Raw genomic sequence first — 57,671 nt, 5'->3', positions numbered from 1 at the left:
TTTTTGATACCGAAAGATCAGCGAGCCGCACCAGTGTTCCGCGAGATTTCGCAATATTAGCAGCGCCTTGCCATAGCCAGTATTTAGAGAGGCGATACCGTCGAGTACCTTTCGTGGGATCAATTTCTATCTCGTAGTAGGCGTAGAAGTTCTGATTGAAGTATCGGCTGACATTGTCCTTATGTTTCTGCGAGGTCTTCGACAGAAGATCATTGATGATTCTGGCGATCTCTGAGGTTGTGAAGGAGGGCCGCTTCTCATCATCTGTCTCACTTCGTGAGAAGAGCCACAAGAATCGCGTCCTCGAGCTTCAGCCTTTTCTGCTGAGAAACGATCGACAACCATTTATGCAAATCAGGCTCGCCCAGGGGAACTCCCCCGACATCTCGTTCCACACTCGCCAAATATTCCGATAGACGGTGTTCGTTCTCCCAAACGATCGTTTTCAAGTCCTCAGCGATACGATCCAGCCCCATCCTTGGTGTTGTGCAGCGCTAGGTCGACGACCGTTATCGTTTCTGATTTGCTTTGTCGTTTTCCGCGGAACAGCTTGATCACTTCCGCCGTCACCTCCAAGGTAACTGGTCTGCCCGGCCTCATTTTATGCAGCGTGGCTTCAAACGAGCGGACAATCTCCATGTTGTGGCACGCCAGGGTTCCTTTTGGGCCACGAAAACCATTTCTGGGCCACTCCAGAGTTCCTTCTACAGACAAACACTCTTGACGCCTTCTCCTCTTTGAGAAATGCTAAGATGTCAGACCAATTCCAAACTCTGACTGCCTGATAAGAAAATGGGGAACCATGAAGGCAAATCGTAGCGACAGGCCGTTGATCCGGCCGCTTCCTGTCATGGACCGCGCGCGTCAGGTCACCGATGCGCTGGCGGATTATGTCGAGGAGGCGCGATTGAAGGCGGGCGACCGTTTGCCGGCCGAGCGCGAGCTGATGGCAGCCCTTGCCGTCGGCCGCTCGACCATTCGCGAGGCGATCCGCCACTTCCAGGCGCTCGGCGTCATCGAGACGCGCAAGGGCAGCGGCACCTATCTGCTGAAACCGGTTTCCAGGGCGACGATCCACATGCCGCTGTCGTTCGACACGGTTCATCTGCGCGACGTGCTGTTGCAGACGCTGGAGGTTCGCCGCGGAATTGAATGCGAGGCGGGCATGGTCGCGGCGCGGCGGCGCACCGAAAAGGACCTCGTCGTCATCGAGGAAAAGCTGGACGCGATGGAACGTGTGCACTTGGAGAAAGGCACCTCCGGGCCGGAGGATCTGGCCTTCCACCTCGCCGTCTACGACGCTACCCACAATCCGCTGTTTCGCCAGCTTCTCGAACAGATGCGCGAGACATTCGAGCGCTTCTGGGAGCATCCGTTCGACCGGCAGGATTTCGCGCGCCGGTCCTTTCCCTTTCACCGCACCCTTTTCGACGCGATCGCTGCCGGGGATCCCGAGGCGGCGCGCTGCGAAACATTGAAAATTCTCGATATCGTCGAGGAAGACATCAAGGAAATGTCCAAATGAGCAACGGCGCAGAACCGTTCGATCTTGCTTCCCTCATCACGGCTCATGACGAAGGCAACTTCGCAGACGCCGTCGTGCCGCCGATTTTCCAGACCTCGCTTTTCACCTTTTCCGATTACGACGACATGATCGCTTCCTACCGAGGCGAGAAGGTGCGGCCGATCTATACGCGCGGCCTGAACCCGACGGTGCGCGCCTTCGAGGAAATGCTCGCTAGGCTCGAAGGGGCGGAGGATGCGCTGGGATTTACCAGCGGCATGGCGGCGATCTCGTCGGCAGTCTTAAGCTTCGTCGAACCGGGCGACCGCATCGTCGCCGTCAAGCATGTCTATCCCGATGCCTTCCGCCTGTTCGGCACCATCCTGAAGCGGATGAAGATCGAGGTGACCTATGTCGATGGCCGCGACGAGGAAGCGGTCGCCAAGGCGCTGCCCGGCGCCAAGCTCTTCTACATGGAAAGCCCGACGAGCTGGGTGATGGAGGCCCATGACGTCGGCGCGCTCGCCGCACTCGCCAGACAATGCGGCGTCGTCTCGATGATCGATAACAGCTGGGCGAGCCCGTTCTTCCAGCGGCCGCTGACGCTCGGCGTCGACCTCGTCATCCATTCGGCCTCGAAATATCTCGGCGGCCACAGCGATGTGGTGGCGGGCATCATCGCCGGCTCGAACGCGATGATCGCGCGCGTCAAGGCCGAGGCCTATCCCTATCTTGGCGGCAAGCTTTCGCCGTTCGACGCCTGGCTCCTGATCCGCGGGTTGCGCACTCTGCCGCTGCGCATGAGAGCCCACGAGACATCGGCGCTTGAAATCGCCAGGCGCCTGCAGAAGCTCGACGTGGTGGAGACGGTCTGCCATCCGGGGCTCGCCAACCGTCTGCCCACCGGCCTCAACGGCACCTCGGGCCTGTTTTCCTTCATATTCCGCGAAGGCGTCGATATCCGCGCCTTCGCCGATCACCTCAAGCTCTTCAAACTGGGTGTGAGCTGGGGTGGACATGAAAGCCTGATCGTACCGGGCGAGGTGGTGCTCCAGCAGAAGGCGCAGCCGAATTCCGCACATGCCTTCGGCATCCATGCGCGATCCGTACGTCTCCATGTCGGCCTCGAAGGAACCGAGGCTCTGTGGAGAGATATCGAGGAGGCGCTCGCCGCCGCCTCACAATCCTGAAACCCGAGAGAGACCTAACAAGGGGGAACTGAGCCATGAAAAAACTAATAATCTCGACGCTCTTTGCTTCGATGATGGCGGGCACGGCCTTTGCCGATACGACGCTGAAGCTTGTCGAAGTCATCACCAGCCCGGAGCGCACCGAAACGCTGAAATCGATCGTCGGCAAATTCGAAGCCGCCAATCCCGGCACCAAGGTCGACATCATCTCGCTGCCCTGGAACGAAGCGTTCCAGAAGTTCGCGACCATGGTGTCTGCCGGCGACGTGCCCGATGTGATGGAAATGCCCGATACCTGGCTGTCGCTCTATGCCAATAACGGCATGCTCGAGAGCCTGGAGCCCTACCTCGAAAAGTGGGAGCACACCAAGGAACTGACGCCGCGCGCGCTCGAACTCGGCCGCGACGTCAAGAACACCGCCTATATGCTGCCCTACGGCTTCTACCTCAGGGCGATGTTCTACAACAAGAAGCTGCTTGCCGAAGCCGGCGTCGCCGCGCCGCCGAAGACGATGGAAGAATTTACTGCCGCTTCGGAAAAGGTTTCCAAACTGCCCGGCAAATACGGCTACTGCATGCGCGGCGGACCGGGCGGCCTCAACGGCTGGATGATCTTCGCCGCCTCGATGGCCGGCTCGAACAAGTATTTCAACGACGACGGGACCTCGACGATGAACAGCCCGGGCTGGGCCAAGGGCATCGAATGGATGGTCGATCTCTACAAGAAAGGCTATGCGCCGAAGGACAGCGTCAACTGGGGCTTCAACGAAGTCGTCGCCGGCTTCTATTCCGGCACCTGCGCCTTCCTCGACCAGGACCCGGACGCGCTGATCGCCATCGCCGAGCGGATGAACAAGGACGATTTCGGCGTCATGCCGCTGCCGAAGGGGCCTGACGGCAAGTCCTTCCCCACGATCGGCTATGGCGGCTGGTCGATGTTCACGACCAGCGGCAACAAGGATCTCTCCTGGAAGCTGATCGCCACCCTCGAAGGGCCGGAAGGCAATATCGAGTGGAACAAGCGGATCGGTGCCCTGCCGGCCTATACGGCGGCCGAGAAGGATCCCTTCTATGCCGGTGACCAGTTCAAGGGCTGGTTCGAGGAACTGGCGGACCCGAACACGGTACCAACAGTCATGCCGACCTACCTCGAGGAATTCGCCTTCTTCAAGGATTCGCTGGCGATCAAGACCTCGCAGCAGGCATTGCTCGGCGATATCTCGGCGAAGGATCTGGCCGACCAATGGGCCGAATACCTCACCAAGGCGCAGCAGAAGTTCCTCGCCAAGAAATAAGCGACGGATCGACGGCCGCGGCCTCAACACAGGCCGCCGCCGCTTTTTTGATGACACAGACGGCGCATGAACGCCGCGAACGGGAACTTCTGGCTGATGACCATTTCCGCCGATACGCTCGACATGCGTCGCGACCGCAGGCCGTGGCTGCGTCGCGTTGCCGATGCTTCGGAGCCCTATCTCTACAGCGCGCCGTCGCTGATCCTGATCATTGCGGTGATGCTGGTGCCGTTGACCGTCGGCATCTCCTACGCCTTCCGCGATATCCAGCTGCTCAATCCGTTTTCCGGCGGCTTCATCGGGCTCGATCATTTCCGCGAGCTTGCCGGCGATGCCGCTTTCTACGGCGCGCTGAGGAACACGCTGTGGTGGACGGGCGCCTCCGTCGTCCTGCAATTCGTCTTCGGGCTGATCCTGGCGCTGCTGCTCGACAAGCCGTTTAAGGGCAGGGCAATCGCGCAGGCGCTGGTCTTCCTGCCCTGGGCCGTGCCGTCTTTCCTCGCTGGCCTCAACTGGGCCTGGCTGTTTAATCCCGTCATCGGGCCGATCCCGCACTGGCTCTTCGCCCTCGGGCTGATGCATGAGCCGGGCAATATCCTCTCCGATCCCAATTATGCGATGTGGGGGCCGATCATTGCCAATGTCTGGTGGGGCATTCCATTTTTCGCCATCACCCTGCTTGCGGCGCTGCAGGCGATCCCACGCGATCTCTATGAGGCGGCATCGATCGACGGCGCCGGTTGGTTCCAGCGTTTCCGCTCGATCACCCTGCCGTTTCTGGCGCCAACCATCGCCATCACGGTCCTGCTGCGCACCGTGTGGATTTCGAACTTCGCCGATCTCATCGTCGTCATGACCAGTGGCGGGCCGGCCGACCGGACACAGATCGTCGCCAGCTATATCTTCACGACGGCCTTCCGGCGGCTCGATTTCGGTTATGCTTCGGCGATCGCGCTGGTGCTGCTCGTGCTGCTGCTTGCCTATTCGATGCTGATCATCCTGCTCCGGCAGACGCTGCTGAACAAGGATTGAGATCATGAGACGATCCGTCATTCCGACCATTGCACACCGTCTGGCGATCCTCTGCTACATCGCCTTTTCGCTCTTTCCACTGTTCTGGCTGCTCAAGGTGTCGGTGACGCCGAACGACCTGCTCTATAGCGAGGGCGTGCGCATGTGGCCGTCGCGCACGACATGGGATCATTATGCCTTCGTGCTGCGGCACAGCGCCTTTCCGACCTTCTTCAAGAACAGTCTGATCGTCTCGGCCGCGACGGCCGTCACCGTGACGATCTGCGCCTCGCTGTCCGGCTACGCGCTGTCGCGCTTCAATTTTCGGGCAAAATACTGGATCGTCGCCCTGATGCTGCTGACCCAGATGTTCCCGCTGGTCATGCTGGTCGCGCCGATCTTCAAGATCCTGTCGCCGCTGCATCTGACCAACAGCCTGACCGGGCTCGTCATCGTCTACACCGCCTTCAACGTGCCTTTCGCCACCTTCCTGATGCAGTCCTTCTTCGACGGCATCCCGAGGGATCTCGAAGAGGCGGCGAAGATCGACGGGGCGACGCAGTTCACGGCGTTTCGCCAGATCATCCTGCCGCTGACGCTGCCGGGGATCGCCGCCACCCTCGGTTTCGTCTTCACTGCCGCCTGGAGCGAGCTGCTCTTCGCGCTGATGCTGATCAACGGCAATGACGCGGCGACCTTCCCGGTCGGACTTCTCACCTTCGTTTCGAAATTCTCGGTGGATTTCGGGCAGATGATGGCGGCGGGCGTCATGGCGCTCATTCCGGCCGGCCTCTTCTTCCTCCTCATCCAGCGCTATCTCGTCCAGGGCCTGACGGCCGGCGCGGTCAAGGGTTAAACAAATGGCATCGATCGATATCCGGAATATCCACAAAGCCTATGGCCATGTGCAGGTGCTGCATGGCGTCAACCTGGAAATCCAGGACGGCGAATTCGTCGTGCTCGTCGGTCCGTCCGGCTGCGGCAAGTCCACGCTGCTGCGGATGATCGCCGGGCTGGAGGAGGTCACATCAGGCGAGATCCGCATCGCCGGCGTCAGGGTGAACGAGCTGCATCCGAGGGATCGCGACATCGCCATGGTGTTCCAGTCCTATGCGCTCTATCCGCATATGAACGTCGCCGGCAATATGAGCTACAGCCTCAGGCTGCGGAAGGTGGCGAAGGAGAAAATCGCCAGTGCGGTGGCGGCCGCCGCCGCCAAGCTCGGTCTCGACCCGCTGCTCGAACGCAGGCCGAAGGCGCTTTCCGGCGGCCAGCGCCAGCGCGTCGCCATGGGCCGCGCCATCGTGCGCCAGCCGAAGGCCTTCCTGTTCGACGAACCGCTGTCCAACCTCGATGCGCGCCTGCGCGAACAGATGCGCGCCGAAATCAAGAAACTGCATGGCGAGCTGAAGGCGACCTCGATCTACGTGACCCACGACCAGATCGAGGCAATGACGCTGGCGGACCGGATCGTCGCCATGCATGGCGGGGTGGTCCAGCAGGTCGGCAGTCCACTGGAACTCTACGACCGCCCCGCCAATCTCTTCGTTGCCGGCTTCATCGGCTCGCCGGGGATGAATTTCCTCGAGGCCACTTATGATGCCGGCGGCGTGAAGCTGAAGGACGGCACGATCGTGTCGCTTGCAAAGCCTCTGCCGCTTTCAGATGGCGCAAAGGTGACGCTCGGCATCCGGCCGGAGCATGTGCTGATGAGCGACGGTGGGGCGGGGCTTGCCGCGGATGTGGAACTCGTCGAGCCCACGGGCTTCGGCATCATCTTGCATCTTGCCCTGCATGGTCTGCCGTTCAAGATCTTCACGCTGAACCGCGACGCGCTGAAGGCAGGGCCGAAGGTCAATGTGGCCTTCCCCGCCCAATATCTGCACGTGTTCGATGCAGAAGGAAAACGCGTCGATTGAATGGTCGAAGGCCGGTAGCCTCACGCTATCGGTTTCGGCATAGTGTCTCCGGCAGGGGCGGGGGAGGCAGAACATGCTTGTTGCGCAGATATCCGATATCCATGCGAGGCCGGACCTTTCGTCGCTGCGGACGCTGAAGCGAGCGATAGCGTGGCTGAAGACGTTCCGCCCGGATGCACTTGTTGTCACCGGAGATCTGGTGGACGACGGTTGGCGGCAAGGCTATCGCCTGGTCGCCGAAAACCTGCGGTCGCTGGACTGCCCTGTCCACCTGTTGCCGGGCAACGGTGACGACGTGCAATTGATGCGTTCCGAACTTGCCGCCGTCGGCTCGTGGATCAATGCGACGGGACCGATGCACTTCCAGACAGCCGTCGATGGCCTGACCCTCTTTGGTGTCGATGTGACCGTCGCCGGTCAGAGCTACGGCGATATCCTGCCGCATCTGCCATGGCTGATGAGCGTGCTTGCGGATGTGCCGACACCCTCGCTTCTCTTCATGCATCAGCCGCCATTCAGGATCGGCATCGAGGTGCTGGACCAGGTGGGATGCAGGAACGGCAGTGCGCTTCTCAGCACCCTGGAGACAATGCACAGGCTGCCGCTGGCGATTCTCTGCGGCCATGTCCACCGACCTGCAATTGGTCGGTTGGGATCGATCCTTGTCCAGACCTGCGGCTCCCTCTGCCCGCCCAATCCGCTTCTGCTGGAAGGCCGTGCCGATCTTTCGGTGATCGACGCTCCGTCCTTCCTCGTGCATGAGGTCAGCGACGGTAGGCTGGTTTCACATGTGGTCTCGATTCCGGTATCCGACAGGGGGGCATGAAATGGGATTGAACAGTCATTCCTCACGCGCTGCGAGCGGAAAAATCTTTTGCCGCATCGCCCAGGAGGGATATATCGTCCGTGTGATCTTGCTGGACTGGATGCCATGACCGACACTGTTCTCGACCGCTTTCTCCGTTATGTCGTTATCGACACGCAATCCGACCCTGCCTCGTCGACGCAGCCGACCACCGGCAAGCAGAAGGATCTCGGCCGGGTTCTGGTCGATGAACTGCAGAAGATCGGTCTTGCCGACGCGCATCTCGATGAACACGGCTATGTCTACGCGACCATTCCGGCCAATAGCGACAAGACGGTGCCGGTCATCTGTTTCTGCTCGCACATGGATACGGCACCCGATTTCAGCGGCACTGGTGTCAAGCCGCAGATCATCGGGAATTATTCCGGCGGGGATATCGAGCTTGCCGGCGACACGGGCCGGGTGATCCGCGTGAGCGACCATCCTGAGCTAAAGAACCAGATCGGCAATGATATCGTCACGACCGATGGAACGACATTGCTCGGCGCCGACGACAAGGCCGGACTGGCCGAAATCATGACAGCGGCTGCGATGCTCGTCGGCAATCCCGATATCAGGCACGGGACGATCAAGATCCTGTTCACGCCTGACGAGGAAGTCGGGCGTGGCGTCAACAAGGTCGACCTGAAGAAACTCGGTGCCGACTTCGCCTATACGATGGACGGCGAGACGGCCGGCCATATCGAGGATGAGACCTTCTCGGCCGACGGCGTCGAGATCAGCATATCAGGTGTGGCGATCCATCCCGGTTTCGCCAAGGACCGCATGGAAAACGCCATCAAGATCGCAGGCGCCATCATCGACCGGCTACCGAGGGATCTTGCCCCGGAGACCACGGAAGGCCAGCAGGGTTTCATCCATCCGACCGGCGTGACCGGCTCGATGGAGAAGGCGTCGCTGAGTCTCATCATCCGGGATTTCACCGACAAGGGGCTGACGGAAAAGGAAACGATGCTAGAAGCCATCGTCAAGGACGTGATGGCTGCCTATCCCGGCTCGACCTATCGTTTTGAGGTGAAGGAGCAGTATCGCAACATGAAGGTGGTGCTCGATCGTCACCCGGAGATCGTCGAGAACGCCATCGAGGCGGTGCGCCGGGCCGGCATGACGCCGGTGCGCGGCAGCATCCGCGGCGGCACGGATGGCTCGCGCCTTTCCTTCATGGGATTGCCGTGCCCGAACATCTTCGCCGGTGGCCACGCCTTTCACTCGCCGCTCGAATGGGTGAGCCGCCAGGATATGGAAAAGGCCGTCAAGACGATCGTAGAGCTGGCGAAGGTCTGGGAAGAGCGCGCCTAAAGCGCGCCGCGGTTTTGCGTCCGGAATTGCGCAGAAACAAAAACGCGCTTGCATCTAACTCATACCGGAAAGGGCGGTTGGTTTAACCGCCGTTCGCCGGAAGGCTTTCACGCAGCATCACGCTGTCATAGGCTGGGCGGGGAATAGGGATCGCGATGGGCATTCCCGGTTCGGGCTCGACCGATGTTACCGGCGATGTTTCCGGCGCGGTTACCGGCGCTGTGATCCGCATCTGCGCCGTGCTCGCCGTCGCCATGGGGTCCGGAGCCGGCAGAGGAACGGGAACCGCCGAGGGTATCAGCGCTTCGAATTGCGGCGGCAGCATGCTTTCGCCGGGCACATAGTTCATCGCCACCTCGTAGGAGGGCAGCGGCGGCGGCGTTTGAAGCATGCCGTTGGAGTCGCGCTTCTCGTAGAAGGCGTTGCCGCCGGCAACGGTCACATAGTGCATGTTGTTGTAGGGGAATTTCAGTCCATCGGTGTGGAAGAACATCGCATCCTTCACCGCAGGATGGCGGGCGCCCTTGATAAGGATCGCATCGGCCGCGCTCGCAAGCTCGGTTTCCGCCTGCGGCTTGACTTCGCGCGTCATCACGCCGGGCGCGAACTGCCTTTTCTGGGCCACGACGCCGCAGATGGAAGGGGGATAGGCGCCGGAGGTGAGCCTGTTCATGACAACGGTCCCGACAGCCATGTAGCCGTCCTCGTCCGAATGCTGCGATTCGAAATACATCGCGCGCTGCAGGCAGTCGCGATCCTTGGCCGTATAATTGAACGTGACTTTTGCCGGTTGACCCTGCTTCGTCTTGGTGTTCGCCGCCGTTGCCGCCGGTTTCGATGTCGTCGTGCAGCTTGCAGCTGCCAGTCCTACGAACAAAATCCCGATCAGGGATTTTCCAAAGGAAATCTCCGCCCTCAACGCCAGGTGCCTCCTATGGGATTAGTTCAGCCCTTTTTGATTAAGTGAAAACGTTTTACTCGTCATATGACCGAAATACAAACAACCTTAGATAACAAAAAGCCCAAGGGACTCTCGCCGAAAACGATTCCGGCGATGAGGACTGCATAATTCCTTGGATCGGAATCGATCAAAGGATAAAATCAGGCAGCAATTCAAAGTGTTACAGCTCCTTTGCGGCTCTCGAAAAGACGCGCGGCGCAGTCGGTCGCTGCCGCATCTCCATCAACTGCGGAACAGTTTCCAGCGGGTCGGCTTGAAAGCCACCCGGTTGCGGTCGAGCCTGTCGGCCTCGCTCGGCGGCAATTCGATCTCGATATGCGGGCGATCGTTGCCGATATTGAGTTCGATATGGCGGGTGCCGGCCACGCGGCGGCTGGAAACCGGCTGGCCGGCGATACAGTTTTCGGCTGATTCGCAGAGCCTGACATCATGCGGGCGGAAATAGAGCTGCGCCGTGCCGTCCGGCTCGCCTTCGGCATTGAGGCCGAGCGAGCGGCCTTCGAAGCGAATGTCGCTGTCTGATATCTCGACCTCAAGGCAGTTTGACTGCCCGATGAAGCCGAAGACGAAAGGCGAATTCGGATTGTCGTAGACCTGGTCCGGTGTGCCCACTTGTTCGATCGCGCCCTGGCTCATGACGACGACGCGGTCGGCGAGCTCCAGCGCCTCATCCTGGTCGTGGGTGACGAAGACGGTGGTGTGGCCGGTGCGGTCGTGGATCTCGCGCAGCCACTTGCGCAGGTCCTTGCGCACCTGCGCGTCGAGCGCGCCGAAGGGTTCGTCGAGCAGCAGCACGTTCGGCTCGACGGCCATGGCGCGGGCGAGCGCCACACGCTGGCGCTGGCCGCCGGAAAGCTGGGCCGGGTAGCGTTTTTCCAGACCGGAAAGCTGGACGAGGTCGAGCAGTTCCAGCGCCCGCCTGCGGATATCGGCCTTCGGCGGCCGCCGCGCGCTGTTTCTGACCTTCAGGCCGAAGGAGACGTTTTCGAGCACCGTCATGTAGCGGAAGAGAGCATAGTGCTGAAAGACGAAGCCGATATTGCGCTGCTGCACTGATTTTTTCGAGGCATCCTCGTCGCCGAAGAAGATCAGCCCCTCCGTCGGGCTTTCGAGGCCGGCAATCAGCCGCAGCAATGTCGTCTTGCCGGAGCCCGAAGGACCGAGCAGTGCGATCAGCTCGCCGGAGCGGATGTCGAGCGAGACATCGTGCAGCGCCGGAAAACGCTCGAATTCCTTGCGTATGTTTTGAACGCGTACTTCCATTCCAAATCCTTCAGTGCCGCCGGCTGGCGGCGATTTCGGCGCTATAGCGCATTTCCAGCAGCGTCTTCAAAACAAGAGTTACGAGCGCGAGCAAGGCCAAAAGCGTGGCGACCGCAAAAGCGCCGGTGAAATTATACTCGTTATAGAGAATTTCCACCTGCAGCGGCATGGTGTTCGTCTGGCCGCGGATGTGGCCTGATACCACCGAGACGGCGCCGAATTCGCCCATGGCGCGGGCGTTGCAGAGAAGCACGCCGTAAAGCAGGCCCCATTTGATATTCGGCAACGTCACGTGCCAGAAGGTCTGCCAGCCGCTGGCGCCGAGCGAAAGGGCTGCCTCCTCGTCGGCCGTTCCCTGTTCCTGCATCAGCGGGATCAGCTCGCGGGCGACGAAGGGGAAGGTGACGAACATGGTGGCGAGGATCAACCCCGGCACCGCAAACAGGATCTTGATGTCGTGCGCGCTGAACCACTGGCCAAGCCAGGTATTGGCGCCGAACAGCAGAACGAAGACCAGGCCCGATATGACGGGTGAGACCGAGAAGGGCAGGTCGATCAGCGTCGTCAGGAAGGCCTTGCCCTTGAACTCGAACTTGGCGATCGCCCAGGCGGCGGCGACCCCGAAGACGAGGTTGAGCGGTACGCTGACGCCGGCAACGATCAACGTCAGGCGAATCGCCGAGAAGGTTTCGGCGTCTGCGAGCGCCTCGAAGAACGGCCCGGCTCCCTTGCGAAAGGCCTCGACGAAGACGGCCGCGAGCGGCAGAAGCAGGATCAGCAGCAGGAAGACGAGCGAGAGGATGATGAGGCTATAGCGCGCGATCCTGTTTTCGGTGGTTACCGACCGCAGCTTCGTTGGTTGAGCGGTCGCATCAAGCGCCATAGCCGTACCTCCGCCTGCTCCAGCTCTGGATGAGATTGATGACGAGCAGCATGGCGAACGAGATGATTAGCATGATCGCCGCAATGCCGGTCGCTGCGGCGTAATTATACTCTTCGAGTTTGATGATGATCAGCAGCGGCGCGATCTCCGATTTGAACGGCAGGTTGCCGGCGATGAAGATGACCGAGCCATATTCGCCGACGCCGCGGGCAAAGGCGAGCGCAAAGCCGGTGAGCACGGCGGGCGCCAGCCCCGGCAGCAACACGCGGAAAATCGTTTGGAAGCGATTGGCGCCGAGGGTTGCCGCAGCTTCCTCCACTTCCTTGTCGATCTCCTCCATGACCGGCTGCACGGTGCGCACGACGAAGGGCAGGCCGACGAAGATCAGCGCCACGACGATACCGGCCGGCGTAAAGGCGATCTTGATGCCGAGCGGCGTCAGGAACTGGCCGATCCAGCCGTTCGGCGCATAGAGCGTCGTCAGCGCGATGCCGGCAACGGCGGTCGGCAGCGCGAAGGGCAGGTCGACCATGGCATCGATGATGCGCTTGCCGGGGAAGCGGTAACGCACCAGCACCCAGGCAAGGATGATGCCGAAGACGGCATTGACGATCGCGGCGATGAAGGCGCTGCCGAAGCTGATGCGCAGCGCGTTCAGCGTGCGCGGATCGAGCGCGATCGACCAGAATTTCTCCCAGCCGAGTGCGCTCGACCGGACGGCAAGGCCCGAGAGCGGGATGAGGATCAGAAGGGTGAGCCAGGTCAAGGTAAGGCCGAGCGCCATTCCGAAACCCGGAATGACGCTCGGCCGTTTGAACCGCCACCGCGTGGGGCTATGTGCTTTCATGAAGTCTATTATTGGGCCGGCTTGTAGATTTGGTCAAATACGCCGCCGTCGCCGAAGAATTTCGGCTGCGCCTCCTTCCAGCCGCCGAAGTCGTCGATGGTCGCGAGCGTCAGCTTCGGGAAGCGGGCGATGTCAGCCGGATCGGCGGCTTCCGGCTTGGTCGGCCGATAATAGTGCCTGGCGGCAATCTTCTGGCCTTCGTCCGAATAGAGGTAGTTGAGATAGGCTTCGGCGACCTTGCGCGTGCCCTTCTTGTCGACATTGCCGTCGATGATGGCAACCGGCGGGTCGGCGCGGATGGAGAAGGCCGGCGTCACGATCTCGAACTGGTCGGGACCGAGCTCTTCAAGCGAAAGATAGGCTTCGTTTTCCCAGGCGAGCAGCACGTCGCCGAGGCCGCGCTGGACAAAGGTGGTCGTGGCGCCGCGAGCGCCGGTGTCGAGAACCGGGACGTGCTGCAGCAGTTTCGCAACGTATTCCTGCGCCTTGGCTTCGTCGCCGCCATTCGCCTGCTTGGCCCATGCCCAGGCGGCCAGGAAGTTCCAGCGGGCGCCGCCCGATGTCTTCGGGTTCGGGGTAACGACCTGCACGTCGTCCTTGACCAGATCGCCCCAATCCTTGATGCCCTTCGGGTTGCCCTTGCGGACGAGGAAGACGATGGTCGACGTATAGGGCGTCGAATTGTTGGGGAACTTGGTCTTCCAGTCGGCCGGGATCTTGCCGGTCGCCTTGGCGATGGCGTCGATATCGCCTTCGAGGGCAAGCGTCACGACGTCGGCGTCGAGGCCGTCGATGACGGAGCGGGCCTGGGCGCCGGAACCGCCATGCGAAGCCTGGATCGTCACCGTTTCACCGCTGTCCTTTTGCCACTTGGCGGCAAAGGCAGCATTGAAATCCTTATACAATTCGCGGGTCGGATCGTAGGAGACGTTAAGCAGCGTCTGATCTGCGAGTGCCGGAGCAATGCTTCCGATCGCGAAGCTGCCTGCCATGGCCGCGGCTACGAGGAGCCGGGTGAGCCGTTGTGTCTGCATGGGGAACCCTCCGTTTTTCTGTCTTAACTCTATCAAGTCAGTCGTATAATGAAACAAAGGTTCTTCCGGTTCCGGCGTGGCTGTTAGAATGACATTCCATTTAACAGGCAATTTGGAAATGGACGTGCCGAAGTTGGCCGCGGCCAATTGGAGGCCGAGCCGGCCCTGCCGTAGGGCCGTGTTTTTTTGGCCACAGTTCCTCCACGAAAACGACATGGTACTGCTGATTTTTGCCAGGATTTTGCCGCGATGGCACTTGCGGATTCCTATATGGCCTCCGTTGCGGCCGTATTCGCCGACCGCAACGCGGGGGCAACCCTTGAAGTGCGCCTCGCATTCCAAACCTGTTAAGGGCCGTTCAAAATGAATATCAGGACTATCCTTTTTGCCTCCGTTGCCGCCCTTGCCGCGGCCTCCGGAGTTCGCGCAGCCGACGCCATCGTGGCGGCGGAACCCGAGCCCATGGAATATGTTCGCGTTTGCGACGCCTACGGTACCGGCTATTTTTATATTCCGGGGACGGAAACATGCCTTTCGATCGGCGGTTACATCCGTACCGAAGTGCGCTTCGGTGACGATATTTCCGGCGATTCCGACGTAGACTTCTGGACTCGCGGTCAGGTCACCTTCCAGACTAAGAACGACACCGAGTACGGTACGCTCACCGGCGTTATCACGCTGCGTTACAATGTCGACGATGCCTCCGATCAGGAAGCATTGCTCGATGAGGGCTATCTCGACATTGCCGGTTTCCGCGCCGGTATGATGTATAGCTGGTGGGATGACGACATGAGCGGCGAGACCGATACGCTCGCCAGCAACGAGACGAACCACAACTCGATCCGTTATCAGTACGAGAATGGCGCTTTCGCAGCCGGCATCTCGGTCGACGAACTGGAAGAAGACTACGCCACCAAGCCGGGCGACGGCCCGAACAACTATGGTGTCGCAGGCCAGGTCTCCTACAAGGCCGGCGCCATCAGCGCTTACCTGCTTGCCGGTTATGACACCGACACCAGCGAAGTCGCTGTCCGCGGCATCGTCTATGCCGACATCGGCCCTGGCACGCTCGGCATTGCCGGCGTATGGGCAAGCGGCGCCAACTACTACTACGAAGAGTCCGAGTGGACGATAGCAGCAGAATATGCCTTCAAGGTCAACGACAAGTGGTCGGTCACCCCGGGCTTCCAGTACTTCGAGAACATCGCTCTCGAGGCTGACGGCAACGGCTTCACCGGCGGCAGCGCCTACACGACCGGTGTCACCATCGACTACCAGATCGTCGAAGACCTGCGTTCGAAGCTCAGCGTGCAATATCACGATGAGGACGAAGGCGACGACGAAGTGTACGGCTTCCTGCGCTTCCAGCGCGATTTCTAAGATAGTCTGATTGCAGACGAGCGGGCGCGACCTTCGGGCCGCGCCTTTTTTATGATGCCGAAAAGTGTGAGCGGTTTTCGGACGACATCATGCTCTCGCTATTGAATTTGGACGTCACATCCGTGAATCGGCGATGAAATCGGAATAGAATTCGTCGACTGTTCTTGCCTTGCGCATGGCGGCAAGCACGCCGTCCGATTGCAGCCGCCTGGCGATGGCGGAAAGCACGTTCAGATATTCGCCGCGATTAGTTTCCCCGAAGAGCAGCACGACGGCGATGTCGGTCGGGATATCGTCGATCGCCTCGAAATCCAGCGGCTGGGCAAAGCGGATGAGCAGGCCGCGCGGGCTGGTTATGCCATCGATCGCCGCATGCGGGATGGCGATGCCGTTGCCGATGCCGGTGGAGCCGAGCTTCTCACGCGCTTCGAGCGCCTTCAGGATGGTCTGGCCGTCGACGGAGAAAGCCTTGGCGGCCTTGTCGGCTATGGTCTGCAGCGCGCGCCATTTGGTCGGCGCCGACACGCCGATGAAGGTGTGTTCCGGCCGGATGATGTTGGGAAGGTTCATGTCATTCTCGATACTGTTCGGCTCGATACTGTTCGGGCAGCGGGAGGGAAGGGCGTCAGTCCGGTTCCCTGAGCCGGTAGCCGACGCCGGTCTCCGTGGTGATATAGTGCGGCTGGTCCGGAATCCGCTCGACCTTTTGCCGCAGTTGCCGGACATAGACGCGCAGATACTGCACGTCAGCCGCCGGCCCCCATATCTGCTTTAGAAGAAACTGGTGTGTCAGCACCTTGCCGGCATGCTGGGCGAGCACGCGCAGGATGTCGTATTCCTTCGGCGACAGCTTTATCTCTATGCCGTCGACCTTGACGATGCGCTTGACGAGATCGATCGACAGCCCGCCGGTCTGGAAGATCGCCTTTTCTCCCTGCTGCTGCAGGCGGTGGCGCAGCGCCACGCGGATGCGGGCGCCGAGCTCGTTGATGCCGAAGGGCTTGGTGACGTAATCGTCGGCGCCGCTTTCCAGCGCCTTGACGATGCCGGCCTCGTCGGTGCGGCTGGAGAGAATGACGACGGGCATGGGAAGCCCTTCGTCGCGCCACTCCTGCAGCAGGTCGTAGCCTGATTTGTCGGGCAGGCCGAGGTCGAGCACGATGAGGTCGGGCATGTCGGCGGCGACCGACTGACGGGCGGCGCCGGCGTTCGGCGCCTCCTGCACCTCGTAGCCCTGCGCGGTCAGGCCGACCCGAAGCAGCTTGCGGATCGGAGGCTCGTCGTCGACGACGAGGATTTTGACGGCTGAACCGGTCATCTGAGTTCATCCAGTTTCGGAATGTCGGTGGGTTTCGGCAGGCGGATGGTGAAGACGGCGCCCGGACGGCCCGTCCGGTTGCCGGCGGTGATCGTGCCGCCCATCGCCTCGATGAAGCCGCGACAGATGGAAAGGCCAAGCCCGGTGCCGGCGCGCACCTGATCGCCCTTGCGCACACGGTAGAAGGTGTCGAAGACGCGGGTGAGATCGGCCGGTGGAATGCCCGGGCCTTCGTCCGAGACCTGCACGACGACGTTGTCGGCATCGGCCCAGCCGCCGATATGGATCACCGATCCCTCGGGCGCGTATTTCGCGGCATTGTCGAGCAGGTTGAAGATCACCTGCTCGAACAGGACAGGATCGACGCGCACCATCGGCAGGTCGGCGGGAATGCTCATCTCGGTCTTGTGGCGATCGAGGATCTTTGCGGCACGGCGCAGCGCGCTGCCGACGATGTCTCCGGCATAATGCAGCGCGTGGTTCGGCTCCATCGCGCCGGATTCGATCTTGGTCATGTCGAGCAGGTTGGCGATGAAGCGGTTGAGGCGTTCGGATTCGTCGACGACGGTCGACAGCAGGTCGCTGCGATCCTCCTCCGGCATCGAGGCGAAATAATCGCGCAGCGTGCCGGCGGCGCCGAGGATGGCGGCAAGCGGCGTCTTCAGGTCGTGCGAAATCGATGTCAGCAGGGCCGAGCGCAACCGGTCCGCTTCGGCCGCAAGTCTTGCCCGGTCGACATCGGCGACGAGCTGAATGCGTTCGATGGCAAGGGCCGCCTGGTCGGCCAGCGCATCGAGCAGCCGTTGTTGCTCTGGCGTCAGCAGCGGTCCGTCGCGGCGGTCGCTGTCGAGGCCGATGACACCGACAGCGGTGCGCCCGGTTCGGAGCGGCACATAGAGGCGTTTGGCGCCGGGCAGGGTATCGGCGCCGCGGCCGGCGGCATGATTGTGCTCCCAGGCCCAGCGGGCGGCGGCGATATCGGCATCGTCGAGCGTGTCATCAGGCGGATAACCGGCCTTGACGGCGATGCTACCCTCTTCCGGCAGCAGCAGCACGACGCGGACCTTCAGCATCGAGGCGAGTTGGAAGGCTGTCGCCCAGAGCACGTCGTCGAGCGTGCCGGTGCCGGCGAGCTTTTTCGAGAAGAGATAGAGGTCTTCGGTCGTGCGTGCCCGCTGGCGGGCGGCGGCCGCCTGGCGCTGCACGGTCGCGGTCAGGTTACTGGCGATGATGGCGACACCCAGGAAGAAGAAGAGCGCAAGCACGCTTTCCGGATCGCTGATCGTCAGCGTGTAGCGCGGCGGCAGGAAGAAGAAGTTGAAGGACAGCGCGCTGAGGATGCAGCTGTAAAGGGCCGGCCGCAGGCCGTGGAGGACGGCGGAGGTCAGCACCGCCATCAGGAAGACGAGGGCGAGGTTGCGCACGTCGAGCACCTGATCGAGCACGACGCTGACGCCGAGCGCGATGGCGACATGGCCGGTCGCCAACAGGTAGGCTCTGAAATCCAGTGGCGGCGCGGTGGTGGCCGCCCGGACGCCGCGCGCGGTGGTGCCGTCCTTCTCATTGCCTGAAATGACATGGACGCTGATCTCGCCGGTCTTGCGGATCAGCTCGTCAGTGATCGAGCGGCTCCACCAGTCGCGCCATGTCGGCTTCTTCGGGGCGCCGATGACGATATGGGTGACGTTGTTGGCGGTGGCGTGGCGGACGAGCTCTTCGGCGACTTCGCGGCCGGGAAGGGTGATCGCCTCGCCGCCGAGCTGCTCGGCAAGGCGCAGCGTGGCGGCGACGATATCGCGCTCAGCTTCCGACAGATTGATCGAGCGGTTGGTCTCGATATAGACCGCTGCCCAGGGCGCGCGCAGCCGCGAGGCCATGCGGGCGGCATAACGCACCAGCGAGGCGGAGCGCGGATGGTGGTCGACCGAGACGAGAACGCGTTCGCCTGCCGCCCAGGGGCCCGATATGGCATGGGCCTGCATGTGCGTGAGCAACTGGTCGTCGACGCGCTGTGCGGTCTTGCGCAGCGCAAGCTCTCTGAGCGCCGTCAGGTTGCCGGGCGTGAAATAATTGGTCAGCGCCCGCTCGGCGGTGCGCGCCATGTAGACCTTGCCGTCATGCAGGCGCTTGATCAGATCATCCGGCGTCAGGTCGATGATCTCGACGTCGTCGGCAAGGTCGATGATCGAGTCCGGCACCGTCTCGCGCACGCGGATGCGGGTGATCTGCGAGACGACATCGTTGAGGCTTTCGACATGCTGGATGTTCAGCGTCGTATAGACATCGATGCCGCGATCGAGCAATTCCCTCACGTCGAGATAGCGCTTCGGATGGCGGCTGCCCTCTGCATTGGTGTGGGCGAGTTCGTCGACCAGCACGAGATCCGGCCGGCGGGCGAGGATGCCGTCGAGGTCCATTTCTTCAAGCGCCCGGCCCTTGTAGCTGATTTCGACGCGCGGGATGACCTCGAAGCCGGCGACGAGTGCTTCGGTCTCCTTGCGGCCATGGGTCTCGACGACGCCGATGACAACATCGAGACCGTCGGCGATCTTGGCACGGCCGGAAACGAGCATTTCGTAGGTCTTGCCGACGCCAGGGGCCGCTCCGAGAAAGATCTTCAGACGGCCGCGCGTTTCGGCCCGGGCTTTTTCGAGAAGCGCATCGGGCGAGGGCCTGCCGGCCTGGTCGCGATTGTCGTCTGGCATGTGGTTCGGTCTTTCTGCAGATGGCTGCCCGGGCGGGCGCTACCGCGGATAGGAAGGAACGGGTGCGCCCAGCCTGGCAGGGTCACTGAGTCATAGAAGCATCAAGGGTCTGGTTCAACGCCAGAACATTGACTGTAGGTTCGCCGAGAATGCCGAGTTCGCGGGCTTGAACGGCGCCGTCGACCAGTGCCTTGACCTTGGCTTCATCCATGCTGCGTGCCTTGGCGACACGCGGTACCTGGAAATAGGCCGCTTCCGGCGAGATATGGGGATCGAGGCCGCTGCCTGAAGCCGTGACGAGGTCGGCGGGGACATCTGCCGTCGGGTTCGCCGCCTTGGCTGCCTCGTAGTCACCCTTGACGCGATCGATCAGCTTCTGGCTGGTCGGGCCGAGATTCGAACCGCTGGAGGCAGCCGCATTGTAGCCGTCGCCGGCGGCCGAGGGGCGGCCGTGGAAATACTTGTCGCTGGTGAAGGCCTGGCCGATCAGCGTCGAGCCGATCACCTGGCCGTTCTTCTCGATCAGGCTGCCGTTCGCCTGGGTCGGGAAGAGGGCCTGGGCGGCACCCGTCATGGCGAGCGGATAGAGAAGGCCTGTTATGGCGGTGGTGGCGACGATCATGACGATTGCCGGACGAAGTTCTTTCAACATTATCTTACTCCTTGGAGTGTTCTTTTGCAAAGAGCTCCGGTTCCGATCCTCTCGGAACCGGGATGGCTCCAAGCCTTAGGCGAGGCCGAGGGCTGCGACAGCCATGTCGATCGCCTTGATACCGATGAAGGGAACGATGATGCCGCCGGCACCATAGATCAGCAGGTTGCGCGACAGTAGCGCGCCGGCGCCGATCGGACGGTAGCGCACACCCTTCAACGACAGCGGGATCAGCGCGATGATGATCAGCGCATTGAAGATGATCGCCGAGAGGATGGCGCTTTGCGGCGTCGACAATCCCATGATGTTCAGGACGCCGAGCTGCGGGTAGAAGGTCAGGAACATCGCCGGGATGATGGCGAAGTACTTGGCGATGTCGTTGGCGATCGAAAAGGTCGTCAGCGCGCCGCGCGTCATCAGGAGCTGTTTGCCGATCTCGACGATCTCGATGAGCTTGGTCGGATCGCTATCGAGATCGACCATGTTTCCGGCCTCGCGGGCGGCGACGGTGCCGGTGTTCATGGCGACGCCGACATCGGCCTGGGCAAGTGCGGGCGCATCATTGGTGCCGTCGCCGCACATGGCGACGAGCTTGCCCTTCGACTGTTCCTCGCGCATCAGCGCCAGCTTCATTTCCGGCGTTGCCTGGGCGAGGAAGTCGTCGACGCCGGCTTCGGCTGCGATGGCGGCTGCCGTCAGCGGGTTATCGCCTGTGATCATCACGGTGCGGATGCCCATGCGGCGCAGCTCGGTGAAGCGCTCGCGGATACCGCCCTTGACGATGTCCTTCAGCTGGATGACGCCGAGCAGCCTGCCGTCGCGGGCAACGGCCAGCGGTGTGCCGCCTGATTTGGCGACTTCGTCGGCGATCGACTGCAGTTCGCGCACGACCTCGCTGCCGTTTTTCGAGGATGAATCGCCGTTGACATAGGTCAGCACGGCATCGACCGCACCCTTGCGGATCGAGGCTCCTTCGAGATCGACGCCACTCATGCGGGTCTGGGCGGTGAAGGGCACAAAGGTTGCTTTCAGGCTTGCCATGTCGCGGCCGCGGATCGCGTATTTTTCCTTGGCGAGCACGACGATGGAACGACCTTCCGGCGTTTCGTCGGCAAGCGAGGCGAGCTGGGCGGCATCGGCGAGATCCTGTTCGGAAACGCCTCGGACCGGACGGAAGGTCGTCGCCTGGCGATTGCCGAGCGTGATCGTGCCCGTCTTGTCGAGCAGCAGCGTGTCGACGTCGCCGGCGGCTTCGACCGCGCGGCCGGACATGGCGAGCACGTTGAAGCGGACGAGGCGGTCCATGCCGGCGATGCCGATTGCCGAGAGCAGCGCGCCGATCGTCGTCGGGATCAGCGTGACGAAGAGGGCGACGAGCACGATGATCGGGATCGAGCCGCCGGCATAGATGGCAAAGCTCGGGATCGTCGCCGTCGCAAGTACGAAGATCAGCGTCATACCGGCGAGCAGGATGTTGAGCGCGATCTCGTTCGGCGTCTTCTGGCGCTCCGCACCTTCGACGAGCGCGATCATCCGGTCGATGAAGGTCGAGCCGGCAGCCGCGGTGATGCGGACGCGGATCCAGTCGGACAGCACCTGCGTGCCGCCGGTGACGGCCGAGCGGTCGCCGCCGGATTCGCGGATGACAGGGGCGGATTCGCCTGTTATCGCCGCTTCGTTGACGGAGGCCACACCTTCGATGACTTCGCCGTCCGACGGGATGATGTCGCCGGCCTCGACGAGCACGAGATCGCCAACCTTGAGGCTGGTGCCCGGCACCATGCGATAGCCGCTGCCATTATTGGCGGTGAGCAGTTTGGCCTGGGTTTCGGTGCGCGCCTTGCGCAGCGAATCCGCCTGCGCCTTGCCGCGGCCTTCGGCGACAGCTTCGGCGAAGTTGGCGAAGAGGACGGTGAACCAGAGCCAGAGATTGATCTGGAACGAGAAGCCGAGATTACCGTTGCCTGCTACGAGATCGCGCAGGAAGAGGACGGTGGTCAGCACCGAGACGGTGGCCACGACGAACATGACCGGGTTTCTGGCAAGCGCGCGCGGGTTCAGCTTCTTGAAAGCGGCGCCCACGGCCGGAATGAGGATGCGAGAATCCATGACGCTCGCGGATTTTGCCTGGCTCATAAGAGACTCCAGCTTTGAAACGAGGATGGCGAACCGGAAGCCGGTCAGCCCTGTAAGATTTTGAAGATGGCGGTGATGACAAGGAGGCCTGCCATCATCACCAGGATGATGTCGGAGGCTTGGGGTCTCGGGCCATTCCCTCGTCCCGGCGCACCGGGACGAGGGTGGAAGGCGTTGCGAAGCCTGTGACGGAGGATCATGGCATCACCTCAGAAGGTCTGGCCGGCGATCATGACCAGGTGCTCGACGACAGGGCCGAGCGCCAGGGCCGGGAAGAAGGTCAGGCCGCCGACGATCAGGATCGTGCCGACAAGCAGGCCGACGAAGAGCGGACCGTCGGTCGGGAAGGTGCCTGCCGAGGCCGGAACCGTCTTCTTGGCGATCAGCGAGCCGGCGATGGCAAGCGCCGGGATGATGACCAGGAAGCGCCCGGCGAGCATGGCGATGCCGAGTGTCACGTTGTACCAGGGCGTATTGCCGGTCAGGCCGCCGAAAGCCGAACCGTTGTTGGCCGCGGCCGACGTATAGGCATAGAGGATTTCGGAGAAGCCGTGCGGGCCGGCCGTGCCGATCGAGGCGACGGCGGAGGGCAGCACCGTGGCGATCGCGGTGAAGACCAGCATGGCAAGCGGCAGGCAGAGGATGGCGAGAACGGCCATCTTCATTTCCTTCGCCTCGATCTTCTTGCCGAGATATTCCGGCGTGCGGCCGACCATCAGGCCGGCGACGAAGACGGCGACGATGATGAACAGCAGGATGCCGTAGAAGCCCGCGCCGACACCGCCGACGATGATTTCGCCGAGCTGCATGTTGATCAGCGGGATAAGGCCGCCAAGTGCCGTGAAGCTGCCGTGCATCGCATTGACAGCGCCGCAGGAGGCGGCCGTGGTGATGACCGCAAAGAGGGAGGATAGGGCAACGCCGAAGCGGACTTCCTTGCCCTCCATGTTGCCGCCGCCAAGACCAAAGGCGTGCATCAGCGGGTTGCCGGCAGCCTCTGCCCAATAGGTGATGCCGACGCCTACGATGAACAAGACGCCCATCGTGGCAAGGATCGCCCAGCCCTGGCGCTGGTTGCCGACCATGCGGCCGAAGACGTTGGTCAGAGCCGCACCGATCGCGAAGATCGAGACGATCTGGATGAGGTTCGAGATCGCATTCGGGTTTTCGAACGGATGGGCCGAATTGGCGTTGAAGAAGCCTCCGCCATTGGTGCCGAGCATCTTGATTGCAAGCTGCGAGGCGACGGGGCCGACGGCAATCGTCTGCTGCGCGCCTTCGAGCGTGGTCGCATTGACATAGGGCCCAAGCGTCTGCGGCACGCCGAGATAGACGTAGACGATGGTGAGCACGATGCAGATCGGCAGCAGGATGTAGAAGGTGCCGCGGATCATATCGACCCAGAAATTGCCGATCGCCTTGCCCGACGCGCGCGAGAAGGCACGGATGAAGGCGACAGCGATCGCCATGCCGGTCGCGGCCGACAGGAAGTTCTGCACCGTCAAACCGGCCATCTGGGTCAGGTAGGACAGGGTGCTTTCGCCGCCGTAGTTCTGCCAGTTGGTGTTTGTGGGAAAGCTGACGGCGGTGTTGAACGAAAGCTCCGGCGGGACGGCGGCCATGCCGGCCGGATTATAGGGCAGGATGTCCTGCAGGCGCAGGAGCGCGTAGAGGACGAGGACGCCGAGCAGGTTGAACATCAGCATCGCGAAGGCATAGGAGGTCCAGTGCTGCTCCTCGCGCTCGCTGGTGCCCGCAATACGGTAAAGCCCCCGTTCGATCGGAACGAGGACTGGGGAGAGGAATGTGCGCTCGCCATTGTAGACACGCGTCATGTAACCGCCGAGCGGTTTGACGAGCACGAGGACGATCCCGCAGTAAAGCAGGATCTGAAGCCATCCGTTGAGGGTCATGGAGGTAAACTTTCAATACCCGGCTGCTTCTCGGCTGCGCATGGGCGACCTCAGAAGCGCCAGTTCTCTTCAAAAGCGTTCTGGGCGAAGGAGAGCGTAGGTGAGGTAAACGGTGAGAAACACGGTCACGGCACCGCTCAAGACATAATCGAGGGTCATCGTGGTTCTCCTGTCAAAGCCTGTCGCAGGCTCGGGTGTAGGCAAAGCACAGCGCGAAGAATATGATCGCCGTGGCGAGTAGAATGATATCCATCATGATCGTGACTCCTGTTGTTCTTCTTGGAGTCAGACAAGACAAAGGGCGCTGGGAGGCCGCCTTTCATGCTTTCTGGCGTGGAGATGATCTTTCGATCTCTCGGACATCAATATGGAGCCGAAGGGCATAAAGGTTCGAGACGGACGACGGGCCATCTATATAAAAATCTTATAAATGCCCTTACGGGCCGCTCGCCGTCGGACCAGGCTGGCGCAGTTTTCGGGCGGGCCGCTGCCGGTGCTGTACCTTCCGGCAAATCTGCGTGAGCATTTTATCATTTGTTGAGCAAAAGCCTTTTCAATCTGGTTGAATTGGCAAGGCTTCGGGCCTTATAGTCGGCTTCAACGCTGCCCGATGGAGTCATGGGCAAGCCACTAGGGAAGGAAACCGACGATGACCAAAGTCCGCGCGCTTGTCCTCGAGCGCCAGCATGAGCTTGCGCTCCGCGATATCGATCTGCCGCTCGAAACCGGCCCCGGCGAGGTGAAGATCAGGATCCACACAGTCGGCGTCTGCGGTTCGGATGTGCATTATTACACCCACGGCAAGATCGGCCCCTTCGTCGTCAACGCGCCGATGGTGCTCGGCCATGAGGCGGCGGGCACGGTGGTCGAGGTCGGCGCCGGCGTCACGCATCTAACAGTCGGCGACCGCGTCTGCATGGAGCCCGGCATTCCCGATCCGAATTCCAAGGCAAGCCGGCTCGGCATGTACAATATCGACCCGGCCGTCACCTTCTGGGCGACCCCGCCGATCCACGGCGTGCTGACGCCAGAAGTCGTGCATCCCGCCAATTATACCTTCAAGCTGCCCGACAATGTCAGTTTCGCCGAAGGCGCCATGGTCGAGCCCTTCGCCGTCGGCATGCAGGCGGCCGCCAAGGCGAAGATTACGCCTGGCGACACTGCCGTCGTCCTCGGCGCCGGGCCGATCGGCACGATGGTGGCAATCGCGGCCCTTGCCGGCGGCTGCGCCCGCGCGATCGTCGCCGATCTCGCCCAGCCGAAGCTCGATATCGCCGCACAATATCAGGGCGTCATCCCGGTCAATATCCGCGAGAAGAACCTGGTCGAAGAGGTCTCCCGGCTGACCGACGGCTGGGGCGCCGATGTCGTCTTCGAATGCTCCGGTTCGCCGAAGGCCTGGGAAACGATCATGGCGCTGCCGCGCCCGGGTGGGGTCATCGTCGTCGTCGGCCTACCGGTCAACCCGATCGGCTTCGACGTCTCGACGGCATCCACCAAGGAAATCCGTATCGAGACGGTGTTCCGCTACGCGCATCAGTATGAGCGCTCGATCGCGCTGCTCGGCTCGGGTCGCGTGGATCTGAAGCCGCTGATATCAGAGACTTTCAAATTCGACGATTCGATCAAGGCGTTTGATCGCGCCGTCGAGGCCCGGCCAAGCGACGTGAAGCTGCAGATCGTGATGGAATAGGGCGCTACAGTGCTTCTATGAGTGCCTGGCGCTCAGTTTCATCTTGCGAAAGGCAAGAGCCGCGCCTGCGACGACAGCTGCGGCTCCGGCTGCGATCAGCAGGTGGCGGTGAAGGGGAAGGTGGCCCAATGTCTGTTCGATGCCATGCCCGAACACGTAACCGAGCCCTGTGAACAGCTGCCCCCATACCAACGCGGCCGCGGCATTCAGGATGATGAATTTACCGGTCGCAATTCGCGTTGTCCCGATGACGATCGGGCTGATCGTCCGCAACCCAACCAGGAAACGAAACGCGAGGATGAAGCCTGTGGGATATTTTTCCAGAAGCCGGGTTGCGCGCGCCAGCGTCGGTGTTTCCATCAGCCGGCGGACGAGACCCCATCGAGCGGCATAACGGCCGGCGAAGAACCAGAACTGATCGCCGGCGAAGGATCCTGCCGTTGCCGCAAGCGACGCCGACCAATAGGTCAGCAGCCCGCGGTGGGAAATGACGCCGCCAAGGAAGGCAGCTGTTTCGCCTTCGAAGGCTGCGCCCAGAAATATCGCCAACAGGCCGTAGTGCTCGATCAGCAGTTCGATAGACACTCAGCCCGCCTCCAGCTGTCCATTTCGAAGCATCAATTCATAGCTAAACCGGCTTCAAATCCCCAAGCAACGTCGGGATCAGCTCCGACACCGTCGGATGGATCGGCACCGACCATTGCAATGCGGGATAGGTCGTTCCTGCATTCATCGCGTCGATGATGCCGTGGATCACCTCGTCGCCCTCGATGCCGAGGATCGCCGCGCCGAGGATTTTTTTGGTCTCGGCGTCGGCGATTACCTTCATGAAGCCTTTGGTCTCGCCGCGCTCGTTGGCGCGGCCGACGCGGCTCATCGGCCGGGTCGAGATCATGATCTTGCGTCCCGAGGCGCGCGCCTGCTTCTCCGTCATGCCGACGCGGCCGAGCGGCGGGTCGATATAAAGCGCATAGGCCAGGATGCGGCTTGAGACCTTGCGATCGTCGCCGTCGAGCAGATTGGCGGCGGCGATCTCGAAATCATTGTAGGAGGTGTGGGTGAAGGCGCCGTGGCCGTTGCAATCGCCGAGCGCCCAAATGCCCTCGACATTGGTAGCAAGCCTGTCGTCGACGGTGATATAGCCGTGCTTGTCGGTAATGACGCCGGCGGCATCGAGGCCGAGATCGTCGGTGTTCGGCTTGCGGCCGGTGGCAATCAGCACATGGCTCGCATCGATTCTCGCTGAATCGGTGGCCACCGTTATTCCGTCGCTGCTCTTGGCGAAGGCGATGTCGCTGGCGCCGGTATGAATGTCGATGCCCTCCGAGCGCAGGACATCGGCGATTGCGTCCGATATATCCTCGTCCTCGCGCGATGCGAGCTTCGGGCCGTGCTCGATGACGCTGACTTCGGCGCCGAAGCGGCGATACATCTGCGCGAATTCCAGCCCGATATAACTGCCGCCGATGACGGCCAGATGCCGGGGCAGCGTGTCGAGATGGATGATCGAGGTGCTGGTGAGATAGTCGATATCGTTGATGCCTGGCAGGTCGGGGATGACGGGGCGCGCGCCGACATTGAGGAAGATGCGCGGTGCGGTCAGCGTCTCGCCGTTGACGCTGACGGTCTTCGGGTCCTCGAAACGGGCGTGGCCGGAGATCACGGTCATGCCGTCCATGCCGGCGAACCAGCCGATCAGGCCGTTGCGGGCGTTCATAGTCACGGTTTCGGCACGGGCTTTGACCACCTTCATGTCGATGGCGATCTCGCCCTGGAGATTCACGCCGTAAATGGCGCCGTTTCTTGCGACATGGGCGGCGCGGGCGCTGGCGACCAACGTTTTCGTCGGCATGCAGCCGGCATTGACGCAGGTGCCGCCGAGGAACTTGCGCTCGATGAGCGCCACCGTCATGCCCTTTTCGACCATGCGGGCGGCGAGGAAGGGGCCGGCTTGACCGGCGCCGATAACGATGGCGTCGAAGCTTTTCATGACACGGCCACGATCAATAGCGCGCCGATGACGGCGACGGCATCCTCAATGAGAGCAGCTGGCAGATCCTTGCCGAAGGAGGCAGCAAGCCTGCCGCGGACGGCGGCGCCACCATATGTTCCGATGACGGCGCCGATCACGCCGGCGATCAGCCCGCCGAACAGCAGGCTGCTGGCGGCTCCGATCGTCGCCCCTGCGAGTGCGCCCGTGACGATGCGGGCGCCGAATTGCACCGGCACCTTACGCGACGGCGTCGACGGCAGCTGGTCGGTGATCAGTTCGACGACGGCGAGAAGCGTGAAGATCCACGGCGTCCATTGGTAGCCCATGAAGGCAAGCGGAGTCTGCGAGACATCGAACCAGCCAAGCGCCGCGCCCCAGGCGACGGCGGCGGGCGCCGTCATGGCGCGAAGCCCGGCAATGACACCGATCAGCAATGCAAGAAGCAGAAACATGCATGATCCCCCTTTTTGCTGGCTCTTGCCGTCGTTAGGGAAGGTTGCACATTGTCAGGCGCGTGGCAATTCGCCTTAGAGGCGATCGACCCTAGTTCGCAAAGGCGGCAATGCCGGTGATCGCCCGGCCGATGATCAGCGCGTGGATGTCGTGCGTGCCCTCATAGGTGTTGACCACTTCGAGGTTGACAAGGTGACGGGCGATGCCGAATTCGTCGGAGATGCCGTTGCCGCCGAGCATGTCGCGGGCCGCCCGCGCGATCTCCAGCGCCTTGCCGCAGCTGTTGCGCTTGAGGATCGAGGTCAGCTCCACCGGCGGATGGCCTTCCTCCTTCATGCGGCCAAGCCGCAGGCAGCCCTGAAGGCCGAGCGAGATTTCCGCCGCCATGTCGGCGAGCTTCTTCTGGATCAGCTGGTTGGCGGCAAGCGGCCGGCTGAACTGCTTGCGCTCGAGCGTATATTGCCGGGCTCTCGCATAACAATCCTCGGCAGCACCGAGTGCGCCCCAGGCGATGCCGAAGCGGGCCGAGTTGAGACAGGTGAAGGGTCCCTTGAGGCCGGTCACGTCAGGCAGAAGGTTTTCCTCAGGTACGAAGACCCCGTCCATCACCACTTCGCCGGTAATCGAGGCACGCAGGCCGACCTTGCCGTGGATCGCGGGCGCCGAAAGTCCTTTCCAGCCCTTTTCGAGGATGAAGCCGCGGATGAGGCCATCCTCGGTCTTTGCCCAGACGACGAAGACATCGGCGATCGGCGCGTTGGAGATCCAGGTCTTCGAGCCGGTGAGGCTGTAGCCGCCGTCGACTTTTTTGGCGCGTGTCGCCATCGAGCCGGGGTCGGAGCCGTGATCCGGTTCGGTCAGGCCGAAGCAGCCGATCCATTCGCCGGTGGCGAGTTTCGGCAGGTATTTCAGTTTCTGCGCCTGCGACCCGAAGGTTTCGATCGGCACCATCACGAGCGAGGACTGGACGCTCATCATCGAGCGGTAACCGCTGTCGACCCTTTCGACCTCGCGGGCGATGAGGCCGTAGGCGACGTAACCAAGGCCGGCGCCGCCATAATCCGGCGAGATCGTCGGGCCGAGCAGACCGAGTTCGCCCATTTCGCGGAAGATCTCAGGATCGGTCTTTTCATTGCGAAAGGCATCGAGAACCCGGGGCGCAAGCTTTTCCTGGGCATAGGCGTGGGCGGTGTCCTGCACCATACGCTCTTCATTGGTCAGCTGCTCCACCAGGCGGAACGGATCGGCCCAGTCGAAAACCTCGCGCGTATGCTGCATGGCGGCGTCTCCTCACCGTTTCTTCCAAGGTCGCATAAACCCGCCAGCCGACCGCGTCAACAGATTGCGGCCGCGTCGAAAAGACGGGCCGCGCCATCTTTTCAAAAGCATCGGCATGATCCACTTTGCCCACGATCGATTCTGGAATGAGGAGGCGGAAATGTCGTCAAGCGATCTGTTCGTATCGGCCGAAGGCGCCGAATGGGTCAATCCCGAGCCCGGCGTCGTCAGGCGCATCATGACCTATCTGCCCGAGATGATGATGGTGGAAGTTGCCTTCGAAAGCGGCGCCGTGGGTGCGGCCCATTCGCATCCGCACATCCAGGCCAGTTACGTCGCCGAAGGCAGTTTCGAAGTGACGATCGACGGCCGGACCGAGGTGCTCAAGCAGGGCGGCAGCTTCATCGTGCCCCCCAATCTGGTCCACGGCGTCAAGGCACTGGAAAAGGGCCGGCTGATCGATGCTTTCACTCCGCACCGGGCCGAATTCCTGAAGTAGTCAGGTTTCCACCTTTGCCCGGCGCGCCGGACCGGCGGCGGTGACATAGGGCGGCACGAAGCGCGCATCCTCGCCGTGCACCGCCTCGCGCAGGAAATCGATGACGGCGCGCACGCGCGGCGCCTGTTTCAGGTCGCGGTGGCAGGTGATCCAATAATGGCGCTTGAGGTCGATCTCCTCGGGCAGCACGCGTACGAGTTCGGGGTAACGGCTGGCGAAGAAATAGGGCAGGATGCAGAGGCCGAGGCCGTTTCGGGTGGCAGTGAGCTGCGCGAAGATGCTGGAACTCTGGAATTGCGGTTTGATGCGCGGATGCACGTCGCCCAGATAATCCAGCCCCGGCGCGAAGATCATTTCTTCGATATAGCTGACGAAGGGATGCTCAAGCAGGTCTTCCCGGCAGGTGATCGGCGCGGCCTTCGCGAGATAGTCGCGCGAGCCATAGACCTGCAGGTGGTAGTCCGTCAGTTTCTCGGCGAAATAAGCCCCGCCCTTCGGCTCGTCGAGAACGACGGAAAGGTCGGCCTCCTTGCGCGACAGCGACATGATCTGCTGGATCGTCACCAGTTCGAGCGAGAGATGCGGATGCTGGGCGGCAAACTGCGGCAGCACGGTTGCGAAGAAGAAATTGGCAAAACCCTCCGGTGCGCTCAGCCGCACCAGGCCGCGCTGCGCCATCGAGCCGGCGGCGAGGTCGGCGCGCAGCCGCTCGGTCTCCTGCTCCATCCTCTCGGCCGTCTCGACAAAGCGCGTGCCCATGGCGGTCAGCACATAGCCGCGCGGATTGCGCTCGAACAGCTTGACCTTGAGGGTGAACTCCAGCCGATCGATGCGGCGCGAGACGGTGGCATGGCTGGAGCGCAGCTGGCGGGCCGCCGTCGACAGCTGTCCAGTGCGGGCGACGGCTAGAAAAAACTGCAGATCGTCCCAAGTAAACTGCGGTGGATTGTTCATCGCGATCCTCTCTGTTCAAAAACGAACAGATACTGTTTGGAATTAGTTGTAAATCACCCGTTGCCTCAGGGCGGAATTTCCGTGATCGTAAGGTGAGGGTCCGTCGTTCTGAGGAGGACGACTGGCCAAATTTGAACAGATCCGCAATCTGACCAATCTCTGGGAGGAGAGAATATGCGTAAGAATCTCATTGCATCAGTTGCATTTCTGCTTGCGAGCAGCACTGCGGTGCTCGCGCAGAGCGCGACCGACGGAAAGGTCAAGATCGGTATCCTGAACGATCAGTCGGGCGTCTATGCCGATTTTGGCGGCAAGTCCTCCGTCGAAGCCGCCAAGATGGCGGTTGAGGATTTCGGCGGCAAGGTGCTTGATGTGCCGGTCGAGATCGTCAATGCCGACCATCAGAACAAGGCGGATATCGCCTCCAACATCGCCCGCCAGTGGTACGATACCGAGCAGGTGGATGCGATCATGGAGTTGACGACCTCGTCCGTGGCGCTCGCCGTGCAGGCGATCGGCAAGGAGAAGAAGAAGATCGATATCGTCACCGGTGCGGCGACGACGGATCTGACCGGCAAGGCCTGCTCGCCCTACGGCTTCCATTGGGCTTACGACACCCATGCACTTGCCGTCGGCACCGGCGGCGCGCTGGTCAAGCAGGGCGGCGACAGCTGGTTCTTCCTGACCGCCGACTATGCCTTCGGCTACTCGCTGGAGCAGCAGACCAGCGACTACGTCAAGGCGAGCGGCGGCACGGTCGTTAGTGCCGTCCGCCATCCGCTGTCGAGCCAGGATTTCTCGTCCTTCCTGCTGCAGGCGCAATCATCCGGCGCCAAGGTGATCGGCCTTGCCAATGCCGGTCTCGACACCTCGAATGCCATCAAGCAGGCGGCCGAATTCGGCATCACCCAGGGCGGCCAGCATCTGGCGGCGCTGCTCTTCACGCTGGCCGAAGTTCACGGCCTCGGCCTCGAGGCGGCGCAGGGGCTGACGCTGACGGAAGGCTTCTACTGGAACCGGGACGACGAAAGCCGAGCCTTCGCAAAGAAGTTCTTCGCCCGCACCAACAAGATGCCGAACATGACCCATGCCGGCACCTATTCGGCGGTGATGCAATATCTGAAGGCGGTGGAGAAGGCCGGCACCGACGAGACGGAAGCCGTCGCCAAGCTGCTGCATGAAATGCCGGTCGATGACGTCTTCGGCCGCGGCGGCACGGTCGGCGCCAATGGCCGCATGATCCACGACATGTATCTGCTGCAGGTCAAGAAGCCTTCCGAAAGCAAGGAGCCGTGGGATTACTTCAACGTGCTCGCCACCATTCCCGGCAAGGAAGCCTATATCGATCCCGCCAAGAGCGGCTGCGATCTGGTGAAGTAATCACGATGGCGGTTTCCGCAATTGAAACTCAGGAAAAGCCGCGGGTGGTATTGTCCGCCCGCGGCCTGCGCCGCGATTTCGGAGGCTTCACGGCCGTCAAGAACGTCGATCTCGACGTGCATGACGCAAGCGTGCATGCACTGATCGGCCCGAACGGCGCCGGCAAGACGACGGTCTTCAACCTGCTGACCAAGTTCCTGCAGCCGACCTCAGGCACCATCACTCTGATGGGCGTTGACATCACGAAAACGCCGCCCGACAAGGTGGCGCGCATGGGGCTGGTCCGCTCTTTCCAGATCTCGGCGGTCTTTCCGCATCTCACCGTTCTCGACAATGTCCGGGTGGCGTTGCAACGGCCGAACAATCTTTCCACACAGTTCTGGCGGCCGCTCTCGGTGCTCGACCGGCTGAACGAGCGCGCCGAGCAACTGCTCGCCAGCGTCGGGCTTTCGAAGGAGCGCGATCATTTCGCCGCCGATCTTTCCTATGGCCGCAAGCGCGTGCTGGAGATCGCCACCACGCTGGCATTGGATCCCAAGGTGCTGCTGCTCGACGAGCCGATGGCCGGCATGGGGCAGGAAGATGTCGGCGTCGTCTCCTCGATCATCCGCGAGGTCGCCCGCGACCGGGCGGTGCTGATGGTCGAGCACAATCTCTCCGTCGTCGCCAATATTTGCCAGCATGTCACCGTGCTGCAGCGAGGCGAGATCCTCGCCGAGGGCGATTATGCGACCGTCAGCCAGGACGAGCGTGTACGTGTGGCCTATATGGGCACGGAGGAGCATTGATGGCCACTCTCCTCGAAGTCCAGGGGCTCAATGCCTGGTACGGCGAAAGCCACGTCCTGCACGGCGTCGACATGCGCGTGGCCGAAGGCGAGACGATCACCATTCTCGGTCGCAACGGCGTCGGCAAGACGACGACGCTGCGCACCATCACCGGCATTGTGCGGGCTCGCAAGGGCAAGATCAGCTTTGACGGCAGCGATATGATGCAGGTGCCGCTGCACAAGACGGCGCATCGGGGCATCGGCTTCGTGCCGGAGGAGCGCGGCATCTTCTCGACGCTGACCGTTTCCGAAAACCTGCTGCTGCCGCCTGTCGTGGCAGGCGGCGGCATGACGCTCGACGAGATCTACGAGCTCTTCCCCAATCTCTACGAGCGCCGCGGCAGCCCGGGCACCAAGCTTTCCGGCGGCGAGCAGCAGATGCTGGCGATCGCCCGAATCCTCCGCACCGGCGTCAGGCTGCTCATTCTCGACGAACCGACGGAAGGGCTTGCCCCCGTTATCGTCCAGCGTATCGGCGAGGTGCTGAAGACGTTGAAGGAGCGCGGCATGACGATCCTGCTCGTCGAGCAGAATTTCCGTTTCGCCAGCCGTATTGCCGATCGCTTCTATCTGATGGATCATGGGCAGATGGTGTCGGAATTCCCGGTCGGTGAGCTGCCGCAGCGCATGGATACGCTGCACAAGGTTCTGGGAGTGTGACCAGATGACGATGATCTTCGGCATTCCCCTGCAGGCGCTTTTCGGCCAGCTGCTGATCGGGCTGATCAACGGCTCGTTCTACGCGCTGCTCAGCCTCGGCCTCGCCATCATCTTCGGCCTGCTCAGGGTGATCAACTTCGCCCATGGCGCGCAATATATGCTCGGCGCCTTCGTCGCCTATCTGCTGCTGACCTATGCCGGCATCGGCTACTGGCCATCGCTGATCCTGGCGCCCGTTATCGTCGGCCTTGCCGGCGCTATCATCGAGCGGCTGTTCCTGCGCCGGCTCTACGATCTCGATCCGCTTTACGGCCTGCTCTTCACCTTTGGGCTGGCGCTGGCGGTCGAGGGCACCTTCCGTTATCTCTATGGCTCCTCCGGCCAGCCTTATAAGGCGCCCACCGCCCTTGCCGGCGCGGCCAACCTCGGCTTCATGTTCCTGCCGATCTATCGCGGCTGGGTGGTGGTCGCCTCGCTCGTCGTCTGCCTCGGCACCTGGCTGCTGATCGAGAAGACCAAGCTCGGCGCCTATCTTCGTGCCGCCACCGAAAATGCCGTACTGGTGCAGGTCTTCGGCGTCAACGTGCCGGTGCTCTTGACGCTCACTTACGCGCTCGGCGCCGGTCTCGCCGCCTTTGCCGGCGTGCTGGCGGCGCCGATCTACCAGGTCTCGCCGCTGATGGGCTCGAACATGATCATCGTCGTCTTCGCCGTCGTCGTCGTCGGCGGCATGGGATCGATCATGGGCGCGATCATCACCGGTTATATGCTCGGCATCGCCGAAGGCCTGACCAAGGTCTTTTATGCCGAGGCTTCCAACATCGTGATATTCGTCATTATGGCGATCGTGCTTCTCATCAGGCCCGCGGGCCTCTTCGGACGGGATGCCTGACATGGCTGACATGACCGAAACCATCCAAACGGAAAAAAGCCGGACCGCCCTTTCGGTGCAGGCGGGTTTCCTGCTTGCGGGACTGCTGCTCCTGCTGCTGGCGCCGTTCTTTTTCTATCCGATCTTCCTGATGAAGCTGCTCTGCTTCGCGCTCTTTGCCTGCGCCTTCAATCTGCTGCTCGGTTATACCGGCCTGCTGTCCTTCGGCCACGCCACCTTCTTCGGCGGTGCCGCCTATTTCACCGCCTATACGGTGAAGGCATGGGGCCTGCCGCCGGAACTCGGCATCCTGATCGGCGTGGCGGGTGCGGCGTTTCTCGGTCTCGTCATGGGCTTCTTCGCCATCCGCCGCCAGGGCATCTATTTCGCGATGATCACGCTGGCGCTGTCGCAGATGTTCTTCTTTTTCTGCCTGCAGGCGGAATTCACCGAAGGCGAGGACGGCATCCAGTCGGTGCCGCGCGGCCACCTCTTCGGCTTCATCGATCTGAACAGCTCGACCAACATGTATTATTTCGTGCTGGCTGTCTTTCTCGTCGGCATCCTGATCATTTGGCGCTTTATCAATTCGCCCTTCGGCATGATCCTGAAATCGATCCGCGAGAACGAACAACGGGCGATCTCGCTCGGTTATTCGGTGGCGCGCTACAAGCTCGGCGCCTTCGTCATGTCGGCGGCGCTTGCAGGGCTCGCGGGCGCGGTGAAATCGATCGTCTTCCAGTTCGCGACGCTGACCGATGTCGCCTGGCAGATGTCGGGCGAGGTGATCCTGATGACGCTGCTCGGTGGCATCGGCACGCTGATCGGCCCTCTCTTCGGCGCCGGGCTGGTGGTGGTGCTGGAAAATTACCTCGCCACCTCCGAATTCCCGGTGACGATCATCACCGGCATCGTCTTCATGGTCTGCGTGCTGATCTTCCGCCGCGGCATCATCGGCGAATTCTACGCCTCGCGGCTAGGGCGGAAACTGGGCTTCGTCTATCGCCGCTGAACTGGCGGACCTCTCTCTTCTCGGGAAGGAAACTCTCTCCGGGAAAAGAGACGGGCGGCGGCGCTGCGACTCTTCCTCTCCCCGTCTTGCGGGGAGGGGGAAGCGGCAAGCATCTGGAGTCTCGTGCGGGGCATGGATCGTTACGACTACATCATCATCGGGGCAGGCAGCGCCGGCTGCGTGCTCGCCAACCGGCTGTCTGCCGATGGCCGGAGCCGGGTGCTGCTGCTCGAAGCCGGCGGCAGCGACAATTATCACTGGATCCATATTCCGGTTGGTTACCTCTATTGCATTAACAACCCGCGTACCGACTGGTGCTTCACCACGGCGCCGGAAGCAGGGTTGAACGGCCGGGCGCTGAGCTATCCGCGCGGCAAGGTTCTCGGCGGCTGTTCGTCGATCAACGGCATGATCTACATGCGCGGCCAAGCGCGCGACTATGACCTCTGGCGGCAGATGGGCTGCAGCGGATGGGGCTGGGACGATGTTCTGCGCTACTTCCGCAAGTCCGAGGATTTTTATCGCGGCGAAGACGAGATGCATGGCGCCGGCGGCGAATGGCGCATCGAGAAAGCGCGCGTTCGCTGGGCGGTGCTCGATGCCTTCCAGCAAGCCGCCAGGGAAGCGGGCATCCCGGAGACTGCGGATTTCAACCGCGGCAGCAACGAAGGTTCCGGTTATTTCGACGTCAACCAGCGCTCCGGCATTCGCTGGAATACCTCGAAAGCCTTCCTGCGCCCGGCGATGAGGCGCTCCAACCTGACCGTGCTGACCAAGGCGCAGGTCCGGCGGCTGCTGGTGGAGGAAGGCGCTGTTGCCGGCGTCGAGTTCCAGCATGGTGGCGTGGCGAAACGCGCCTATGCAGCGAGAGAAACCGTCCTGTCAGCCGGATCGATCGGTTCGCCGCATATCCTGGAACTGTCGGGTATCGGCAGGGGCGAGGTTCTCAGACAGGCGGGCGTCGATGTCGTCACCGAGGTCAAGGGTGTCGGCGAGAACCTGCAGGACCATCTGCAGCTGCGTCTGGCCTACAAGGTGACGGGGGTTCCGACGCTGAACGAGAAGGCGACGAAGCTGATCGGCAAGGCGGCGATCGGGCTCGAATATCTCGTCCGCCGCTCCGGGCCGATGGCGATGGCGCCGAGCCAGCTCGGCATCTTCACCCGATCGGGCCCGGACCGGGAAACGCCCGACCTGCAATATCATGTGCAGCCGGTCTCGCTGGAGAAGTTCGGCGATCCCGTCCATCCTTTCCCGGCAATCACCGCGAGCGTCTGCAATCTGAGGCCCGAAAGCCGCGGTTCGGTGCACCTGTCCAGCCCGGATTTTGCCGCCCAGCCGACGATCAGCCCGAAGTACCTCTCGACGCAACGCGATCGTGACATAGCTGTTCGTTCAATACGATTGACGCGCAGGATCGTCGCGCAGCCTTCGTTTGCCCGTTACAGGCCGGAGGAATTCAAGCCGGGGCCTGCCTATCAGACGGAGGCCGATCTGGAGCGGGCGGCCGGCGAGATCGGCACGACGATCTTCCATCCGGTCGGCACCTGCCGCATGGGCGCCGACCGGGACAGTGTCGTCGATCCCCGGCTGAAGTTCAGGGCACTCGGCAAGCTCAGGATCGCCGACGCCTCGGTGATGCCGTCGATCACCTCGGGCAACACCAATTCGCCGACCATCATGATCGCCGAAAAGGCGGCAGCGATGATCCTCGAAGACAATCGATAGGAGAAGACCATGGCAAGGATCGCATTCATCGGCCTCGGCAACATGGGTGGGCCGATGGCGGCCAATCTGGTCAAATCAGGTCACGAGGTCCTCGGCTTCGATCTCGCGGCTTCGGTGCTGAAGGCCGCCGAGGAGAGCGGCGTCAAGCCGGCAAGCCATGCCAGCCAGGCGGTCAAGGACGCGGAGATCATCATTACCATGCTGCCGCAAGGCAGACACGTGCTGACGGCCTGGACCGATATCCTGCAGTCCGCCGCGCAAGGCACGCTGGTCATCGATTGCTCGACCATCGATGTCGAAAGCAGCCGCAAGGCGCATGAAATGGCCAAGGCGGCAAGCTGCCTGTCGCTCGACGCCCCGGTTTCCGGCGGCACGGGCGGGGCGGCCGCGGGCACGCTGACCTTCATGGCCGGCGGTTCGGAGGAGGCCTTCTCCAGGGCAAAGCCAATCCTCGAGGTGATGGGAAAGAAGATCGTCCATTGCGGTGAGGCCGGCGCCGGTCAGGCGGCGAAGATCTGCAACAACATGATCCTCGGCATTTCGATGGTGGGCGTCTGCGAGGCCTTCGTGCTCGCCGAAAAGCTCGGGCTCTCGCATCAGGCGCTGTTCGACGTTGCCTCGACCTCGTCGGGCCAGTGCTGGTCGATCAATACTTATTGTCCGGTGCCCGGACCGGTGCCGACCTCGCCGGCGAACAACGACTACAAGCCGGGTTTTGCCGCGGCACTGATGCTGAAGGATTTGAGGCTTTCACAGGAAGCGGCGCTAGCGAGCGGCGCCTCCACGCCACTCGGCGCGGAAGCAGCGCAGCTTTATGCGCTCTTCGACAAACTAGGACATGGCGGAAGGGACTTTTCCGCCATCATCGAGATGTTCCGCGAAAGCAAGTGAGTCTGATAGCTCGACGATATTCGCCAGCCCAACCAGTGCTGTTTCGTCCAATATTTCCTACGCTACCCGGGATAAAGGGGGACCGAGACGCTGCCGCGAATCTCTTCTCCCCAGCGGGGAGAAGGTGCCGGCAGGCGGTTGAGGGGGTGACGGCAAAGCCGCGAATGCACGGAGCGGGCCACCTTCCCGCTGGGGAGAAGAGGGAGCAAGCTGCGATCTCAGTCGATCACAGAAAGCATCTCGCACGCCTTCTCGCTGTGGGCTGTCAACCGCTTAGCCATCATTGCTGAACCTCCTTTCGCGAAAGCAGCCAGATGAGATAGGGGCCGCCGATCAGCGCTGCGAAGAGGCCGACCGGCACCTGGTAGGGGTAGATGACGACGCGCGATAGCCAGTCCGCCGCCATCAGCACGCCGGCGCCGAAGAGAAGGCTCGCTGTCAGCTGGTGGCCCGCGGCGCGGAAGCCGGCAAGGCGGGCAAGATGCGGCGCAATCAGGCCGGTGAGGCTGAGTGGTCCGACGAGGAAGGAGGCGATCGCCGTCATCAGCGCGGCGAGGATGGCCAGCGCCAGTCGGCTTGCCCCGACATGGAGGCCGGCAGCGCGGCTGGGGCCGGCGCCAAGCGGCAGGATCGTCAGCCAGCGGCTGAGGAAGGGCAAGGGCGCTGTCAGCACGACGAGCGAGATGATGGCCGTCCAGGCTTCGAAGGCGCCGGCGCGGTTAGTCGAGCCGGAAAGCCATGTCAGCAGGATATAGCCGCGCATATCGCCCTTCGCGAGCACCATCGTCACGATCGCCATGGCGAAGGCGCCGATGCCGACGCCGGCAAGCAGCATGCGTTCCGGCGAGAATTGGGAGCGGGCTGATATGGCGATCATCGCAAGGAAGGCGGCCAGCGCGCCGAGCGCCATGGCAAGCAGCATGAGGATGGGCGAGGGGAAGCCGAAGAGGAAAAGCGCCACGGTCAGGCCCGCGCCGGCGCCGCTGCTGACGCCCAGCACTTCGGGGCTGGCGATCGGATTGCCGGTGACGCGCTGCATGATGAAGCCGGCTGCCGCCAGCATGGCGCCGGCCCCGGCCGCGACAATCGTTCGCGGCAGTCGGAAGGGTAGGAGATCGGTCAAGAGCGAGCCGGTTGCGACATGCCAGCCGTCCTCGGCAGGGCCGAGGGTGAGGACGACGGCAAAGATCAGGGCGAGGGCAATAAAGAGCGCGCCAATGGCCAGAAGCGGCTTGGCGAGCCTGTTCAGCGCTGCGGTCGACTGGGCTGCAACGGCCGAAACGGAATGCACGCGCGGCAGCAGGCAGAGCAATAAGGGACCGCCGAGCAGGGCGGTTGCGGCTCCCGTCGGCGCAAGGTCGGTAAAGCCGGGGCCGAGGATCTGGGTGAGGCAATCGGTCAGGAACAACAGGCCGGCCCCGGTCAGCGGCGCTGTCAGCATCAGTTTGCCGGTGCTGCGCGCGCCGGCAAATCTTGCGATCGCGGGGGCTGCTAGCCCGACGAAGCCGATCACCCCGACCTCTGATATCACCGAGGCGGCAAGCCAGACAGCGAGTGCGACGATCGCCATGCGTGTCGAATGCAGGGCAAGGCCGAGGCTCCTGGCGCCGCTGTCGTCGAGGGCAAGGATACGGAGCGGCCGCACCAGGAGAAGAGCGGCGGCAAAGCCGAGGGCAAGCCGGGGGGCGAGCGAGAGCACACCGTTCCAATCCTGCTGACTGAGCGAACCGGCGCCCCAGATATATATCGACATGGCGTATTCGCCGCGCGAAAGGATCAGCGTGACGCTGAGGGCCGAGGCGATCAGGCTGACGATCAGGCCGGAGAGCGCGACGGTAACTGGATCGAGCCCGCGCCGCCAGCTCAAGGCCAGCACGATGGCGACAGCCGCGAGTCCGCCGCCGAAGGCGGCCATCTCGCGCGAAAATCCGATGAGCAGGGGCGAAAAGCTCATTGCCGCGGTCATTGCCAATTCCGCCCCCGACGCGATGCCGAGCGTGGACGCATCGGCAATCGGATTGCGCAGGACGCGCTGCAGCAAAGTCCCTGAAAGACCGAGCGCTGCGCCTGCGATCAATGCCAGCATGGCGCGCGGCATGATGCTGTTCCAGAGCAGTACCCCGTTCAGCACGGCTGCATCCGCGTCGCCCTGCGGCACCTCGGGGCGCGTCACGATGAGGAGTGCGAAGGCCGCGACGCAAAGTACGGGCAGTAATATCGCGAAGACGGGCGTGCCCGCGCTTCCTGCGGGCTTGGCGCAGCTAACCATTCCATGCATGCTCAAGCCCCTCCGCCAGAAGATCGGCGAAGCGGCCGGCCGCCGGCAGTGCGCCATAGGGATTGATTGAGCCGAGCATCAGCACGCGGTTCTCGCGCACGGCCGGTAGCGCATTCCAGAAGCTGCTGGTCGCGAGCGTGGCGAGCGCATCGGCCGGCTGTGGCGGGATCATGACGATCCAGGCGTCGGGCACCGATGCCAATATCTCGATGCCGACGGGTGCGGCGGCCGAGTAACTGGTCTGAGCCTGCCAGGCATTTCTGAGGCCGACGCGGTTCAGCACCTCACCGAACATGCTGTCGGAGCCGAAGACGCGGAAATGCCTGGCATCGCCGAGATTGATCGGGATCACCGGCCGCCCGTCGCCGGCGGCAAAGATAGCCCGATGGCGGTCGAGCCTGGCTGAAAGCTCTTCAGTCAACTGTCTGGCGGCGGCAAGCTGCAGACGCTCGCCGATTGCAAGTGTGGCCTGTTCGGCCAGCGCGAAGGGGCTTTCACCGGGTTTGTAAATCGCATGGCTTTCCACCGGCGCGACCCCGCGCATGCGTTCGTCTGCCCAGGCGTAGAAGTTCGAGTTGAAGATCAGGTCCGGCCGTGCAAAGCGCAGCACCTCGAAATTCGGCGTGCCGCGCAGGCCGAGATCGGCGGTCGTGGCAGGCACGTCAGGCGTGACCGCTACCTCGCGGAATTGCCGTAACTCTGTTGCCGCAACGACGTTCGCCCCGATTGCCAGCAGGGTTTCGAGCAGCGCCCAGTCGAGCGTCGCGACGCGCGAGCCCTCCGCCGCCCGCACACGCGCGCGGGTGGAGAGCGAAGCCGCCGCACTGGCCAAAAACTGCCTGCGGGAGAAGAACGCCAAAAAAGCCATGGCCTACAACAAATAGCTGACCGGCTCGTTTCGAACCGGATGCGGGAAGACGCCCATGCCGACGCCGAAGACCGACTGCAGCGTGTCGGCCTGCATGATCTCGGAGGGCGTGCCCTCGGCGGTGATGCGGCCGCGGTTGAGCGCGATGATCGCGTCGCAGTAGCGCGCGGCGAGGTTGATATCGTGCAGCACGATGATGACGGTCAGCCCGCGTTCATGGCTGAGTTCCTTGACCAGCGAGAGAACGCTCGCCTGATGGGCGAGGTCGAGCGCCGACGTCGGCTCGTCGAGCAGCAGGCAGCGGGCGTCCTGGGCGAGCATCATGGCGATCCAGGCGCGCTGGCGTTCGCCGCCGGACATGCTGGCGACGAGACGACCGGCAAAATCCTCGAGCTCGGTGCGGACGATCGCCTCCTCGACCATGTTGCGATCCGTTGAGGTGAAGCGGCCAAGCGTGCCATGCCAGGGAAAACGGCCAAGCGCCACCAGTTCCCGCACGGTCATCCCGTCTGTCGCCGGCGTGAATTGCGGCATATAGGCGACGTGCCGGGCAAATTCCCGGCCGCCCCAGTCACCTGCCGGCTTGCCGTCGAAGGCGATGGCGCCGGATTTCGGCGCGACCTGGCGGGCGACGATCTTCAAAAGCGTGCTCTTGCCGGAACCGTTCGGCCCCACCAGTCCGTAAATGCGGCCGCGCTCAAGCGTCAGGTCGATGCCGGACAGGATGGATTTCGGCCCGATGGCATAATCTATCGCCGACAGGGCAAGGAAAGGCGAAGGCATGATCTGCTCCAGGTTCGGCGCTGCAACGGCTTCGGGAGGGCAAGCCCTCCCTTTCCCCGCAGGTTCCTGCAAAACTAAACTTCGATTGTCAACTTACCACTTCCTGCTGAGCTTGAAGGTGACGGTGCGGGCATCGCCGTAACCGCAGACGGTCAGCCCGCCGCAACCCTTGACATATTCCTTGTCGAAGAGGTTCGCGACGTTGAGCGAGGCGCCCCAGTTTTCCTTCTCGTAACGGATCGCAGCGTCGACGAGCGTGGCGGCCGGCACCTTCTCGGTATTGGCCTCGTCGGCCCAGGACCAGCCCTGATGGCGGACGCCGGCGCCAAAGCTCATGCCCTCGAAAGCCCCTGTCGTCAGCGTGTAGTCGACCCAGAGAGAGGCGGTCACCTTCGGGACGATATAGGGTGAATTGCCGACCAGCGCCGGATTGGCGTCGTTCTCCATCACCTCCATGTCGGTATAGGCGAGCGATGCGAGAACCTTCCAGTTCTCGTTGATATTGACCTTGCCTTCGAGTTCGGCGCCGCGCGAAACCACCTCGCCGAGCTGGCTCTGGGCGAAGGTCAGCGGATTGGTCACCGTGTTGTTGCGCTTGGTGATGTGGAAGACCGAGGCGGTCAGCGAGCCGTCGATGAAGGCCGGCTCATACTTGATGCCGCCTTCGAACTGCTCGCCCTCTTCCGGCTTCAACGCGCCGGAAACACCGGTGCCGACGAGCGGGTTGAAGAAAGTCGCGGCGCTGACATAGGGCGTCAGGCCGTTGTCGAACTCATAGGCAAGGCCGATGCGGCCGCTGAGCGCGCTGTCGTTGGTGCTGTAGGTCGTGCCGATTTCGGCGTTCTGGTCGATATCGACATAGTCGTAGCGGCCGTTGAGCGTCAGCAGCCAGCCATCGCCGAAATGGATCCGATCCTGGGCGTAGACACCGATCTGATTCTTGGTCACGACGCCGTCCGCATAAACGAAATTGGCGCCCTGTGTCGTGCCATAGATGGGATCGGTTGCGCTGATCGAATTGGAGCCGCAGCAGGCCTGCCAATTTTCCAGGCGGTAATAGGTGTAGTCGAGCCCGACGAGAAGATTATGCGTGGCGCCGCCGATTTCGGTCTCGCCTTCGAGCCGGTTGTCGATCGAGAAGCTATCGACCCCCGAGCGGCCTTCGAAGCCGATGCGCGCCAGCTGGTAGTCCGGACCCGTCGGCACGCCGCCGACCCAGCCGTTCAGGTAGGGGCCGATCTCATGCTTGTCGAGATGGCCGTAGCGCGCATTCTGTGAGAACTTGATGCCATTGTCGAATTCATGCTCGAATTCGTAACCGATCATCTTCTGCACATAGCTGCCATTGTCGATGTCGGGCTCGCCATAGAAGGCGTCGCGGTCGATCTTGCCGAAAGGCGCATCCTCGACGGTGCCGACATAGGGGAAGAAGCCGTTGCCGGTATGCACCTGGTCGAGCCCGGCGAGGTAACCCCAGACCGTCAGGCTCGTGCTGTCATCCGGCGAAATGGTGAGCTGCGGCATGATGAAGCCGCGCAGATCCTCGGAAAAGTCCGAATAATTGTCGCCGCCGGCAACCTTGCCGGTGATGCGATAGCTCATCGCTCCGCTGGAGCCGACCTTGTCGGAGACATCGAAGCCGGTGAAGGCGTTGCCGTTGCTGTTGATGCCGATCTCCGTATAGAACAGCGGTTCGTCGAGCGGGCGCTTGCGGACGAGATTGACGATGCCGCCGGGGTTTGCTCCGCCGTAAAGCACGGAGGCCGGGCCCTTCAGCACCTCGACGCGCTCGAGCATGAAGGGATCGAGCTGAAAGCCGCCGAATCCGTAGCTGAAGAGCGTCAGATTGTCGAAGAAGACGCCGGTCTGCGTCGCGTCGAAGCCGCGGATATAGAACCAGTCGGTATCGCCGTCGTTGCCAAAGGGTTGCGACGTGACGCCAGGCGTATAAAGCAGCGCCTCGTCGATCTTGTTGGTAATGCCGCGATCGTCCATTTCACGGGTGCCGATGACGGAGACGGATTGCGGGATTTCGTTGAGCGGGGTGTCGCTCTTCGAGCCGGCGGAGGAGTTCTTGGCGACATAGCCTTTGACCGGACTGGTGGCGGTGTCGCCGCCGCCCTGGATGACGATCGGCGCGAGCTCAGTCGAATTCGCTTCCTGTGCCGCGGCGGAGCCCGCGATCAGGCCGGCGAGCGCCACTCCTGCCAATAGAATTACCTTGAAATTGAGACCCCTGGTCTGCCCGCGCATATGTCCTATACCCCACTCGTGCCGCGCGATTCCAACGTGCGGCGAAGCCCTGAATAAGATGAGTGATTAACTCAGTTTTACCGGGGTGGATTGTCGCGATCGGGGAAAATTGAACGTTTTTGGGCAATTCTCCGCGTTGCAAACAATTGCCCGCCAAGCGTTGCAATCAGGCAACTTGTGCCTTCTTCCAGTTCGCCGGCGTGATGCCGACATGCTTGCGGAAGACGCGGGTAAAATGCGCCTGATCGGCAAAGCCGGTTTCGGCGGCGATTGCGGTCAACGCATTTTCGCTTTCGACAAGCAGCCGCTTGGCCCTGTCGAGCCGGGAATTGGTCTGCCATTGATGCGGAGCAATGCCGGTCGAGGCCTTGAAGGCATGGCTGAAATGCGATTGCGACAGGCCCGTCAGGCCGGCGAGTTCCTCGAGGCGGATATTGCGCAGGCAGTTTTCCTCGATGAATTCGGTGGCGCGGCGAAGCTGCCAGGAGGCCAACCTGCTGCGTTTGCGCGGCATCGCCTTGGCAATCTTCAGGACATCGATGATCAGTGCCAATGCCAGGCCGTCGCCATAGAGATCGTGCAGCGGCTCCGGATTAAGGCATTCGGCGGCGACCAGCTGTGCCAGCGACAGCACCCGCTCATCGGAAAACAGAAGCTGCGGACTTTCCAGACGACTCGGATCGATATCTTCCATCAGCCGGCGGCTGACGGTTTCAGTGTCGAAATGGATGTCGAGGTGGCGCATCGAATGAACGTCGGTCAGATCGGCCCAGACTTCCATGCCGGCCGGCACATAGGAGATCGGCCGTATCTCCGTGTCCTGGACGGTGCTCTGCGCCTTTGGCGTGAGCTTGATACGCGAGCCCGGTCCCCGCTTGTCGAGCATGATGAACAGCCGCGGATCGCGCGAGACGTAATAGCCACCGGCATAGGAGGCGCACTCCACGTCCCAGACATCGGCGACGATACCGTTCCACAGGCGGCGATGCACGCCGCCGATGACGGAGAAGCCCTGGATCTTGTTCTGCATCCGCGGTTGAAACGTCATTTCCACTTCCGCCTCCGGCCATGCGCCGGAAGTAAACCTTCAATTTGTACTCAAGTTTATTACCGCAGGCGAAACCGGATGGCAATTGCCAAATCCGGCATCAAGCCGGGGAAAAACCAGGGTCAAATCAAGCCTTCGACACCGAGAAGCTGAGCCTGATGTCGCCGAGCAGGATGTCGATCTCGCCGGGTTCGGTCAGTTCGATCGCGCCGCTCAACGTGCCTGTGGTGATGAGCGCGCCTGCCTTCAGCGATGTCTCGGGGCGCAAGCCGTCATTGGCGTAATCGACGAGCCAGGTGAGAACGTCGCCCTTCGGATGCTGTGCCGGACCGTCATAGATCGTGCGACCGGCATGAGTGACCTTGAGTGGCGTGCCGGCGGCGGTATCGACGACGCTTTTTTCGACCTCCGGGCCGAGCACATAGCCGCTATTGCCGAGGCGGTCGGCGACGAACAGCAGAGACGAAACGCTGCCGCTTTCCCTCACGGCGCTGACCAGCAGCTCGGCGCCGAGATGGACAGCGGAAATCGCCTCGACCACCTCGGTGCGGCTGTAAGGAATGCCCGCGCGAACCGGCAGGTCGCTGCCGAGGCGGACGGCGATCTCGGTCTCGAATTTCAGGCCCGGATACCAGGGAATGTCCGCGCCCGAAACGGCTTCGGCATAGGGATGCAGCGGAGCGGTGACCGCCTGGCCCTGTGGCGAGACCGTGACTTTCCAGGCATTGCTGGAAATACGGTCCGCCGTGGCGAGCAAATTCTGCGCCTCCATCGCCTGATGCAGATCGGCTGGCAGCGCGAAAGCGCCCGTTGCCTCCTGCCGGCCGGCCTGGCGCAGGCTGTGAAGCCGGGTGGCAAGGGCGCGCGGATCGAATGTCTCTGTCATGCTATCTCCTCGACCTGATTTTCGAGGCGCCACACTAACGAGATGGCAGGGACGAACAAGGCCGCTTTTGGAAAGACTCCTATTCCATCGCCGCGTGCCAGCGGGTGCGATAGGCGGTCAGTCCGGGGATGGCGGTCGGCGGAACATGCGTTTCGGCACCCGATACCGGCCGGATGCCGGTGAGAAGGGCGGCACCCTGGCTGGTGCCGGTCGAGCCGGGAAGGGCCATGACCTCGCGGCCGGTCAAGGCGGCGAGCAGCTTGAGATAGGTCCCATTCAGCGCAAAAGGCCCTTCGACGATCACGGGGCCCTTGGCGCCGATCAGTCCGAGGCAGGCATCGGTCATCAAAGCGAGATAGAGACAGGTGGCGGCAGAGCGCTTGTCGCGGCTTGCCTCTTCGGCGCCGATCCAGCGGCTTGTCTTCCCCGGGAAAGGCCCGGAACCGGGGGCGATATTCGGCAGCAGCATCATGCCTTTGTCGATGACGGGACCGATTGCCGCCAGGGCGGCTTTTTCGTCGACAGGGCCGATCTCGGCCGACAGGATCTCGAATTCCCGCCCACCCATGAAACGCGAGGAGGGGACGGCCCGGCCATAGGCATCGACATTGGCGAGCGCATCGCGTTTCGGATCGAGATGATCGAGATCGCCGCCGACGCCGAAATTGATGACCCATGTGCCTGTGGAGACGACAGCGAAGGGTGCTGCCCGATGAACCAGATGCGGCAGCAGCGAGGCATTGGAATCGTGAATGCCGCAATAGACCGGCACGGGTGCGGCGAGGCCGAGCTCCGCGGCGATGTCGGGCAGGACCGGGCCGAGTGTATCGAAGGCGGAACGGATCGGCGCCATGAGGTCGCGAATGCCAAGCCTGTCGACGAGCGAGGAATAGCGGCCGGCCCTCGGGTTCCAGAGGTCGGTGTGACAGCCGAGCGAGGTCAGCTCATTGGCGGCGACACCCGTCAGCCGGGCCGTCCAATATTGCGCATAGGTGAGGATGGTCGCCACCTTGGCGAATTCGTCGGGAAAGGCGGTCTTCTGGTAGTGCAGCTGCGCGCCGACATTGAGACCCATCGCGAGGTGCGGCGAGAAGGTTTCGTCGAAGGAGGGGCGCAGCCGCGTATAGGCGTCGCGGATTTCCTGCGGATATTCGTGTTCATAGTCGATGACAGGCATGGCAAGCGTGCCGTCCCGGGCAAGCAGTGCTGCGGAGGCGCCATGCGTGGTGATCGAAATGGCGTCGAAGCCGGGCTCGCGCGCAAGGCTCTTCAGCGCATCGAGCGCAAAGGACCAGAGAGCCTCTACGTCGTAATGCGGATAGAGACCGGTTTTGATCGCGATATTCGGCCGTTTCAACACAGCGATCTCGGCGCCCGTCTCGCTGTCGAGCACGACGACCTTGGCATTGGTCTTGCCGATATCGAGGACGGCGATGCGGCGATAGGAGGTAGCGTTCATGGCATATGGAAGACGGTGACCAGGTCGCTCTGGACCGGTGAATTATCGGGATTGGTCGCCATGATATCGGCCATGTGCGCCCACCATTTTTTCACGACCGGATGCTCCGGCAGGCTCGCCATCGTATGGTCGGCGGGCCGCGTCAACACGCCGAACAGCGTGTTGGTCTCGCGGTCGAAATGGATGGAATAGTCGCTGGCGCCCGACTTGTGCAGGAGATCGACCAGTTCCGGCCAGATCTCGTCATGCCGCCTGCGGTATTCGGCTTCCATGCCGGGATTGAGCTGCATTTTGAAGGCGTGTTTTTCTAAAGTCATCGGGAGCTCATGACCTTGATGCGGCGGGCGATGATCGGGATGGCGATGGTGATGATCAGAAGCAGGCCGATGAAGATCGACATGACGATGCCGGGCACGTTCAGCAGGCCGAGGCCGAAGGTGACGAGGCCCATGACGAAGGCGGCGATGACGACGCCGACGATGGTGCCGGAGCCGCCGAGGATCGAGATGCCGCCGAGCACGACCATGGTGACGACCTCGAGTTCCCAGCCCTGGGCGATCGACGGCCGGGTCGAGCCGAGGCGTGAGGTCAGGCAGACGGCGGCAACGCCGCTCATGACGCCGGTCAGCAGGAAGAGGATGAATTTGACGCGTTCGACCGGAATGCCGGAGAAGCGGGCGGCGAAGTCGTTGTTGCCGATCGCATAGACCCGCCGGCCGAAATTCGTCGCATGCAGCAGCACGGCAAAGAGGATCGCCAGCACGATGAAGAGCACGAATTCAAAGGAGAATACCCAGACGACATAGCCTTGGCCGAAGTAGGCGAAATCTGCAGGGTATTTGCCATAGGCCTGGTCGCCGAGCACGATATAGGAAATGCCGCGGAAAAGGCTCATCGTGCCGATGGTGACGACGATCGACGGCAGTTTCAGCACCGAGACCAGCACGCCGTTGAAGATGCCGCAGGCAAGGCCGGTGCCGATGCCGATCGCGACGAGGCCCGGTGTGCCGATGCCGGCCTGCGCTGCCGCGCCCATCGCCGTCGAGGCGAGCGCGATGATCGCGGCGACCGAGAGGTCGATCTCGCCTGATATGACGAGCAGCGCCATGGCGAAGGCGATCATCGCCTTTTCGGTGAAGTTGAAGGTGGCGTCCGAAAGGTTCCAGGCATCGAGGAAATAGGGCGAAGCGAGCGAATTGAAGATGAAGATCAGGACTGCGACGGCAAGGAGCAGCACTTCCCAGCTCGCGACGATGCGGCGAAAGGGCGTGCCGAGGCGGTCGGGGATGACCCGCTTTTCGTGTGTGGACACGGTGCTCATGCTGCGGCCTCCGTTCTGATCTCGGCTGCGGCGCGGTCGCGCAGGATTATGCGGCCGCGATTGCGCTCACGCCTGGCGTTGAAGGCGACGGCGAGAATGATGACGGTTCCGGAGATCGCCATCTGCGTGAAGGGTGAAATGCCGATCACCGGCAGCGCATTCTTGATGACGCCGAGGAAGAGCGCGCCGAGCACGGTGCCGGCGACCGAGCCGACGCCGCCGGCAATCGAAATGCCGCCGATGACGCAGGCCGCAACGCTGTCGAGCTCGAAGCCGTTGGCGATATCGACATAGGCGACGGCATAACGCGACACCCAGAGATAGCTCGCGAGGCCGGCGAGCGCGCCCGACAGAACGAAGGCCAAAAATTTCGTCCAGCCCGTATCGATGCCGGCATAGACGGCCGCGGTCGGATTGCCGCCGGTCGCATAGGCCGAGCGGCCGAACTGGGTGTATCTGAGCAGGACATACATCAGAAGCACGATGACGATGCCTACCCAGCCGAGAACCGGCAGGCCGAGGATCGGCGTGCGCGGCACCGACAGGAAGACCGGCGTCATCTGATGGGCGTTTACCCACGCCCCGCCCGAGAGCACGAAGGCCATGCCGCGATAGATGGTGAGCGTGCCGAGTGTGACGACGATCGGCGGGATTTCGAGCGCCCAGACGAGAAAGCCGTTGATGGCGCCGAGGCAGGCGCCGATGACGATCGCGGCGAGGATCAGCACGATGAGCGGCAGGTCGGGATAGGCGGCATTCATCATCGCGATCGCCATGCCGGTGAAGGCGAGGTTGGCGGCGACCGACAGGTCGATCGATTTCGTCAGGATGACCGTCATCTGCGCCAGCGCCAGGATGATCAGGATGGAGGTATCGTTGAAAATGCCGGCGAGATTCTCCGGCGTTGCGAAATCGGCAGCGCGCGTCGAAAAGATCGCGATCATCACGACGATGATGAGCAACAGCAGGGTTTCGCGTTTTCTGATCAATCTTGCCATGCTCTTACCTTATGCATTGCCGGTGGCGGCGCGCACCAGCGCTTCCGGCGACAACTCGGCGCGGTCGAAAATTCCGGCGGAAAGACCTTCCTTCATCACCAGGACGCGGTCCGACATGCCGATGATTTCGGGCAGTTCGGACGAGACCATGATGATCGACAGGCCCTCGGCGGCGAGTTCGCTGATGAAGCCGTGCACGGCCGCCTTCGAGCCGATGTCGATGCCCTTGGTCGGTTCATCGAGGATGATGACCTTCGGCGCCGTCGCCAGCCATTTGCCGATGACGACCTTCTGCTGGTTGCCGCCGGAGAGCGTGCCGACCGGGACGGAAAGGGCGGCTGCGCGCAGGTCCAGCCGTTCGGCATATTTGCGGGCGAGCGCGAATTCTTCTGCCGCCCTGAGGAAGCCACGGCGCGAGGTGCGGGTAAGCGAAGGCAGCGTCATGTTCTGGAAGATCGGCATCGGCAGCGCCAGCCCGTGGCGGCCGCGTTCCTCCGGCACATAGACGATGCCGGCCCGGATCGCGTCCTGCGGCGAATGGATGGTGATCTCGCGGCCTTCGAGCATCATCTTGCCCGAGAGCGGCTTGGTGATGCCGAAAAGCGATTGGGAAAGTTCCGAACGCCCGGCGCCGATTAGGCCGTAGATGCCAAGAATTTCGCCCTGGCGGAGCGTGAAGGAGATGTCGCGGAATTCGGTGCGATGGCTGTAATTGCGGATATCGAGAACCGGGCCGCCGATGGCGACGTCGACCTTCGGAAAAGCGTTCTCGACGTCGCGGCCGACCATCATGCGGACGATCTCGTCCTGCGGCGTTTCCTTGAGCCGGCCCTGGCCGACGGCGCGGCCGTCGCGGAAGACGACGAAATCGTCGGCGATCTCGTACACTTCGTCGAACTTATGGCTGATGAAGAGGATCGCCTTGCCCTTTTCCTTCAGGCCGCGGACGATGCGGAAGAGATCGTCGATCTCTTTGCGGGAAAGGGCTGCCGTCGGTTCGTCCATGATGACGATGCGCGCCTCGATCGACAGCGCGCGCGCGATCGCCACCAGATGGCGCTGCGCGATCGAGAGGTCCTTCAGCCGGATCGTCGGATCGATATTGCTTTCGAGCGCGGTCAGCAGCGCCTTGGCGCGGCTGTTCATCGCCTGCCAGTCGATGGTGCGCAAACGCGTGCGCGGCGCATGGCCGAGGAAAATGTTTTCGGCAACCGTCAGCTCGTCGAACAGCACGGTTTCCTGATGGATGGCGGTGACGCCGGCATCGATCGCGGCCTGGGCGCTGGCAAAGGTCACCGGCTGGCCATCGACCAGGATCTCGCCTTCGTTCGGCCTGTAGATGCCGGTCAGGATCTTGACGAGGGTCGATTTGCCGGCGCCGTTTTCGCCGATCAGCGCGGTCACCGTGCCGGGATGCAGCGCGATGCTGACATTGTCGAGCGCCTTCACGCCCGGAAAGATCTGGGAGATGCCGCGCATTTCCAGAATGGCGGGCGCATCGCCGGTTTTGCTGTCCGTGGCGGTTTGTTGAAAGGCGGCGTTCATCGAGCTTCTACCAGTGTCGAATGAGAATCCCGGCGGCCATCGAGCCGCCGGGCTTTTATGCGTCGGCTCCGGATCAGAAGACCTTGGAGAACTGGTCGATATTCGAAGCATTGTAGACGAAGGGATCGGCCATGGCGGCTTCACCATTATCGCCGACCTTGATCTTGCCCATGCGGCCGGCTTCGATCTCGCTGCCCGGCTTGCCGTCGGTCTCGCCCTTGACGAGGCGATAAGCGATCTGCGTTGCGGAATAGCCGAGATCGATCGGGTTCCAGATGGCGAATTCCTTCGTCGCGCCCGACTTGATCGCGCCGGCCATTTCGGACGGCAGGCCGAGACCGGTGACGTAGACCTTCCCGACCAGACCCTTGTCTTCGACGACCTTGGACGCGGCGAGAACGCCGACCGTCGTCGGAGCGACGATGACCTTGATGTTCGGGTTTGCCTTCAAAAGGCCTTCGGCTTCACGATAGGACTTGTCCGAGAGATCGTCGCCATAGACCGTGGTGACGAGGTTGAGGCCCGGGAAATCCTTGAGCTGCTTCTTCATCTGGTCGATCCAGATGTTCTGGTTGGTCGAGGTGGTCGTGGCCGACAGGATGGCGAAGTCACCCTTGCCGCCGTCGAGATGATCCTTGACGAGCGTCAGGCACATTTTGCCGATCAGCTCGTTGGACGAGGGGTTGAGCTGCAGGATACGGCCTTCAGGTGCCACGCCCGAATCCCAGGAGATGACCTTGATGCCGCGCTGCGCAGCCTTCTTCAGCGCCGGAACGAGCGCGTCGGGATCGTTGGCCGAAACGGCGATGGCACTGACGCCCTGGGCGATCAGCGAGTTGATGACTTCGATCTGGCCTTCGGCCGTCGTCGTCGTCGGACCGGTATAGATGACCTCGACGCCGCCGAGTTCCTTGGCGGCTTCCTGCGCGCCCTTGTTGGCGGCATCGAAGAAGCCGTTGCCAAGCGACTTGACGACGAGGCCGATCTTGATGTCGGCGGCGCTGGCTGTCCCGGCCATCATGGCGACGGCAAATGCCACGCCGATTGCGAGTTTCTTTGCGAGTTTCATGCTTTCATCCTCCCACTTGATTGACACTCTTCACACCTCCCCGGTGCCTTATGCGACCGACGAGGAATCCTCCTTGATTGCCTGGGCGGCCGGGCTCGCAACGATGAGCCTGATGCCGGCATTCTCGATCATCCTGACGGCTTCCTCTGGAATGCCGTCATCGGTGATGATCGTAGACACACGCTCGAGCGGGCACAGAATGAGGCTCGACCGACGATGGAACTTGCTGGAATCGGCCATGACGACCAATTCGTCGGCCTGATGCATCAGCTTCTGTTCGCTTTGAATAATCAGCGCGTCGGCTTCCATGATGCCGAGCGGGCCGATGCCCTGCGCGCCGATGAAGAAGCGGCGGGCGTAGAAATTGCGGATCGCGTCATTGTCGAAAGGGGAGAGGATCAGGCTCTGCTCGCGATAGATCGCGCCGCCCGGCACCGTTACCGTGTTCTTCGAATGCTTGACCAGATGTTCGGCGATGGCGAAGGAATTGGTCATCACCTGCAGGCGGTGCGCCGCCATGAAATGCACCATCTGGAAGGTGGTCGTGCCGCCATTGATGATGATCGCGTCGCCAGGATCGCAAAGCTCGACCGCCTGGCGGGCGATTGCGCGTTTCTTGTCGATGTTGACCGATTCCGAAACGCGGAAGGGGCGCCCGGCGAGATTGCCGAGCTGCGGTGGATGCACGGCCTCGGCGCCGCCGCGCACACGGCGGATCTTGCCCTGAACATGAAGAGCCGCGATGTCGCGCCGGATCGTCGCCTCGGAAGCCTCGGTCAGTTCGGAAATATCCTGAACCGTCACGACGGACTTTTCCTGAACGGCGCTCAGAATGATGCGATGGCGTTCGCGTTCGTGCATGGGGCTCCTCCTTCAATCGTTTATTTCGCACATATGACAATGTGTCAATCAAAAACGATCATAAATTTTCATATTGCGCTGCACAATAATCGAATTTGATCGTTTTCGATTGACAACCGCGGTTTTGATGAGCGATACCGTCTGCGAAAAGGGGCGCGAACTTTGCGCTCCGATGATGATTTCATATGGGAGGATGACATGGCGGCGAACGTCCGGCTTCTGGAAAACCGGTGGGATGATGCTTACGCGGCAGGCCTCGATGAGCCTGGCAAGCTGCTCTATCGTTCCAACCTGCTCGGCGCCGACAAGCGCATCACCAATTACGGCGGCGGCAACACCTCGGCGAAGGTGCTGGAAACCGATCCGCTGACCGGCGGCAAGGTGAAGATACTCTGGGTCAAGGGCTCGGGCGGCGACGTCGGCACGATCAAGCTCGACGGTTTCGCGACGCTCTACCAGGACAAGCTGGAATCGCTGAAGGGCATCTACAAGGGTGTCGAGGACGAGGACCGCATGGTCGGGTTCCTGCCGCACTGCACCTTCAACCTGAATGCCCGCGCCGCCTCGATCGACACGCCACTGCACGGTTTCGTGCCTTTCACCCATGTCGACCACATGCATCCCGACGCGATCATCGCGATCGCCGCGTCGAAGAATTCGAAGGAATTGACGCAGCAGATCTTCGGCGACGAGATCGGCTGGCTGCCCTGGCGCCGTCCGGGCTTCCAGCTCGGCCTCGACCTCGGCGCATTCGTTGCCGCAAACCCGAATGCAAAGGGCGTCGTGCTCGAGAGCCACGGCCTCTTCACCTGGGCCGACGACGCCAAGGCCTGCTACGAGCTGACGCTCGATATCATCAACAAGGCGATCGTCTGGTTTGCCGAAAAGACCGAAGGCAAGACCATTTTCGGCGGCGCGGTCGCGCAAAGCTTGGCCGTCGCCGAACGCCGCGCCATCGCCGCTCGGCTGATGCCGGAGATCCGTGGCCGCATCGGCAAGCAGGAACGCAAGCTCGGTCATTTCGACGATCAAGATGCCGTGCTCGAATTCGTCAATTCAAGCGATCTGCGCCCGCTCGGCGCGCTCGGCACCAGCTGCCCTGACCATTTCCTGCGCACCAAGATCCGCCCGCTGATCGTCGATTTCGACCCGGCCAAGCCGGATGTCGACGCGATCGTTGCCGGTCTCGACAAGGCGCTGGAGGACTATCGCGCCGACTACGCCCGCTATTATAACGACTGCAAGCATGACAATTCGCCCGCCATGCGCGACGCCAATCCCGTCATCTTCCTGGTGCCCGGCGTCGGCATGCTGTCCTTTGCCCGTGACAAGGCGACGGCCCGTATCGCCAGCGAATTCTACGTCAACGCCATCAACGTCATGCGCGGCGCCTCGACGGTGTCGCAGTATCAGGGCCTGCCCGAGCAGGAAGCCTTCGACATCGAATATTGGCTGCTCGAAGAGGCCAAGCTGCAGCGCATGCCGAAGCCGAAGAGCCTTGCCGGCCGCGTCGCCTTCGTCACCGGCGGCGCCGGCGGCATCGGCCGGGCGACGGCCGCGCGCCTCGTCGGCGAGGGCGCCTGCGTGGTGCTTGCCGATATCGATCAGGCAGCGCTCGAAGGCGCCGAAGCCGATTTCGTCAAGAAGTTCGGCGCTGACGCCGTGCGCAGCGTCCGGCTCGACGTCACCAAGGAAGATGCGGTGATCGCCTCCTTCGCGGAAGCCTGCGTCGAATTCGGCGGCATCGATATCCTCGTCTCGAACGCCGGCATTGCCTCCTCGGCGCCGATCGAACAGACTGAGCTGTCGACGTGGAACCGCAATATCGATATTCTCGCGACCGGATATTTCCTCGTCTCGCGTGAAGCCTTCCGCCTGTTCCGCCGTCAGGCGCTCGGCGGCAACGTCATCTTCGTCGCTTCGAAAAACGGTCTGGCCGCCTCGCCGAATGCGTCTGCCTATTGCACGGCAAAGGCTGCCGAAATCCATCTCGCCCGCTGCCTGGCGCTGGAAGGCGCGGATGCCGGCATCCGCGTCAACACCGTCAACCCGGATGCGGTCCTGCGCGGTTCGAAGATCTGGAGCGGCGAATGGCGCGAGCAGCGCGCCGCCTCGTCGAAGATCGAGGTGGACGATCTCGAGGAACATTACCGCAAGCGTTCGATGCTGAAACTCAACGTGTTTCCGGAAGATATCGCCGAGGCGATCTATTTCCTCGCATCGGACCTTTCGGCAAAATCGACCGGCAACATCATCAACGTCGATGCCGGCAACGTGCAGAGTTTTACGCGGTGAGGCGGGTCTAGTTGGGAGTGATGCGGGGACCATATTCTCCTCCCTCATTCCTGTGCTTGTCACAGGAATCCAGTGCGCCCAAGTCTTTGGGCGCGGGAGAACAGTATCCTCGTTACATATGAGTCATTCACGGCGCAGACGCGCCGTGGCTGGATTCCTGTGACAGGCACAGGAATGAGGAATGCAACAGCGGGCGTCCAAGACCGCAATGTAGGTCGGGAGGAAGATATGGTTGAACTGAGGATCGCGCAGGATCTGGTCGCAACGGATAACGACAAGCGGGCAACCGCGCTGAAAGCTGATTACGAGGCACTGGGCGCGACGCTTGCCCGTCGCGGCGTCGATATCGAGGCGGTCACCCGCCAGGTTGCGGAATTCTTCGTTGCCGTTCCCTCCTGGGGCGTCGGCACCGGCGGCACGCGTTTTGCCCGTTTCCCCGGCACCGGCGAGCCGCGCGGCATCTTCGACAAGCTCGACGATTGCGCCGTCATCAACCAGCTGACGCAGGCGACCCCGAACGTCTCGCTGCATATTCCCTGGGACAAGGCGGATGCTAGGGAATTGAAGGCCAAGGGCGACGCGCTCGGCCTCGGCTTCGATGCGATGAATTCGAACACCTTTTCCGATGCGCCCGGCCAGGCCCATTCCTACAAATACGGCTCGCTCAGCCATACCGACGCGGCGACGCGGGCGCAGGCGGTCGAGCACAATCTCGAATGCATCGAGATCGGCAAGGCGCTCGGCTCCAAGGCGCTGACGGTCTGGATCGGCGACGGCTCGAACTTCCCCGGCCAGAGCCATTTCACCAAGGCTTTCGAGCGTTACCTCGCCTCGATGGCGGATATCTACAAGGCGCTGCCCGACGATTGGAAGCTGTTCTCCGAGCACAAGATGTACGAGCCGGCCTTCTATTCCACAATCGTGCAGGATTGGGGCACCAACTACCTGATCGCCCAGACGCTCGGCCCCAAGGCCTATTGCCTCGTCGATCTCGGCCACCATGCGCCGAACACCAATATCGAGATGATCGTCGCCCGGCTGATCCAGTTCGGCAAGCTCGGCGGCTTCCATTTCAACGATTCGAAATATGGCGATGACGATCTCGACGCCGGCGCGATCGATCCCTACCGGCTGTTCCTCGTCTTCAACGAACTGGTGGATGCCGAGCAGCGCGGCGTCAACGACTTCAACCCGGCCCATATGATCGACCAGTCGCACAATGTCACCGACCCGATCGAAAGCCTGATCAACAGCGCCAACGAAATCCGCCGCGCCTATGCGCAGGCACTGCTCGTCGACCGCAAGGCGCTGTCTGGCTACCAGGACGACAACGACGCGCTGATGGCGTCGGAAACGCTGAAGCGCGCCTATCGCGCCGATGTCGAGCCGATTCTGGCCGAAGCCCGGCGCAGGGCCGGCGGCGCGATCGACCCGATCGCCGTCTACCGCGCCAGCGGTTATCGCAGACAAGTGGCGGCCGAGCGTCCGGCATCCGCTGCCGGCGGCGGCGGCATCATCTGAACGCTCGATTGTTTCACATGGCCTGAAGCCATGCTGATTAGGGATGATGATTGCCGGCAGCGCAGGGGTG

The 57,671-nt window shown here is 62.2% G+C and carries 50 protein-coding genes; 20 read left to right on the top strand and 30 right to left on the bottom strand.

Features of this window, described 5'->3' with window-relative positions:
- Positions 1–802 precede the first annotated feature (802 nt).
- The 8 genes from GFM02_RS03805 (at position 803) to pepT (ending at position 9,083) form a co-directional block, all read left to right on the top strand.
- Positions 803–1,525 carry a FadR/GntR family transcriptional regulator gene (locus tag GFM02_RS03805; RefSeq protein WP_168320855.1) on the top strand — a complete coding sequence of 241 codons (723 nt, stop codon included), beginning with the start codon at positions 803–805 and terminating at the stop codon, positions 1,523–1,525.
- Positions 1,522–2,694: a PLP-dependent transferase gene (locus GFM02_RS03800; RefSeq protein ID WP_168320854.1), complete on the top strand. Its 1,173-nt coding sequence runs from the start codon at positions 1,522–1,524 to the stop codon at positions 2,692–2,694. The genes GFM02_RS03805 and GFM02_RS03800 overlap by 4 nt, the downstream gene beginning before the upstream one ends.
- Positions 2,695–2,729: 35 nt before the next feature.
- Entirely contained in the window at positions 2,730–3,989 is a 1,260-nt protein-coding gene (locus GFM02_RS03795) for an ABC transporter substrate-binding protein (protein WP_168320853.1), read from the top strand.
- 96 nt (positions 3,990–4,085) lie between these two features.
- Complete coding sequence (locus GFM02_RS03790; RefSeq protein ID WP_168266428.1) at positions 4,086–5,021, top strand: carbohydrate ABC transporter permease; 936 nt, start codon at positions 4,086–4,088, stop codon at positions 5,019–5,021.
- Between the two features lie 4 nt (positions 5,022–5,025).
- Positions 5,026–5,856 carry a carbohydrate ABC transporter permease gene (locus GFM02_RS03785; RefSeq protein WP_168320852.1) on the top strand — a complete coding sequence of 277 codons (831 nt, stop codon included), beginning with the start codon at positions 5,026–5,028 and terminating at the stop codon, positions 5,854–5,856.
- Between the two features lie 4 nt (positions 5,857–5,860).
- Positions 5,861–6,919, top strand: coding sequence for an ABC transporter ATP-binding protein (locus GFM02_RS03780; protein WP_168320851.1), 1,059 nt, complete (start codon positions 5,861–5,863; stop codon positions 6,917–6,919).
- 73 nt (positions 6,920–6,992) lie between these two features.
- Positions 6,993–7,745, top strand: coding sequence for a metallophosphoesterase (locus GFM02_RS03775; protein WP_168320850.1), 753 nt, complete (start codon positions 6,993–6,995; stop codon positions 7,743–7,745).
- Between the two features lie 105 nt (positions 7,746–7,850).
- The gene (gene pepT, locus GFM02_RS03770; protein ID WP_168266436.1) at positions 7,851–9,083 is read left to right on the top strand and encodes a peptidase T; all 1,233 of its coding nucleotides are present in this window, start codon (positions 7,851–7,853) and stop codon (positions 9,081–9,083) included.
- An 82-nt stretch (positions 9,084–9,165) separates the two neighbouring features.
- Here the strand turns inward: pepT and GFM02_RS03765 are convergent, their stop codons facing one another.
- From GFM02_RS03765 to GFM02_RS03745, 5 genes are all read right to left on the bottom strand, one after another.
- The gene (locus GFM02_RS03765) at positions 9,166–10,002 is read right to left on the bottom strand and encodes a cell wall hydrolase (RefSeq protein WP_168320849.1); all 837 of its coding nucleotides are present in this window, start codon (positions 10,000–10,002) and stop codon (positions 9,166–9,168) included.
- 264 nt (positions 10,003–10,266) lie between these two features.
- Complete coding sequence (locus GFM02_RS03760; protein ID WP_168304187.1) at positions 10,267–11,307, bottom strand: sulfate/molybdate ABC transporter ATP-binding protein; 1,041 nt, start codon at positions 11,305–11,307, stop codon at positions 10,267–10,269.
- 10 nt (positions 11,308–11,317) lie between these two features.
- Positions 11,318–12,190, bottom strand: coding sequence for a sulfate ABC transporter permease subunit CysW (gene cysW, locus GFM02_RS03755; RefSeq protein WP_168320848.1), 873 nt, complete (start codon positions 12,188–12,190; stop codon positions 11,318–11,320).
- Positions 12,180–13,037: a sulfate ABC transporter permease subunit CysT gene (gene cysT / locus GFM02_RS03750; protein ID WP_033183675.1), complete on the bottom strand. Its 858-nt coding sequence runs from the start codon at positions 13,035–13,037 to the stop codon at positions 12,180–12,182. The genes cysW and cysT overlap by 11 nt, the downstream gene beginning before the upstream one ends.
- An 8-nt stretch (positions 13,038–13,045) precedes the next feature.
- A complete protein-coding gene (locus GFM02_RS03745) occupies positions 13,046–14,071 on the bottom strand; it encodes a sulfate ABC transporter substrate-binding protein (protein ID WP_168320847.1) in 1,026 nt (341 codons plus the stop codon).
- A 363-nt stretch (positions 14,072–14,434) separates the two neighbouring features.
- Here GFM02_RS03745 and GFM02_RS03740 point away from each other — a divergent pair, with 363 nt between their 5' ends.
- On the top strand, positions 14,435–15,451 hold the full coding sequence (locus GFM02_RS03740; RefSeq protein ID WP_168320846.1) for a porin: 1,017 nt from the start codon (positions 14,435–14,437) through the stop codon (positions 15,449–15,451).
- Between the two features lie 114 nt (positions 15,452–15,565).
- Here GFM02_RS03740 and GFM02_RS03735 read toward each other — a convergent pair whose 3' ends face one another.
- The 7 genes from GFM02_RS03735 to GFM02_RS03705 form a co-directional block, all read right to left on the bottom strand.
- The gene (locus GFM02_RS03735) at positions 15,566–16,021 is read right to left on the bottom strand and encodes a PTS sugar transporter subunit IIA (RefSeq protein WP_168320845.1); all 456 of its coding nucleotides are present in this window, start codon (positions 16,019–16,021) and stop codon (positions 15,566–15,568) included.
- A 55-nt stretch (positions 16,022–16,076) separates the two neighbouring features.
- Positions 16,077–16,769, bottom strand: a complete 693-nt coding sequence (locus GFM02_RS03730; RefSeq protein ID WP_168320844.1) for a response regulator transcription factor — start codon at positions 16,767–16,769, stop codon at positions 16,077–16,079.
- Entirely contained in the window at positions 16,766–19,474 is a 2,709-nt protein-coding gene (locus GFM02_RS03725; RefSeq protein ID WP_168320843.1) for a sensor histidine kinase, read from the bottom strand. Before GFM02_RS03725 ends, GFM02_RS03730 begins: the two co-directional genes overlap by 4 nt.
- A gap of 82 nt (positions 19,475–19,556) precedes the next feature.
- Positions 19,557–20,126 (bottom strand): potassium-transporting ATPase subunit KdpC, encoded by a 570-nt coding sequence (gene kdpC / locus GFM02_RS03720; protein WP_018483393.1) that lies wholly within the window; start codon positions 20,124–20,126, stop codon positions 19,557–19,559.
- Between the two features lie 75 nt (positions 20,127–20,201).
- Positions 20,202–22,262 (bottom strand): potassium-transporting ATPase subunit KdpB, encoded by a 2,061-nt coding sequence (gene kdpB / locus GFM02_RS03715; protein WP_028741793.1) that lies wholly within the window; start codon positions 22,260–22,262, stop codon positions 20,202–20,204.
- A gap of 209 nt (positions 22,263–22,471) precedes the next feature.
- The gene (kdpA, locus tag GFM02_RS03710) at positions 22,472–24,175 is read right to left on the bottom strand and encodes a potassium-transporting ATPase subunit KdpA (protein ID WP_168282173.1); all 1,704 of its coding nucleotides are present in this window, start codon (positions 24,173–24,175) and stop codon (positions 22,472–22,474) included.
- Between the two features lie 69 nt (positions 24,176–24,244).
- Positions 24,245–24,334, bottom strand: a complete 90-nt coding sequence (locus GFM02_RS03705) for a K(+)-transporting ATPase subunit F (RefSeq protein WP_003547774.1) — start codon at positions 24,332–24,334, stop codon at positions 24,245–24,247.
- A gap of 490 nt (positions 24,335–24,824) precedes the next feature.
- Here GFM02_RS03705 and GFM02_RS03700 point away from each other — a divergent pair, with 490 nt between their 5' ends.
- The gene (locus GFM02_RS03700) at positions 24,825–25,868 is read left to right on the top strand and encodes an NAD(P)-dependent alcohol dehydrogenase (RefSeq protein WP_168320842.1); all 1,044 of its coding nucleotides are present in this window, start codon (positions 24,825–24,827) and stop codon (positions 25,866–25,868) included.
- A gap of 15 nt (positions 25,869–25,883) precedes the next feature.
- Here the strand turns inward: GFM02_RS03700 and GFM02_RS03695 are convergent, their stop codons facing one another.
- The 4 genes from GFM02_RS03695 to GFM02_RS03680 form a co-directional block, all read right to left on the bottom strand.
- Positions 25,884–26,453, bottom strand: coding sequence for a DedA family protein (locus GFM02_RS03695; RefSeq protein ID WP_020052654.1), 570 nt, complete (start codon positions 26,451–26,453; stop codon positions 25,884–25,886).
- A 43-nt stretch (positions 26,454–26,496) separates the two neighbouring features.
- The gene (locus GFM02_RS03690; RefSeq protein ID WP_020052655.1) at positions 26,497–27,858 is read right to left on the bottom strand and encodes an FAD-containing oxidoreductase; all 1,362 of its coding nucleotides are present in this window, start codon (positions 27,856–27,858) and stop codon (positions 26,497–26,499) included.
- Positions 27,855–28,313, bottom strand: coding sequence for a DUF4126 family protein (locus GFM02_RS03685; RefSeq protein WP_020052656.1), 459 nt, complete (start codon positions 28,311–28,313; stop codon positions 27,855–27,857). Before GFM02_RS03685 ends, GFM02_RS03690 begins: the two co-directional genes overlap by 4 nt.
- Before the next feature lie 91 nt (positions 28,314–28,404).
- Positions 28,405–29,592 (bottom strand): acyl-CoA dehydrogenase, encoded by a 1,188-nt coding sequence (locus GFM02_RS03680; RefSeq protein WP_020052657.1) that lies wholly within the window; start codon positions 29,590–29,592, stop codon positions 28,405–28,407.
- Between the two features lie 160 nt (positions 29,593–29,752).
- On the opposite strand from GFM02_RS03680, the gene GFM02_RS03675 reads away from it, so the two are divergent.
- On the top strand, positions 29,753–30,091 hold the full coding sequence (locus tag GFM02_RS03675) for a cupin domain-containing protein (protein ID WP_011655128.1): 339 nt from the start codon (positions 29,753–29,755) through the stop codon (positions 30,089–30,091).
- On the opposite strand, the gene GFM02_RS03670 is transcribed toward GFM02_RS03675, so the two are convergent.
- Entirely contained in the window at positions 30,092–31,045 is a 954-nt protein-coding gene (locus GFM02_RS03670) for a LysR family transcriptional regulator (protein ID WP_168320841.1), read from the bottom strand. It abuts the gene before it with no gap.
- 174 nt (positions 31,046–31,219) lie between these two features.
- Between GFM02_RS03670 and GFM02_RS03665 the strand changes: the two genes are divergently transcribed.
- The 7 genes from GFM02_RS03665 to mmsB all read left to right on the top strand — a co-directional run bounded on the left by GFM02_RS03665 (position 31,220) and on the right by mmsB (position 38,416).
- Positions 31,220–32,425, top strand: a complete 1,206-nt coding sequence (locus GFM02_RS03665) for an ABC transporter substrate-binding protein (RefSeq protein ID WP_168320840.1) — start codon at positions 31,220–31,222, stop codon at positions 32,423–32,425.
- Between the two features lie 5 nt (positions 32,426–32,430).
- Positions 32,431–33,213, top strand: a complete 783-nt coding sequence (locus tag GFM02_RS03660) for an ABC transporter ATP-binding protein (RefSeq protein WP_168266462.1) — start codon at positions 32,431–32,433, stop codon at positions 33,211–33,213.
- Entirely contained in the window at positions 33,213–33,914 is a 702-nt protein-coding gene (locus tag GFM02_RS03655) for an ABC transporter ATP-binding protein (protein ID WP_138389682.1), read from the top strand. Before GFM02_RS03660 ends, GFM02_RS03655 begins: the two co-directional genes overlap by 1 nt.
- 4 nt (positions 33,915–33,918) lie before the next feature.
- Positions 33,919–34,806: a branched-chain amino acid ABC transporter permease gene (locus GFM02_RS03650; protein ID WP_168320839.1), complete on the top strand. Its 888-nt coding sequence runs from the start codon at positions 33,919–33,921 to the stop codon at positions 34,804–34,806.
- A 1-nt stretch (position 34,807) separates the two neighbouring features.
- The gene (locus GFM02_RS03645) at positions 34,808–35,797 is read left to right on the top strand and encodes a branched-chain amino acid ABC transporter permease (RefSeq protein WP_168282186.1); all 990 of its coding nucleotides are present in this window, start codon (positions 34,808–34,810) and stop codon (positions 35,795–35,797) included.
- Positions 35,798–35,929: 132 nt separating this feature from the next.
- A complete protein-coding gene (locus tag GFM02_RS03640; RefSeq protein WP_168320838.1) occupies positions 35,930–37,525 on the top strand; it encodes a GMC family oxidoreductase in 1,596 nt (531 codons plus the stop codon).
- A gap of 9 nt (positions 37,526–37,534) precedes the next feature.
- A complete protein-coding gene (gene mmsB / locus GFM02_RS03635) occupies positions 37,535–38,416 on the top strand; it encodes a 3-hydroxyisobutyrate dehydrogenase (RefSeq protein ID WP_168320837.1) in 882 nt (293 codons plus the stop codon).
- 280 nt (positions 38,417–38,696) lie between these two features.
- Here the strand turns inward: mmsB and fhuB are convergent, their stop codons facing one another.
- From fhuB to GFM02_RS03570, 13 genes are all read right to left on the bottom strand, one after another.
- Entirely contained in the window at positions 38,697–40,685 is a 1,989-nt protein-coding gene (gene fhuB, locus GFM02_RS03630; protein ID WP_168321101.1) for a Fe(3+)-hydroxamate ABC transporter permease FhuB, read from the bottom strand.
- Positions 40,678–41,562, bottom strand: a complete 885-nt coding sequence (locus tag GFM02_RS03625; protein ID WP_168266470.1) for an ABC transporter substrate-binding protein — start codon at positions 41,560–41,562, stop codon at positions 40,678–40,680. The genes fhuB and GFM02_RS03625 overlap by 8 nt, the downstream gene beginning before the upstream one ends.
- A gap of 3 nt (positions 41,563–41,565) precedes the next feature.
- Positions 41,566–42,345 carry an ABC transporter ATP-binding protein gene (locus GFM02_RS03620; protein WP_168266472.1) on the bottom strand — a complete coding sequence of 260 codons (780 nt, stop codon included), beginning with the start codon at positions 42,343–42,345 and terminating at the stop codon, positions 41,566–41,568.
- 93 nt (positions 42,346–42,438) lie between these two features.
- A complete protein-coding gene (locus GFM02_RS03615) occupies positions 42,439–44,598 on the bottom strand; it encodes a TonB-dependent siderophore receptor (RefSeq protein ID WP_168320836.1) in 2,160 nt (719 codons plus the stop codon).
- 166 nt (positions 44,599–44,764) lie between these two features.
- On the bottom strand, positions 44,765–45,646 hold the full coding sequence (locus tag GFM02_RS03610; RefSeq protein ID WP_168320835.1) for a helix-turn-helix domain-containing protein: 882 nt from the start codon (positions 45,644–45,646) through the stop codon (positions 44,765–44,767).
- A gap of 127 nt (positions 45,647–45,773) precedes the next feature.
- Positions 45,774–46,532 carry a fumarylacetoacetate hydrolase family protein gene (locus GFM02_RS03605; RefSeq protein WP_168320834.1) on the bottom strand — a complete coding sequence of 253 codons (759 nt, stop codon included), beginning with the start codon at positions 46,530–46,532 and terminating at the stop codon, positions 45,774–45,776.
- A 79-nt stretch (positions 46,533–46,611) separates the two neighbouring features.
- Positions 46,612–47,991, bottom strand: a complete 1,380-nt coding sequence (locus GFM02_RS03600) for an FGGY-family carbohydrate kinase (protein ID WP_168320833.1) — start codon at positions 47,989–47,991, stop codon at positions 46,612–46,614.
- Complete coding sequence (gene rhaM / locus GFM02_RS03595; protein ID WP_168304169.1) at positions 47,988–48,308, bottom strand: L-rhamnose mutarotase; 321 nt, start codon at positions 48,306–48,308, stop codon at positions 47,988–47,990. Before rhaM ends, GFM02_RS03600 begins: the two co-directional genes overlap by 4 nt.
- Entirely contained in the window at positions 48,305–49,312 is a 1,008-nt protein-coding gene (locus GFM02_RS03590) for an ABC transporter permease (RefSeq protein ID WP_168320832.1), read from the bottom strand. Before GFM02_RS03590 ends, rhaM begins: the two co-directional genes overlap by 4 nt.
- On the bottom strand, positions 49,309–50,310 hold the full coding sequence (locus GFM02_RS03585) for an ABC transporter permease (RefSeq protein ID WP_168266484.1): 1,002 nt from the start codon (positions 50,308–50,310) through the stop codon (positions 49,309–49,311). Before GFM02_RS03585 ends, GFM02_RS03590 begins: the two co-directional genes overlap by 4 nt.
- Before the next feature lie 9 nt (positions 50,311–50,319).
- Positions 50,320–51,855, bottom strand: coding sequence for a sugar ABC transporter ATP-binding protein (locus GFM02_RS03580; RefSeq protein ID WP_168266486.1), 1,536 nt, complete (start codon positions 51,853–51,855; stop codon positions 50,320–50,322).
- A 73-nt stretch (positions 51,856–51,928) separates the two neighbouring features.
- Entirely contained in the window at positions 51,929–52,924 is a 996-nt protein-coding gene (rhaS, locus tag GFM02_RS03575; RefSeq protein WP_026265566.1) for a rhamnose ABC transporter substrate-binding protein, read from the bottom strand.
- A gap of 48 nt (positions 52,925–52,972) precedes the next feature.
- Positions 52,973–53,785 carry a DeoR/GlpR family DNA-binding transcription regulator gene (locus tag GFM02_RS03570; protein ID WP_003547829.1) on the bottom strand — a complete coding sequence of 271 codons (813 nt, stop codon included), beginning with the start codon at positions 53,783–53,785 and terminating at the stop codon, positions 52,973–52,975.
- Positions 53,786–53,983: 198 nt separating this feature from the next.
- Between GFM02_RS03570 and GFM02_RS03565 the strand changes: the two genes are divergently transcribed.
- On the top strand, positions 53,984–56,080 hold the full coding sequence (locus tag GFM02_RS03565) for a bifunctional rhamnulose-1-phosphate aldolase/short-chain dehydrogenase (RefSeq protein ID WP_168266489.1): 2,097 nt from the start codon (positions 53,984–53,986) through the stop codon (positions 56,078–56,080).
- 228 nt (positions 56,081–56,308) lie between these two features.
- Positions 56,309–57,601, top strand: a complete 1,293-nt coding sequence (gene rhaI, locus GFM02_RS03560; RefSeq protein WP_168266491.1) for an L-rhamnose catabolism isomerase — start codon at positions 56,309–56,311, stop codon at positions 57,599–57,601.
- Positions 57,602–57,671 lie beyond the last annotated feature (70 nt).

It is taken from the genome of Rhizobium leguminosarum bv. viciae (assembly GCF_012276115.1).
GTDB classification, from domain to species: Bacteria; Pseudomonadota; Alphaproteobacteria; order Rhizobiales; family Rhizobiaceae; genus Rhizobium; species Rhizobium leguminosarum_T.
This window is presented reverse-complemented; position numbering and strand designations above follow the sequence as displayed.

Excerpts from the sequence above, each read along its gene's own strand:
- GFM02_RS03805 (WP_168320855.1), top strand. The coding sequence starts at position 803 with ATGAAGGCAAATCGTAGCGACAGGCCGTTGATCCGGCCGCTTCCTGTC.
- GFM02_RS03800 (WP_168320854.1), top strand. The coding sequence starts at position 1,522 with ATGAGCAACGGCGCAGAACCGTTCGATCTTGCTTCCCTCATCACGGCT.
- GFM02_RS03795 (WP_168320853.1), top strand. The coding sequence starts at position 2,730 with ATGAAAAAACTAATAATCTCGACGCTCTTTGCTTCGATGATGGCGGGC.
- GFM02_RS03790 (WP_168266428.1), top strand. The coding sequence starts at position 4,086 with ATGACCATTTCCGCCGATACGCTCGACATGCGTCGCGACCGCAGGCCG.
- GFM02_RS03785 (WP_168320852.1), top strand. The coding sequence starts at position 5,026 with ATGAGACGATCCGTCATTCCGACCATTGCACACCGTCTGGCGATCCTC.
- GFM02_RS03780 (WP_168320851.1), top strand. The coding sequence starts at position 5,861 with ATGGCATCGATCGATATCCGGAATATCCACAAAGCCTATGGCCATGTG.
- GFM02_RS03775 (WP_168320850.1), top strand. The coding sequence starts at position 6,993 with ATGCTTGTTGCGCAGATATCCGATATCCATGCGAGGCCGGACCTTTCG.
- pepT (WP_168266436.1), top strand. The coding sequence starts at position 7,851 with ATGACCGACACTGTTCTCGACCGCTTTCTCCGTTATGTCGTTATCGAC.
- GFM02_RS03760 (WP_168304187.1), bottom strand. The coding sequence starts at position 11,307 with ATGGAAGTACGCGTTCAAAACATACGCAAGGAATTCGAGCGTTTTCCG.
- cysW (WP_168320848.1), bottom strand. The coding sequence starts at position 12,190 with ATGGCGCTTGATGCGACCGCTCAACCAACGAAGCTGCGGTCGGTAACC.
- cysT (WP_033183675.1), bottom strand. The coding sequence starts at position 13,037 with ATGAAAGCACATAGCCCCACGCGGTGGCGGTTCAAACGGCCGAGCGTC.
- GFM02_RS03745 (WP_168320847.1), bottom strand. The coding sequence starts at position 14,071 with ATGCAGACACAACGGCTCACCCGGCTCCTCGTAGCCGCGGCCATGGCA.
- GFM02_RS03740 (WP_168320846.1), top strand. The coding sequence starts at position 14,435 with ATGAATATCAGGACTATCCTTTTTGCCTCCGTTGCCGCCCTTGCCGCG.
- GFM02_RS03735 (WP_168320845.1), bottom strand. The coding sequence starts at position 16,021 with ATGAACCTTCCCAACATCATCCGGCCGGAACACACCTTCATCGGCGTG.
- GFM02_RS03730 (WP_168320844.1), bottom strand. The coding sequence starts at position 16,769 with ATGACCGGTTCAGCCGTCAAAATCCTCGTCGTCGACGACGAGCCTCCG.
- GFM02_RS03725 (WP_168320843.1), bottom strand. The coding sequence starts at position 19,474 with ATGCCAGACGACAATCGCGACCAGGCCGGCAGGCCCTCGCCCGATGCG.
- kdpC (WP_018483393.1), bottom strand. The coding sequence starts at position 20,126 with ATGTTGAAAGAACTTCGTCCGGCAATCGTCATGATCGTCGCCACCACC.
- kdpB (WP_028741793.1), bottom strand. The coding sequence starts at position 22,262 with ATGAGCCAGGCAAAATCCGCGAGCGTCATGGATTCTCGCATCCTCATT.
- kdpA (WP_168282173.1), bottom strand. The coding sequence starts at position 24,175 with ATGACCCTCAACGGATGGCTTCAGATCCTGCTTTACTGCGGGATCGTC.
- GFM02_RS03705 (WP_003547774.1), bottom strand. The coding sequence starts at position 24,334 with ATGACCCTCGATTATGTCTTGAGCGGTGCCGTGACCGTGTTTCTCACC.
- GFM02_RS03700 (WP_168320842.1), top strand. The coding sequence starts at position 24,825 with ATGACCAAAGTCCGCGCGCTTGTCCTCGAGCGCCAGCATGAGCTTGCG.
- GFM02_RS03690 (WP_020052655.1), bottom strand. The coding sequence starts at position 27,858 with ATGAAAAGCTTCGACGCCATCGTTATCGGCGCCGGTCAAGCCGGCCCC.
- GFM02_RS03685 (WP_020052656.1), bottom strand. The coding sequence starts at position 28,313 with ATGTTTCTGCTTCTTGCATTGCTGATCGGTGTCATTGCCGGGCTTCGC.
- GFM02_RS03680 (WP_020052657.1), bottom strand. The coding sequence starts at position 29,592 with ATGCAGCATACGCGCGAGGTTTTCGACTGGGCCGATCCGTTCCGCCTG.
- GFM02_RS03675 (WP_011655128.1), top strand. The coding sequence starts at position 29,753 with ATGTCGTCAAGCGATCTGTTCGTATCGGCCGAAGGCGCCGAATGGGTC.
- GFM02_RS03670 (WP_168320841.1), bottom strand. The coding sequence starts at position 31,045 with ATGAACAATCCACCGCAGTTTACTTGGGACGATCTGCAGTTTTTTCTA.
- GFM02_RS03665 (WP_168320840.1), top strand. The coding sequence starts at position 31,220 with ATGCGTAAGAATCTCATTGCATCAGTTGCATTTCTGCTTGCGAGCAGC.
- GFM02_RS03660 (WP_168266462.1), top strand. The coding sequence starts at position 32,431 with ATGGCGGTTTCCGCAATTGAAACTCAGGAAAAGCCGCGGGTGGTATTG.
- GFM02_RS03655 (WP_138389682.1), top strand. The coding sequence starts at position 33,213 with ATGGCCACTCTCCTCGAAGTCCAGGGGCTCAATGCCTGGTACGGCGAA.
- GFM02_RS03650 (WP_168320839.1), top strand. The coding sequence starts at position 33,919 with ATGACGATGATCTTCGGCATTCCCCTGCAGGCGCTTTTCGGCCAGCTG.
- GFM02_RS03645 (WP_168282186.1), top strand. The coding sequence starts at position 34,808 with ATGGCTGACATGACCGAAACCATCCAAACGGAAAAAAGCCGGACCGCC.
- GFM02_RS03640 (WP_168320838.1), top strand. The coding sequence starts at position 35,930 with ATGGATCGTTACGACTACATCATCATCGGGGCAGGCAGCGCCGGCTGC.
- mmsB (WP_168320837.1), top strand. The coding sequence starts at position 37,535 with ATGGCAAGGATCGCATTCATCGGCCTCGGCAACATGGGTGGGCCGATG.
- fhuB (WP_168321101.1), bottom strand. The coding sequence starts at position 40,685 with ATGGTTAGCTGCGCCAAGCCCGCAGGAAGCGCGGGCACGCCCGTCTTC.
- GFM02_RS03625 (WP_168266470.1), bottom strand. The coding sequence starts at position 41,562 with ATGGCTTTTTTGGCGTTCTTCTCCCGCAGGCAGTTTTTGGCCAGTGCG.
- GFM02_RS03620 (WP_168266472.1), bottom strand. The coding sequence starts at position 42,345 with ATGCCTTCGCCTTTCCTTGCCCTGTCGGCGATAGATTATGCCATCGGG.
- GFM02_RS03615 (WP_168320836.1), bottom strand. The coding sequence starts at position 44,598 with ATGCGCGGGCAGACCAGGGGTCTCAATTTCAAGGTAATTCTATTGGCA.
- GFM02_RS03610 (WP_168320835.1), bottom strand. The coding sequence starts at position 45,646 with ATGACGTTTCAACCGCGGATGCAGAACAAGATCCAGGGCTTCTCCGTC.
- GFM02_RS03605 (WP_168320834.1), bottom strand. The coding sequence starts at position 46,532 with ATGACAGAGACATTCGATCCGCGCGCCCTTGCCACCCGGCTTCACAGC.
- GFM02_RS03600 (WP_168320833.1), bottom strand. The coding sequence starts at position 47,991 with ATGAACGCTACCTCCTATCGCCGCATCGCCGTCCTCGATATCGGCAAG.
- rhaM (WP_168304169.1), bottom strand. The coding sequence starts at position 48,308 with ATGACTTTAGAAAAACACGCCTTCAAAATGCAGCTCAATCCCGGCATG.
- GFM02_RS03590 (WP_168320832.1), bottom strand. The coding sequence starts at position 49,312 with ATGAGCACCGTGTCCACACACGAAAAGCGGGTCATCCCCGACCGCCTC.
- GFM02_RS03585 (WP_168266484.1), bottom strand. The coding sequence starts at position 50,310 with ATGGCAAGATTGATCAGAAAACGCGAAACCCTGCTGTTGCTCATCATC.
- GFM02_RS03580 (WP_168266486.1), bottom strand. The coding sequence starts at position 51,855 with ATGAACGCCGCCTTTCAACAAACCGCCACGGACAGCAAAACCGGCGAT.
- rhaS (WP_026265566.1), bottom strand. The coding sequence starts at position 52,924 with ATGAAACTCGCAAAGAAACTCGCAATCGGCGTGGCATTTGCCGTCGCC.
- GFM02_RS03570 (WP_003547829.1), bottom strand. The coding sequence starts at position 53,785 with ATGCACGAACGCGAACGCCATCGCATCATTCTGAGCGCCGTTCAGGAA.
- GFM02_RS03565 (WP_168266489.1), top strand. The coding sequence starts at position 53,984 with ATGGCGGCGAACGTCCGGCTTCTGGAAAACCGGTGGGATGATGCTTAC.
- rhaI (WP_168266491.1), top strand. The coding sequence starts at position 56,309 with ATGGTTGAACTGAGGATCGCGCAGGATCTGGTCGCAACGGATAACGAC.